This is a genomic window from Pseudomonas sp. GW460-12-10-14-TSB1 (genome assembly GCF_017349775.1).
GTDB classification, from domain to species: Bacteria; Pseudomonadota; Gammaproteobacteria; order Pseudomonadales; family Pseudomonadaceae; genus Aquipseudomonas; species Aquipseudomonas piscium.
Genome location: NZ_JACNAC010000001.1, coordinates 56,799 through 114,469, shown reverse-complemented (window position 1 = coordinate 114,469; position 57,671 = coordinate 56,799). Strand labels below are relative to the sequence as shown.

Sequence of the window (57,671 nt, the reverse complement as noted above, 5' to 3'; positions counted from 1 at the left end):
GCGATCATCTGCAGGCTGGCCATCAGGATCTGCGGGCGAAAGGAAACACCACGCGCCAGGACCAAGGGTTCGAGAAACCAGAACGCCAACATCGCCAGCAGCAATGCCGCTGCCGCGAAAATTCGACTGGCCCGGTCGCGACACCAGATCGGCATCGCCAGCACGGTCAGGAACAGGGCCAGGGCAGCACCGCGACTCTGACACAACACGACAAACCCACCGAGCACTGCCAGCGCCACCAGCCATACGGCTTGAAGGCCGCGAGTACGCGGCACCCAGTGCAGCAGCCAGATGGCGGCCAGGCCGATGACATAACCACCCAGGATCGGATGAGCCAACTCCCCCAACCCTACAAGGCGCGCCCACCAGACATTTCCGTTGATCCAGTAGAACTGGATGATGGCCATCAGTGCCGTCACCGCCAGCCCCAGCCCCCCCCACTGCATGACGCGGATCACCCTCTCAGGCCGGGCATTGGCGAAAACCGGGAAAAACAACAGGAACACTGTGATGTACAGCAAGCGCTTGGCCTCGCGCGACGGATCCGGCGCCTGGGTCCACAACAGACTGATCAGGCCCCATATCGCCAACCCCAGCAATGCCAGGCCAAGCCAGCTCTGGGCACGCCACCACTCAATCAGGCGCTCACGCGCGGACCAGGCCAGAATCATCGCCGGCAGCCACAGGAAGGCCACCAGCCCCTGTTGGTAGAGCTTGTTGGTGGGCGCTAGTGCAATGGCCAGCAAAAACCATAGCAACCCGATTGTCATCCATACTTGCGCCCAACGTGTGGCCTGCATCTATACACTCCTAAATGGTTCACCAGCCAACCCGGCATGGTTAAAACAACAACTTTTCGGCATCATTGCCCGCCACTGTGCCCGCCACTTCGACAAGGCTTCCTACGATGCAATGCTCCCGGCTTCCCCAAGCCACTTTGAATCAGATGATTGAAGGCGCCAGAATTCTGGAGGCCGACAGTTACGGCCCGAAAGTCTACCTGTTGCAGGATGGGAATATTCTGAAACTGTTCCGGCGCAAGCGTCTTTTCTCATCCGCCCTGTTTCGGCCCTATTCGAGGCGCTTCATCGACAACGCCGCACGCCTGGAACAACTCGGCGTTCCCACGCTGCAGGTTCTGGACTTCTACCGCCTGGAACAACCCGGCATGACCGCGGTGCTCTACCAACCGCTGCCAGGCGAAACCCTGCGCCAGGTCGCCAGCAAGGAAGGCTTCGACTGGCAGCAGGCCTTGCCGGCGTTGGTGGAACTGATTCGTAGCCTGCATAACTCAGGGATCTACTTTCGCTCGCTGCACCTGGGCAACATCGTCATTACCCCGGATAACCGCTTCGGCCTGATCGATGTGGCCGACATGCGTTTTTTCCGCGGGCCATTGCCGCGCCATCTGGTCAAACGCAACCTGCAACACTTCGCCCGTTATATTGCCCGGGAGAAGCTGAATGGGAGCTTTCCGATACAAGCGCTGGAGCAGGCCCTACTTTCGGCATGACAGCAAGCTGGTGGCGGCCTGGCTGAAGCGCTGCCAGGCCAGGTCGGGAGCCAGCACAGCGTACTGATCCGCCGCAATGCTCTGGGCGGGCAGGCCGAGGGCCTGAAGGATGGCCTCCTGCCAGGCGTCGATGTCATTCACCGGCGCATAACGCCCGGTTTCAGCCAATTGCTCACGGAACACGGGCAAATCGCTGGTCAGCACCGGCACACCGGACATCACTGCTTCCTGCAGGATCAGCCCCAGGCCCTCGTCCAGCGACGGGATGGCTACCCAGTCGAATGCCTTGTAAAGCATCGCCGCATGCTTCAGATGTCCAGGCAACGAAACCTTGTCCTGCAGGCCCAGCTGGTTGATGCGGGCCTCGAGCGCTGTGCGATTCGAGCCCTCGCCGATAATCACCAGACGCATCTCCGGCCGGCTCGCCAAGGCCTTGGCGAAAGCCTCCAGCAGGCAAGCAAAACCTTTATCGTCCACCAGACGCCCGACCGCGCCGAATACCGGAGCATCATCTGCAGGCAAGCCGAGGGTAGCTCGTGCCTCGGCACGCGGTAGCAGCCTTGCGTTGAACTCGTGCGGATCGAATGCGCTGCGCAAGGCCGTCACCGGCATCTGCAAATCGTATTCGAGGGATGAAGCCAGGGTCTGCGAAACGGCCGCGAGTGTCAGTTGCGAGGCGGGGAACTGCCGGAACAGCTGCTGATCCTTGCGGTGCAAGCGCGTGGAGCCATGGATCACCACCACCGCACGCATGTGCGGCAATGACTTGAGGACCGGTAGCAAGGTACGCGCTACCCCCAGGCCATCGAGCAGCAGCACCTGGGCATCAGTCTCCTGCAAAGCCTTGCGAAAGCGGGCCCGCAGCCAGGGTTTGAGCAAGCGCCAGAAATGCTTGCCCTTCAGGCGCGCCGACGACAGGTTCCACTCCCGGCACTCACCCACCTCGGCAACACATCCGGTGGACGGGCCTTGCAGCAGCCAGGTCTTGACCACAGTGCCTGGCTCGGACTGAGAGAGGATCTGCTGGTGAACCTTGTGAACGGAGGCAAACGCACTGCCGCCTGCCCACATGACGTTGAGAATGCTCATTGGGCAGATAGCCCTTTCGCGGTATTCGGGAAAGTGAAACCGGTAGAACTAATTGATAAACCAGCCAATACCGACTCCAACCAACAGGACTAAAACAAGCTTGATTTGCTCACGACGACTGCGCCGAGCCTTACGCTGCCGCTCGGCGGCAGTCTCCACATGCAGACCGAAGCCGGTATGCAACACCGCGTCACCTTCCAGGCTGACAGCTGTCAGGTTCAACTCAGCATAGCGCTTGGACAGCGCCTTCTCGCCGCCGTGCCCGGCAAAAGGCGCGCACAGTCGATATTCCGCCATCCGGCGCAGCCCCGGGTTCAGGGAAAAGCTCTGCCACTCGGGTTTGTCGGAGTTCAGCGGATAGCAAGGCACACCACCGATCAACTCGCGGGCACCCAAGTGGATGTAAGGACTATGGACTCGCAGGTCATGGGCATAACTGCGCAACCAGACCTGCAGGATGTCCGGGCGCTGCTCGAGAATCGCTTTCGAATCCTCGACAAAACCCGGGCGGTAGAACTCCCAATCGTCTTCGCAATGGAAGATATAGGGGGTCTTGACCTGCTCGTAGGCCAGGTCGATCGACGCCAACTGTCCGAGCTTCGGTCGGTTGACGAAGAAGGTACAGTGATCCTTCCAATGGGCGGGCACAGCCGTGCGCACCCGCTCGTCGCCCGCATCTTCGGTGATGAAGACTTCGCGGATCGGCGCGCTGTTGAAGCGGTCGAAACTCTCCAGCGTGAGCTTGAGCAGGTCCAGACGACCGCAACTGGTGACCACCAGCGTGATGTCACTCTCTTGACTAAACTGCACTTGATTCTCACCTACGACAAAGTGCGATCACTATTAAGGGCTCAGTGATCGCTGTCAAACACCCAGTTTCGAACGTACGCGCTCGATAAAGCTCAAGGGTGCACGAGGCCGCAATGCGGGCTGAAGTTCCTCGACGATACGCTGACCGATACGGGCGAAGCTGAATTGGGAGACCGCTAGGTCGCGCCCATTTTGCGCAATGCTCTGCGCCAGGGCCGGATCGGCGCGCAACATGGCGAGTTTTTCCTGCAATTGCGGGATGTTCTGATAAAAGACCACGTTGTGCAGGTCCTGCAAGCCCAGCGCGCGGTTTTCCACCTCGCCCTGGTCGAATGCCAGCAATACACAGCCACAGGCCATGGCCTCGAAGTTCTTGATCATGTATTCGCCCATACCGACATCGGCACTGACGAAAAAGCGGATGCGGTTGAGCGTGTCACAATACTCTTCGCCCGACTTGGTCCGCGTCACCACCAAGGGTTCGACCTGGCCGAGTTCGTCGAGCAGCGCCTTGCGCCCACTGTAGGCCACGCTGTTGGTGCTGCCGACGAATGCCAGCTCGATGTCCCGCTCGCGGCCCTGATCCTGCAGCAGGGTCTGGTCGTAGCCCTTGGGCACGAATACCGCGTCGAAACCCTCCTGACGCAAGCGCTCGCTGACCATGAACCCTGAGCTGATCACCCGCGCCCACGGCAGGCGCCGGTAATGGGCACTGAACTTGCCGGTGTACTTGCAAGGGATGTAGTTCTGGTAGGCGTCGTGCTCGAGGATCACCAGGTTGGGAATGCTGCGGATAAAGCTCGCCTGGCGGATTTCCTGCTTGAAACGCAGGAAGAACACGATGCGGTCGTAGCGCGATACATCCACCTCACGGCGGAAATAGCCACGCAGGTTGCGCTGCTCGTCGCTGCTCAACCACCGCAGGTCGCATTCGCAATGAGCGGCAACGCCTTCGTACAGGCGGTCCAGAATGGCCCGCTGTTCTTTCTGCACCAGAAATAGAACCTTCATCATCTTCCTTGCAGCCGTGAGCAACCGGACAAAAGAGCGAAACTACCCTGGCCGACAGGCAAAAGGGTGTCATGCAATATCAATTTACAAACGCCAGAACAGCTCATGCCGGCGTACCGCCTTGCGGAAAAACTCGTTCTCGCCATAAGGCGAACCGGCACGGCCGGCCAGCACACGCTGCAGGACCCGGCGCAAGCGGCGCTTGAACGGCGCTCGCGGCTGCAGGTCGTGCATCATGCCCAGGGCCATCGCCTTGTCGCGTTGCTGTTCGGTCGACAGCGGCAAGCTGCAGGGCCTGAGTACCTGGGCCGGGTCGAACACCGGCGGCAGGGCGATGCCCGTCCCCGAATCGCCCATCGGCCAGCGGTCGTTGTCATGCAAGTGGTTGGCATAACCGAGCAAGGTGGTCGGCTGCCACTCCAGCCCCTGCAACGCTTCCAATACCGCCTGCTGGGCGCAGATATGGTCCGGGTGCGGGTCGAGGGTCGGGTGCGGCAGCACTATCACCTCGGGGCGGGCCTGGAGCAACAGCGCCCGCAGGTCGGCCAAGAGGTTGTTCCAGGTCGGCGCGCCATCGGCATCCGCCGGCAGGGGGAACGGATTGAATTGGCGGAACAGGCGGATATCCGACAGCTCGGCCTCGCGGGACGCCACAGGCCGGTTCGGCGCCGCCTGCATGGCTGGCAGTTGCAGGCAGAAATACCCCAGCTGCACGCAGCGCGCCTCGGCAACCCCGGCCCAGCGCGGTACCGCGATACTGTCCCAGGCCCGCAGCCGGCCCTTGATCCGCGCCGCATCGGCGCCGTTCATACCCATCTGCCGGTAATGCTCGGCTTCGATCTCGCCAGCGGTCAGCGTGACGATCCAGGTTTCGTCGGCCTGGCTGTACAGACCGAAAGCAGCCAGTTCGGCATCGTCGGCGTGGGGGGCGATGACCATCACCCGCTGGTGGCGATAGTCCGGCTCACGGAACACCGACAACAGCGGCTCGCCCTGCACCCGGCAGAAACGCCCGCGCAGTTGCAGCTCGCCACTGGCCAGAGGTCGCGTCAGCCCGCTGAGATTGAGGTAACGCAAGCCGTTCACGCCGCGCTCGAACGTCTGCCGATCCTGCCCCGCCAAGGAGACGGAAGGGTCGAAAAAGCGCCCTAGCCAGGTGCTGCTGACCTTTATCGCGAGGATCAGGGTTTCATCCCCCGCCAGATCGATCGCCTGGTCCAGCACCAGCCGCTGCTTGTCCAGATGGACCTTGGGCTGCTCGGTGCCGAACGGAAAGCTGTACTGATAATCGTCCCGGGGCGAATAGAACAGGTGGTCGGCGAACCAGGCTTCATGGGCCACCCAGGCCAGCACCGCGAGCAGCAGCGGCAACCACCAGGCCAGCAGCACACCGACGGCCACCAACAGCAGCAGGCCGATCAACAGGCCCAGGCGCTTCTGCCGGCGATGGCGTTTGAGCAACTGTTGCTTGCGACTCGGTGGCTGATTCATACCCTGAACACCGGAACGGGGTTGCACCAGCGATCCTTGTACTCGCGATCGGCGCGACCGAAGGAGAAACGCAGCGGCTTGTCGATAGCCCGCGCCTGTTCCCAGGCACTTTGCGTATTGAGGAAACTCAACACGCTGCCGGGGCTGAACTCACGGGTTTCAGGATCGACGCCACCGTTGATGTATTCGACGCTGATCCACTCCGGCGCTTCGACCCGGTACACCAGTTGAATGGCGATCGGCGCATCGTTGAGGAAAATCACCGAACCGACCAGCAACTCGCGCAGCAACTCGATGACTTCCGCCATGCGCTCGGCACCGGTGGCCGGGAACCCCCAGCGCCGCTGGAACAGATCGCAGTAGATGGCCGCCAGCTCCTGGCTAGAGAACTCGCTGACCGGACGCACCACACCGCCCGCCTCTTCCAGCAGACGCAGTTCGCGACGCTGGTTGTAGCGAAACTTCTTCGACAGCTCTTCAGGCGTACGAGCCATGGCCAGTTGTTCGGCCTGGAGCTTGAGGGTGCTGAAACGGCCCTGGTTCAAGGCCGACAGATAACGGCCACGATGGCGTAGCGGGGCCTGGGTGTCAGGCGCGGCCGGCAGGATCAGCTCGGCGTTGCCCAGGTCGAACAGGCCTTTCTTGCCACGACGCTTGAGCACGTCCTTGGACAACGCCAGGTCGCGCCCCCAGGTCGGGATCGCCGCCTGCAGTTCGCCGGCCTGTTCCCAGGCCAGGTAGCGGACCGGAATGCCCGCCAGGTTCGCCAGGCGCTCCACCACCAGCGGATGGGTAGCAACGCTGCCGCCAAAACGCTGCCAGGCGGCGGCATAAGTCGAGGCGTCGACGACCGACCAGCCACGCTCGCGCCAGCCTTGGAATCGATTGAGCATCAGGGCCTCGCGGTCAGATCGGTAACTTGCGGCAGACGCCAGAAGGCGTCGCGTACGGCGCGGTCGGAGAACCGCTCGCGCAGGCGCTCGAACATCAGCTCGGCGCACAGCAAGCGCTGGTTCTCGTCCATCCCGGCCAGGTGTTGCAGGCCCTGGGCCATATGCTCGGCATCGCCCAACGGAAACAGGATGCCGACGCCTTCGACCACTTCCTTGGCCCCGCCACACGCCGTCGCCAGCAGCGGCACGCCAGCGGCCATGGCCTCCAGCAGCACCATGCCGAATGGCTCGTGATCGGAACTCAGGGCAAAGGCATCGAAAGCACGGAAATAACGCCGGGCTTCTGTGACTTGGCCGAGGAACAGCACGCGGTCGGCAATGCCCAGTTCGCGGGAAAGGTCCTTGAGGTTCTGCTCCAGGCGCCCGCTGCCGAGAATCGCCAGCTGGCTTTCCCGAGGTAGCCCCGGCAATGCCGCGGCAAACCCGCGCAGCAGGGTGGCCTGGTCCTTGTCCGGGTGCAGACGCCCGACATTACCGACGATCCAGGCGGAAGACGACAGCCCCAGCTCCCGGCGCGCTTCGGCCTTGGGCAGTTGGGTAGCCTGCAAGGCTTCGACGTCGATCCGGTTGTACAGCGTCTGGATCCGCGCCGCCGGCCACTGCGGCAGGCAACTACGCATGTCGTCGCGCACCGCGTCGGACACGCCGAGCAGGCTCAGGCGCTTGCGGAACAGGTTGGCAAACAGACGGCGGCTGCCGCGCTGGTAATCGCCAAACGCGTGATGCACGCCGATCACCGGCAACGAAGTGCCCAGCAATGCAATGTAAATCGGCTTGAAACGGTGGGCGATGCAGAAGCTGAAATTGCGCGACGCGGCTATCTTGCGCAAATCGCGGATCGCCCCCAGCTTCAGGCCACGGATGGCCTTGGAGCTGTATTCCATGAACAGCACTTCGTCGCTGGCACAGCCATCGGCCACCTCGGCATCGGCGACCCCGGTGAGGAACACCGTGGTCACGCGATAGCCGCTGCCCGCGAACAGGCTGGCGTATTGCCGGGCACAGTCCAGGAACGGCCCGTCATAGCCGTGGCAGAACTGCAGGACGTGGCGCTCAGCCGAGCGTGTCATAAGGGTCCACGCCGTCTTTGACTACCAGGATGTCTTCCATGATCAGGTACTGCAGATCGGAGCCGAAGAACATGTTCAGGGCGTCGGTCGGAGAGCAGATCATCGGCTCGCCACGGCGGTTGAGCGAGGTGTTCAGCGACACGCCGTTGCCGGTCAGGACTTCCAGGGCCTTCATCATGTCGTAGTAGCGCGGGTTGTATTCGCGCTTGAGCACCTGGGCCCGGGAAGTGCCGTCTTCGTGGACCACTTCCGGCACGCGGGTCTTCCACTCTTCCGCCACTTCGAAGGTGAAGGTCATGAACGGCGCCGGGTGATCGACCTTGATCATCTGCGGACCGACGGTGTCGAGCATCGACGGGCAGAAAGGCCTCCAGCGCTCGCGGAACTTGATCTGCTCGTTGATACGGTCGGCCACGCCGGTAGCGCTCGGGCAACCGATGATCGAACGGCCGCCCAGGGCACGCGGACCGAACTCCATGCGGCCCTGGAACCAGGCCACCGGGTTGCCGTCGACCATGATCTTGGCGATACGCTCGGGGGTGTTGTCGATCTGGCGCCAGGCCGGCTTGTTCGGGTGACGGGCACAGGCGGCGATCACGTCTTCGTTGCTGTAGGACGGGCCGAGATAGACGTGTTCCATCTTCTCCACCGGCACGCCGCGAGCGTGGGAAACATAGGCCGCGGCACCGACCGCGGTACCGGCGTCGCCGGACGCCGGCTGCACGAACAGCTCTTTGACTTCCGGACGGGCGATGATTTTCTGGTTGAGCTTGACGTTCAGCGCACAGCCGCCGGCGAAGGCCAGCTTGCCGGTTTCCTTGAGGATGTCGCCCAGGTAGTGGTCGATCATCTGCAGCGCCAGCTTCTCGAACAGCGCCTGCATGCTGGCCGCGTAGTGGATGTACGGTTCGTCGGCGATGTCGCCTTCGCGCTTCGGACCCAGCCACTCGATCAGCTTCGGCGAGAAGTAGAAACCCTTGCCCTTCTCTTTATAGCGGCGCAGGCCGATGACGTTGGCGTAATCGGTGTTGATCACCAGTTCGCCGTTTTCAAAGCTGGCCAGGCGGGAGAAGTCGTACTTGCTGGCATCGCCGTACGGCGCCATGCCCATGACCTTGAACTCGCCGTCGAGCATTTCGAAGCCGAGGAACTCGGTGATCGCGCCATACAGGCCGCCCAGGGAGTCCGGATCGTAGAACTCCTTGATCTTGTGGATCTTGCCGTTTTCGCCGTAGCCGAAGAAAGTCGTGGCGTACTCGCCCTTGCCGTCGATCCCGAGGATCGCGGTTTTCTCCTTGAAGCCGGAGCAGTGGTAGGCGCTGGAAGCATGGGCCAGGTGGTGCTCGACCGGCTCGATCTTGATCTTCTTCGGATCGAAGCCCAGTTGTTCGAGGCACCAGACGATCTTGTTGCGATAACGCTTGTAGCGACGGTTGCCCATCAGGATTGCGTCGAGGGCGCGGTCCGGGGCGTACCAGTAACGCTTGGCGTAGTGCCAGCGGGCCTTGCCGAACAGGCTGATCGGTGCGAACGGAATCGCTACCACATCAACGTCGGAAGGCTTGATACCGGCCTGTTCCAGACAGAACTTCGCCGATTCGTAAGGCATGCGGTTCTTTGCATGTTTATCGCGCACGAAGCGCTCTTCTTCGGCCGCCGCCACCAGCTTGCCGTCGATATACAGCGCTGCGGAAGGATCATGGCTAAGGGCGCCGGACAGGCCAAGAATCGTCAATGCCACAGGGGTCTAGCCTCTTAAGTCTGCATGCAGGCGACGTGCGCCTGGAATTAATGTGCTCCCCGCCACGGGCGAGAAACAGCTAAAGGGCGGGATTATAGCGTAAACCTGCCGCGGGATGATCCTCGGGATTCGTCGCCGATGCCGCAGGTCGCGGCAGCGGCTACAGGCCTCAGCCGACGGACGATTCGGCGTTTTTAGGCAGGCGCTGGTCGATGACCTGATACAGCGCGCTGCTTTGCGGCCAGTTACGCATGAAGCGCGCACGGTCGCGGGCGTAGGCCGGGGCGAAGCTGCCGAGGCTGTGGTGCTGGCACATGGAGTCCAGGTCGATCAGCGCCCAGCGGTCCTCTTGCCAGAACAGGTTGTGCCCCTTGAAGTCGCCATGGCTGATGCGTTCGCGGATCAACTCGGCAAACAGCCGGTCCAGCGCCTGCAACTCCGCCTCCGGAGCCGCGCCGCTGTCGATATAGGGCGCGAAGCGCTCGATGATGTCCGGCCCGGCCAGGTACTCAGTCACCAGGTAGGCCCGGCTGCGCAGCCAGAGAAAACGCTTCTCCAGCAAGGCCAGCGGCTTGGGCGTGGCAATGCCGAGGAACGCCAGGCGATTGCCCTCCTGCCACGAATGCCAGGCCCGGCTGGGGCGCCAGAAGCGCTTGAGCCAATGAGCAAAACCCTTGATGTTGTAGCGCTTGACCACCAGGGTGCGGCCTGCCACTTCGACCCGGCCGACGCTGGCGGCGCCACCGGTCTTGTACAGGTGCCCCTGATCCAGCAACGCGTCGGCCTGCTCCAGCACCGGCAGCATCGCCGCCTCTTCCTCGCGCCGAATCGCCCGTAAGGCGAAGGGGCCGCGCAGCACGCTGAACAGGCTGCACTCGCGACCGACCTTGTTGAGGAAATCCTTCAAGCGCCAGCTGCGCACCTTGTCCACCTGCTTCTGCAAGGCTTCCAGCGGCAAGGCATGCTCGGCATTGTTCAGCAGGTAATGCACCAGCAACTCTTCGGTGAAGGGCTCCAGGCTCTTGGGCAACTGGGCGAAAAACACCCCGAGGTTTTCCAGGACTTTCTGCCGGGACAGCGGTTTGCCCGCCTGCTCCACACAGATCCCGGCACCATCGATCAGGTACAGCTTGCCCTGATGACGCAGCAGGTTGTCCAGGTGCAGGTCTTCCTGCCACAGGCCCTTGCTGTGCAATTCGGCGATGGCGGCCAGGGCTTCGGCGAGTACCGCCTGCTGCTCATCGGCCAGCGCCGGCAACGATTCCACCTGTTTCCAGGCATCGCCCAGGCTCTCGGAACCTTCCAGGAACTCGAACAGCAACCAGCCACCCTCGCCTTCCTTCAGGCCGTCGGCCAGCAACAGCGGCGTGGTCATGCCCTGTTCTTCCAGCAAGCGCACGCCTTGCAGCTCACGCTGGAAATGCCGCGCCGCCTTGGCGCCTACCAGCAACTTGGCCAGCACCGGACGCCCGCGCCATACAGCGGCGCCGACATATCTCTGCCCTGGCAGCACCCGCAGCAGGCTGAGCAACTGCAACGTCGCAGGTCCAGCAGCGTCGGCCAGCTCCAGGCTCAACGGCAGGTTTGGCGCACGGCCGGCCTGCTTGAGTTCGGACAGGCGCATCAGCGAGTCTCCTTGTGGCTGCGGCGTGCACTCAGGCGGTTCAGCCAGGCATCGACCAGCGAGCTGTCCTGAGGCTGATCCAGATAGGTCGCGAGCAAGGCGCGTACATCGCTCTCACTCCAGGCCGGGGCGCGACGCAACAGCGGCTCCAGGTCCTTGACCCGGTCACGCTGGCCGAACAGCAGCGGACGGGTCTTTTCCAGGTCGATCAATTGCGCCTGGTAACCGTCGCCGGTGGCCCGCAGAAAAATATGCTTGGGATAAAAACAGCCGTGCACCTGGCGCACCGCGTGCAGCTGGCGCGCCAGCAGGCCGCAGGCCCGCAGGATCGCCGCATGCTGGTCCGGGCTGAGCTGCGCCCACTGCTGCAGCAGCGAATCCAGGTCGTTCCAGCCGTCCAGCGCCCGGGTCAGCAGGATCGCGCGGGTTTCGCCAGCCACCTTGCGTTCGCCAAAAAAGGCCGCCTGCAGCGCCGGAATGCCCAGCTGCTGATAGCGGCTGATATTGCGAAACTCGCGGGCGAAGCTCGGCTCGCCAAAAGGCCGGTGCAAGGTCCGCGTCAGGTAGTTGCTCTGGCGCTTGAGGTAGTAGCCGTGACCTTCCAGGTCGAGGCGATACACGCTGCTCCAACCCCCACCGTCGGTATTGGGCTCGTCCACCGCCTCAAGTTGCTTGGCCCACAACGCGTCGAAGCTGTCGAGGCCGTGGCGCTCCAGCAACGCACGGTCCTGAGCCGCCAGGAAATCGGTCATTCGCGTCCCTCGAAAAATCTCAGCACATGCCGGATGCGGCATTTGTCCGCGGCATTCAGCCGGGTGCGCTGGCGGTACTGCAAATAGAAGCGCAGGCGCTGGGTGGCGGACAAATGATACTTGGCCACCTTGTCCAGGCACGCCAGGTCCTTGGTGATCCGGTACTTGAGCCAGAAACCGCGCCAGAAATCGCCATTGGGGCAATCGATCAGGTACAGCCGAGCCTCATCGTCGATCAGCAGGTTGCGCCACTTCAGGTCGTTATGGGTGAAGCGGTGGTCATGCATGATCCGCGTGTAGCGTGCCAGCTGCTGGCTGACCCGGTCCACCCAGGCCCGATCGGCCAGCAGCGGATCGTTGCGCTCGGCCAGGGCCGACAGGTCTTCGGTGCGCGGCAGCTCACGGGTGATCATCGCCCCACGGTCGTAGGCCAGGCCACGGCGCTCCAGACCCCAGGCCACCACCTCCGCCGTGGGAATGCCCCACTTGGCGAAACGCTTGAGGTTCTGCCACTCGGACTTGACCCGCGGCTTGCCCAGGTAACGCCGCAGGTTCTTGCCGGCGCCGGTGTAGCGCTTGACGTAATAGTTGATGCCGTTGAGCTCGACACGGATGACCTCCGACAACGGGTCGCGGGTCAGGTGTTCGCCCTTGAGGGCAAAGACCGCATCCAGACTGCCGAAGTCCTGCGCCAGCTCCTGATATCCAGGTTCAAGGTTCCAACCCGCCATCAGAGCGCATCTCCATATCGCTGCTTGCGTGCGTACAGCTTGCTGGCCTTGCCCTCCAGCCAGGTCAGCAGCGCCGCCTCGTCGCTCAGGATCTGCCGCAACGGCTGCTGGAAGTAGCCCTTGAGAAAGCGCAGCTTGTCGCGTCGAGTCAAGCCGATGTCCAGGGCCGAGAAATACAGCGCCGCCAGGTCCTTGTCGCGCCAGCGCCGGGTGATCGCCGGGCGGGCCTGGGCGCGGTGCAGGTCGATCACCGAGAGTTTGAAGTCGTCGGGTGTCACCGGCTTGTCGGTGTGCAGCAGGAAGTGGCAGATGTAGCAGTCGCGATGGTTGACCCCGGCGCGGTGCATCATGCCGGTCATGCGCGCCACTTCGGCGATCAGCGCGCGCTTGAGCCGGGGCTGCGGCGGCTGCTTGACCCAATCGATGCTGAAGTCTTCAAGGCTGACGGTCGGCGCCAGCTCCTCGGTGACAATGAACGAATGCTGGTTGGCCGGGTTGCTGCCGCGCTCGCCATAGGCCACGGCGGTCATGGTCGGCACGCCGACTTCCTGCAGGCGCTGGATGGCCTGCCATTCCTGGCCTGCGCCGAGCACCGGCAGCTTGGCGGTGAGCAGGTTCTTGAAGATCTCGCCCCAACCGATACCGCGGTGAATCTTTACGAAGAACCCTTCGCCGGCCACCTCGGTACGCAAGGTACGGCGGGCTTCCAGTTCACGGTAGACCTGGCCGTCCAGACGCTCGACTTCGGCGAACGCATCGCGTCCGGCCCAAAGGGTCTTGAACGGTTCGGCAAGAATCAACTTCATCAGTGCTGCTCCGCCAGAATCACATCCGCAGCGTGCTGCGGCATGCTATAGAGGTCGGCCGTCTCGGCGAACGCCAGGCCGTTACGGCTCCAGGTCGCGCGTGCAGCGCCGTCGGTCAACATGGTGTTCAGGTATTGATTGAGCTGTCCCTGCTCCAATGGCTCGTCCAGCACCAGGCCGCTGTCGGCCTCGGCGATGTAATGGGCATAACCGCAGACCGCGCTGACCAGCACCGGCAAACCGGCCACCAGCGCTTCCAGCAGCACGGTGCCGGTGTTTTCGTTGTACGCCGGGTGGATCAACAGGTCGGCGCCCAACAGGAAACGCGGGATATCACTGCGCCCCTTGAGAAACTGCACATGCTCGCCAAGGCCCAACGCGGCGCTCTGCAATTGGAATACTTTGGGGTCGTCCTGGCCAATTACAAATAGCCGGGTGCGTTTCTTCAGTTCCGGCGGCAATGCGGCCACGGCCTTGAGGCTGCGATCCACGCCCTTGGTCTTGAACCCGGAGCCGATCTGCACCAGCAGCAAGTCATCGTCTTTCAGGGCGAACTCGCGACGGAATTCGGCGCGGATCTCGGCCGCGTTGGCCGGTGCGCGACGGTCCTGGGCGATGCCTGGCGGCAGTAGGTGAAAGCGCTCCACCGGGGTGTCGTAATGCTTGATGAACAGCGGCTGCTGGACCTCGGAAATCATCAGCACTTCGGTCTTCGCGTCCCGGGCGAACACCGCCCGCTCGTATTCGGCGAAGTGCCGGTAGCGGCCCCAACGGCGGTACAGCGAATGGCGCAGGTTCTGCGCCTTGTCTTCGAAACAGCCGTCGGCGGCGTAATACACATCCAGCCCGGGCATCTTGTTGAAGCCGATCAGGCGGTCCACCGGACGCTTGGCCAGGTCGGCCTCCATCCAGGCACTGAGTTTCTCGTTACGCCGATGGTTGAAGAACGCCTTGACCGGCGCCACCAGCACCTCGAAGCCCGGCGGCACATCGCCTTCCCAAATCAGCGTATAGACGCGGATCTGGTGTCCGCGTTTCTGGCACTCCAGGGCGATGCGCATGAAGTCCCGCTGCAGGCCGCCGAACGGGAAGTATTTATAAAGGACAAAAGCCAATTGCATCAGCGCAGCTCCTCAGCCAGTAACAACCTGCTCAGCCGGCTGGCGACACGCTCAGGATTCAGACGCGTGAAGCACAACGGCCACTCGCGTTTCAGGTCGAACCGCCGCTGATCTTCAGTCGTCGGTTGATAGGTGCATTTTTTCTGCAGGCACGGCGCGCAAGGGAAGTCGCTGGCCATATGGATCTGCGCCTTGCCATAGGCGCCGGTCAGGCCTGGATTGGTCGGGCCGAACAGGGAAATGGTCGGCACATCCAGCGCCGCGGCGAGATGGCCGAGCCCGGTATCCACCGCGACGCAGGCCTGGGCTTGCGCCAGCACCTTGGCGACGCCCGCCAGGTTCAGCTTCGGCAGCACCGTGGCGTTGCTCAGGCCCTTGGCAATACGCTCGGCCCGGGCCTTCTCCGCCGGGTTGCCCCAGGGCAGCTTGACCTCGACGCCCAGCTGGCCCATGCGCTCGGCCAGCTCACGCCAGTAGGCTTCCGGCCAGTGCTTGGTGTCCCAGGTGGTGCCGTGCAGGAACACCACGAACGGCTTGGGCCGCGGCAGTTCCACCAGTTTCTCGACGCTCAGGCCGTAATCGCCCAGCCCCTGGGGCAAGTCATAACCCAGGGCCACGGCGAACAGCTGGCGTACACGCTCCACGGCATGCTGGCCGCGGGCGACGGCCAGGCGCCGCGAGTAGAAATGAGCCGCCAGGGGCTCGCGCGCGGACTGTTTGTCCAGGCCGGCCACCGGAGCCTTGACGTAGCGCGTCAGCCAGGCGCTTTTCAGCAAGCCCTGGGCGTCGATCACCAGATCGTACTTAGTGGCACGCACGCTCTGCTTGAAGCGCCGCCACTCGCCACTCTTGATGGTCTGCCAGATGTTCTTGCGCCAGCGACGAATCGCCACCGGGATCACTTTATCCACAGCCGGGTGCCAGGTCGGGATTTCCGCGAAACCCTCTTCCACCACCCAGTCGAACTTGATCCCCGGAATCGCCCGCGCTGCATCGGTCAGCGCCGGCAGCGCGTGGATCACGTCACCCAGGGAGGAGGTCTTGATCAACAGTACCCGCACTTACCGAACCTCGACCGCGGTGCCTTGCAACCGCTGCAAAGCCTGGTCCACCGAGTCGGGCAGCAGCTGGCGCAGGCAGTTGTAATGGCCAAAGCGGCAGGTGCGATCGAAGCACGGGCTGCACTCGATGCCCAGGCGCACAACTTCGACCTGGTCGGCCAGCGGCGGGGTGAAACCCGGCGATGTCGAGCCGTACACCGCCACCAGCGGGCGATTCAGCGCTGCTGCCACGTGCATCAGCCCGGAGTCGTTGGACACCACGGAATCGGCGCAGGACAGCAAGTCGATGGCCTCGGCCAGGGAGGTGCCGCCGCAGAGGTTGACCGACTCTTCGCGCAGCCCCGGAATCAGCCGGGCACGAATGTCTTCGCTGACCACGTGATCGTTCTTCGAACCGAACAGCCAGACCTGCCAGCCCTCGCGGATCTTCAGCTCGGCGACCTTGGCGTAATGCTCGGACGGCCAGCGCTTGGCCTCGCCGAACTCGGCCCCCGGACACAGCGCCAGCACCGGGCGGTCCAGGGTCAGGCCGAACTTGGCCAGCGCCGCTTCGCGGCTGGCCGGGTCGATCTGCAGGTCGGGACGCGGATACGGCTTGGGCAGCTCGGTGCCTGGCTCGTAAGCCAGCGCCATGAAGCGTTCGATCATCAGCGGATAACGTTCTTTGTCCAGCGTACGCACGTCGTTGAGCAGGCCGTAGCGGAACTCGCCACGCCAACCGGTACGCTGCGGGATGCCGGCAAAGAACGGCACCAGCGCCGACTTCAACGAGTTGGGCAGCAGGATGGCCTGGTCGTACTGGCCGGCCAGGGATTTGCCGATGCGCCGGCGGGTCGCCAGCTCCAGCACGCCGTGGCCGAGCGGGAAGCTCAAGGCCTGCCGCACTTGCGGCATGCGCTCCAGGATCGGCCGGCTCCACTCGGGGGCCAGCACGTCGATCTCGCATTGAGAATGGCGCTGCTTCAGGCACTGGAAGAGTGTCTGCGCCATCACCATGTCACCGACCCAACTGGGCCCAACGATCAGAATATTCATGTGGTTTCCAAAAACGAACCGGGGAGGCTTACGCCTCCCCGCCTCGAGAATCCAGCCCTGCGGCATTCACCGCCAGCTCATTGTGGACGAGCCGCAACAGGGCTCGCCGGATACATTTGTGGCAACGCAGCGCACGCTGCCTAGCTTAGCCCCAGCTCGCGCCAAATCCGCAATACCTCCCGTCGCTCGCTGGCGAACTGGTCGCCGGCAATGACCCCGGCCTCGTTCTGCAAGGCCTGGCGGTGAGCCGCGGAGCGGTAGGCCTTGTAGACCTCGCGCAGCAGACTGGCGTCGGTCGCGGGCATCAGCCCGACTTCCTCCAGACCTTCCAGAATGCGGATATTGTCGGTGTAACGCAGCAATGACGGGTGCTCTTGCGACCACGCCAGGGCCGCGTATTGCACCATAAATTCGATGTCGACGATACCTCCGGCGTCCTGCTTGAGGTCGAACGGCGCCGTGGCCTCGAAGGCATTTGCCGCGGTTCCGGCAGCTGTCGCCTTGGTCCCCAGGTTGTCGCGCATCTTGGCCCGCATCTCGCTGACCTCCTGCTGCAACTTGGGCAGGTCACGGGCATGCCCCAGCACCGCCGCCCGCACTTTCTCGAAGGCCTGGCCGACATCCTGGCTACCCACCAGCACCCGGGCGCGCACCAGCGCCTGATGTTCCCAGGTCCAGGCTTCGTTCTCCTGATACCGGGCGAAAGCCCCCAGCGAACTCACCAGCAGGCCCGACGCCCCGGACGGCCGCAGGCGCATATCCACTTCATACAGCTGGCCGGAGTTGGTCTGGGTGGTCAGCAGGTGAATGATCCGCTGGCCCAGGCGGGTGAAGAACTGCGCGCCGTCGATCGGTTTCGGGCCATCGGTTTCCGCCTGCGGATCGCCGTCATGGATGAACACCAGGTCCAGGTCGGAACCATGCCCGAGTTCCAGGCCGCCGACTTTTCCATAACCGACAATAATGAAGCCGGGATCGCACAAGGTGCCATCGGTGCGCTGCGGAGCGCCGTATTTGGCCACGGTCTGGCGCCAGGCCAGGGCCAGCACCTGTTCGAGGATCGCCTCGGCCAGCCAGGTCAGGTAATCGCTGACCTTCATCAACGGCAGGCTGCCGGCGATTTCCGAAGCCGCAACCCGCAGGCGGTGAGCCAGCTTGAAGTGACGCAGTGCCTCCATCTGCTGCTCCAGATCGTCCTCGGGGATGCGCGTCAGACGCTCGCGCAACTCGGCGGCCAGCTCCGGCGCCAATGGTGGCTTGAACAGCCGGCCTTCGTTGAGCAGTTCATCGAGCAGCAGCGGGAAGCGGGTAATCTGCTCGGCGATCCACGGGCTGGCGGCGCACAGGGTCAACAAGCGGCGCAAGGCTCCGGGGTTTTCGGTGAGCAGCACCAGGTAGGCGGAACGCCGCGCCACCGCCTCGACCAGCGGCAACACGCGCTCCAGCACCAGATCCGGATCAGCGTGCTCCACCGCCTGGGCCAGCAGACGCGGAATAAAGGCATCGAGACGCTCGCGCCCCAAACGCTGCATGGCTCGCAATTGCGGGCTGCCACGCAGGCCGGCCAGCGCCCTGAGCGCCTTGGGCGCATCATTGAAACCGCCTTCCTGCAACTGCCGGCAGGCGGCTTCTTCGTCCTGGGCTTCTTCCCACAGCGGCAGCCATTCACCGCCGACCACCACTTCGCACTCGTTGCCTTCATCTTCATCCGGGTCGGCGATCACCTGGCGGAAATGCCATTCCACCCGCCCGCGCCAATACATCAGGCGCTCATGGAACGCCGCCCAGTCGGCAAAACCCAGCATGAAGGCAATGCGCGCCTGGTCCTGTGGATTGTCCGGCAGCATCTGCGTCTGCCGGTCGGCGATCGCCTGGATCGCATGTTCGGTGTAACGCAGGAATTCGTAACCTTCACGCAGCTCGGCGATCACCGCGGGCGGCAGATAACCCTGCCCCTCCAGGGTGGTCAGCACCTTTAATAGAGGACGCTGCTGCAGGCTCAGGTCGCGCCCGCCATGGATCAGCTGGAAAGCCTGGGCGATGAACTCGACTTCACGAATCCCGCCGGAACCCAGCTTGATGTTGTCGGCCATGCCCTTGCGCCGCACTTCCTGCTGGATCAGCTGCTTCATGGTGCGCAGCGCTTCGATCGCCGAGAAATCCAGGTAACGCCGGTAGACAAAAGGCCGCAGCATGTCGAGCAACTGCGCGCCGGCGACCTGGTCGCCCGCCACCACCCGCGCCTTGATCATCGCGTAGCGTTCCCAGTCGCGGCCCTGATCCTGGTAGTACTGCTCCAGCGCATTGAAGCTCAGCACCAGGGCGCCCGCCGAACCGTAGGGCCGCAGGCGCATGTCGACGCGGAACACGAAACCGTCGACGGTCATCGGGTCCAGCGCCTTGATCAGGCGCTGGCCCAGGCGGATGAAAAACTCCTGGTTATCCAGCGCACGCTTCACGCCTACAGTCTCCCCGCCTTCGGGGTAGGCGAAGATCAGGTCGATGTCGGACGACAGGTTCAGCTCGACGGCGCCCAGCTTGCCCATGCCGAGGATGACCATCTGCTGCGGCTCGCCGCTGCGCCGGCCGGTGGGAACACCGAACTGCTCGCAGTGGCGCTGGTACAACCATTGATAGGCCTGGTCGATGCAGGCATCGGCCATGTCCGACAGATCGCGACAGGTCTGCACCAGATCCGCCTGACGCGCCAGGTCGCGCCAGATGATCCGCACCTGATGACGATTGCGCTGACGCCGCAGCACTCGCCCCAGTTCGTCTTCGCTGGTGGCCTGCTGCACCGCCGCGGCGATCTGCGCGCACAGCTCGCCCGGGCCGAAGCCGCGGTCGAGTTCACCGCCGCGCACCAGCTCCAGCAACATCAAAGGGTCACGAAGGCTCTGTTCAATGAAAAAGTCGCTGGCGGCGCTCACCCGGGTGAACTCGGCCCAGCGCTCGGGGGTCCAGGTGGCAAGCCCGTGATCGTCGTCCAGGGTCGCCACGGCGTTACGGAACGACTGCTCCGCGCGGCTGACAAAAGGCAGGAGAATCGCTGGGAGTTCGGCAAGCGCGGGCAGGCTCATGGGCTATCCTTGATCGGCGTAGAAAGGGGCGGTCGGGGCAAATTCTGCGGGCGCGGCCCTTGAAGGACTGTCGAACAAAAGTTAGAAATAGCTGAAATTTTTATTATTTTGGCAGCCAGCATCAAATTCTTACCCATTGGTGTTGGAAATCGACCAACAGTAACGATTATTCTCACAACGCAGCAGGAGGCCACAAGCCAATCTTCTGTAGTTTTACTACTCGTCTATACATTCGAAAGGCTGAAATGGCCGACGATTTGTAGTAAAACTACACGCCGCCGTATCAACCTCCGGCAATCCAAGAATTTTATCGTCTGCCCACAAGGCCAGTCGCAAACTCAGGCAACCGATTCTGGAAGCCTTTCCGCCCTGGAGCAAGCCATGCAAGACCTCGATCCCGTCGAAACCCAGGAATGGCTGGACGCCCTGGAATCGGTTCTCGACAAAGAAGGCGAAGACCGTGCTCACTACCTGATGACCCGTATGGGCGAACTCGCGACCCGCAGCGGCTCGCAACTGCCCTACGCCATCACCACGCCGTACCGCAACACGATTCCCGTCACCCACGAAGCACGCATGCCTGGCGACCTGTTCATGGAACGCCGCATTCGCTCGCTGGTACGTTGGAACGCGTTGGCCATGGTCATGCGTACGAACCTGAAAGATTCTGACCTGGGCGGTCACATCTCCAGCTTCGCTTCCAGTGCGACTCTGTATGACATCGGCTTCAACTACTTCTTCCAGGCGCCAACCGAAGAACATGGCGGCGACCTGATCTACTTCCAGGGCCACGCCTCCCCTGGCGTCTACGCTCGCGCTTTCATGGAAGGCCGCATCAGCGAAGACCAGATGAACAACTTCCGTCAGGAAGTGGGCGGCAACGGCCTGTCCTCCTACCCGCACCCATGGCTGATGCCTGACTTCTGGCAGTTCCCGACCGTTTCCATGGGTCTGGGTCCGATCCAGGCGATCTACCAGGCGCGCTTCATGAAGTACCTGGAAGCCCGCGGCTTCATCCAGCCAGGCAAGCAGAAAGTCTGGTGCTTCATGGGCGACGGCGAGTGCGACGAGCCGGAATCCCTGGGCGCTATCTCCCTGGCCGGCCGCGAGAAGCTGGACAACCTGATCTTCGTCATCAACTGCAACCTGCAGCGCCTCGACGGCCCGGTTCGCGGCAACGGCAAGATCATCCAGGAACTCGAAGGCGTGTTCCGTGGTGCCCAGTGGAATGTGAACAAGGTCATCTGGGGCCGTTTCTGGGACCCACTGCTGGCCAAGGACACCCACGGTATCCTGCAACGCCGCATGGACGAAGTCATCGACGGCGAGTACCAGAACTACAAGGCCAAAGACGGCGCCTTCGTGCGTGAGCACTTCTTCAACACGCCAGAACTCAAGGCGATGGTCGAAGACCTGTCCGACGACGAAATCTGGAAGCTCAACCGTGGCGGCCACGACCCGTACAAGGTCTATGCGGCCTACCACGAAGCGGTCAACCACAAAGAGCAACCGACCGTCATCCTGGCCAAGACCATCAAGGGTTATGGCACCGGCGCCGGCGAAGCGAAGAACACCGCGCACAACACCAAGAAAGTCGATGTCGACAGCCTGAAGTTGTTCCGCGACCGCTTCGACATTCCGGTCAAGGACGAAGAGATCGAAAACCTGCCGTTCTTCCGACCGGAAGAAGGCAGCGCCGAAGCCCGCTACCTGAGCGAGCGCCGCGCCGCACTGGGCGGTTTCGTGCCTCAGCGTCGCGCCAAGAGCTTCAACATTCCGACCCCGCCGCTGGAAACCCTCAAGGCTATCCTCGACGGTTCGGGCGACCGCGAAATCTCCACCACCATGGCCTTCGTGCGGATCCTCGCGCAGCTGGTCAAGGACAAGGAAATCGGCCAGCGCATCGTGCCGATCATCCCGGACGAAGCCCGTACCTTCGGTATGGAAGGCATGTTCCGTCAGTTGGGCATCTACTCGTCCGTCGGCCAGCTCTACGAGCCAGTCGATAAAGACCAGGTGATGTTCTACCGCGAAGACAAGAAGGGCCAGATCCTCGAGGAAGGCATCAACGAAGCGGGCGCCATGAGCTCCTTCATTGCAGCCGGTACTTCGTACTCCAGCCACAACCAGCCGATGCTGCCGTTCTACATCTTCTATTCGATGTTCGGCTTCCAGCGTATCGGCGACCTGGCCTGGGCCGCTGGCGACAGCCGTACCCGTGGCTTCCTGATCGGCGGTACCGCCGGCCGTACCACCCTCAACGGTGAAGGCTTGCAGCACGAAGACGGTCACAGCCACATGCTGGCGGGCACCATCCCGAACTGCCGTACCTTCGATCCGACCTATGGCTACGAGCTGGCGGTGATCATCCAGGACGGCATGAAGAAGATGACCGAAGAGCAACAGGACGTCTTCTACTACATCACCGTGATGAACGAGTCCTACCAGCAGCCAGCCATGCCGGCCGGTGTCGAGGAAGGCATCATCAAGGGCATGTACCTGCTCGAGGAAGACACCCGCGAAGCGGCGCACCATGTACAGCTGATGGGCTCCGGCACCATCCTGCGCGAAGTCCGTGAAGCGGCGAAGATCCTGCGTGAAGAATTCAACGTGGGCGCGGACGTCTGGAGCGTTACCAGCTTCAACGAACTGCGTCGCGATGGCCTGGCAGTCGAGCGCAGCAACCGCCTGCACCCGGGCCAGAAGCCTAAGCTGAGCTATGTCGAAGAATGCCTGAGCGGCCGTAAGGGTCCGGTCATCGCTTCTACCGACTACATGAAGCTGTTCGCCGAACAGATTCGTCAGTGGGTCCCGTCCAAGGAATTCAAAGTCCTGGGCACCGACGGTTTCGGCCGCAGTGACAGCCGCAAGAAGCTGCGTCACTTCTTCGAAGTCGACCGTCATTTCGTGGTGTTGGCAGCCCTGGAAGCCTTGGCTGACCGTGGTGACATCGAACCTAAGGTCGTGGCCGAGGCCATCACCAAGTTCGGCATCAACCCGGAAAAACGCAACCCACTGGACTGCTGAGGAGATTTTTTGTGAGCGAACTCATTCGCGTACCTGACATCGGCAGCGGTGAAGGTGAAGTAATCGAACTGTTTGTGAAGGTCGGCGACCGTATCGAAGCCGACCAGAGCATCCTGACGCTGGAATCGGACAAGGCGAGCATGGAAGTTCCGGCGCCTAAAGCCGGCATCATCAAGAGCCTGAAAGTGAAGCTGGGCGATCGCCTGAAAGAAGGTGACGAGCTGCTGGAACTGGAAGTCGAGGGTGCCGCTGCCGCGGCGCCAGCGGCCGCCGCTCCGGCTGCCAAGGCCGAGGAAAAACCAGCTGCAGCGCCGGCTCCTGCCGCCCCTGCCGCTGCGCCTGCCGCCGCTTCGACCCAGCAGGTCCACGTGCCGGATATCGGTTCGTCGGGCAAGGCCCAGATCATCGAGATCCAGGTCAAGGTCGGCGACACCGTCGAGGCCGACCAGTCGCTGATCACCCTCGAATCCGACAAGGCCAGCATGGAAATCCCATCGCCAGCCGCTGGCGTGGTCGAGAGCATCAGCGTCAAGCTCAACGATGAAGTTGGCACCGGCGACCTGATCCTGGCCCTGAAAGTGGCGGGCGCTGCACCTGCTGCCGCTGCGCCTGCCCAGGCCGCTGCTCCGGCCGCTGCTGCTCCGGCACCGGCTGTCGCCCCAGTGGCCGACAGTGTTCAAGACATCCATGTCCCGGACATCGGTTCGGCCGGCAAGGCCAAGATCATCGAAGTCCTGGTCAAGGCTGGCGACAGCGTTGAAGCCGACCAGTCGCTGATCACCCTCGAGTCCGACAAGGCCAGCATGGAAATCCCATCGCCAGCCGCCGGCATCGTGGAAAGCGTTGCGATCAAGCTGGACGACGAAGTCGGTACCGGCGACCTGATCCTCAAGCTGAAGGTCAAAGGCGCAGCCCCGGCTGCCGCCAAGCCTGAAGCCGCTCCTGCGGCCGCAGCAGCGGCACCTGCTGCTCCAACTGCCGCCCCGGCCCAGCCGGGCGCGAAAGTTCACGCCGGCCCTGCCGTGCGTCAACTGGCGCGCGAGTTCGGCGTCGAGCTGAACGCGGTGAGCCCGAGCGGCCCGCACGGTCGCATCCTCAAGGAAGACGTGCAGGTTTACGTCAAGGCCATGATGCAGAAGGCCAAGGAAGCTCCGGCAGCTGCCGGCGCAACCGGTGGCGCGGGCATCCCGCCGATTCCGGTGGTGGACTTCAGCCGCTTCGGCGAGATCGAAGAAGTGCCGATGACCCGCCTGATGCAGGCTGGCGCGTCGAACCTGCATCGCAGCTGGTTGAACGTGCCTCACGTCACCCAGTTCGACTCGGCCGACATCACCGAGCTGGAAGCCTTCCGGATCGCCCAGAAAGCCGTCGCAGAGAAGGCTGGCGTCAAGCTGACCATCCTGCCGCTGCTGCTGAAATCCTGCGCGCACCTGCTCAAGGAACTGCCGGACTTCAACAGTTCGCTGGCGCCTAGCGGCAAAGCGATCATCCGCAAGAAGTACGTGAACATCGGCTTCGCGGTCGACACCCCGGACGGCCTGCTGGTACCGGTGATCAAGAACGTCGATCAGAAGAGCCTGCTGCAACTGGCTGCCGAAGCCGCTTCCCTGGCTGAAAAAGCCCGGACCAAGAAGCTCTCGGCGGACGACATGCAGGGCGCCTGCTTCACCATCTCCAGCCTCGGCCACATTGGCGGCACCGGCTTCACGCCGATCGTCAACGCACCGGAAGTGGCGATCCTCGGCGTTTCCAAGGCAACCATCCAGCCAGTCTGGGACGGCAAAGCCTTCCAGCCGAAGCTGATGCTGCCGCTGTCGCTGTCCTACGATCACCGTGTGATCAACGGCGCCGCCGCTGCACGCTTCACCAAGCGTCTGAGCGATCTGCTGGCGGATATCCGCACCATCCTGCTGTAAGACTCGGCCGGCTTCCCTGTCATGGGGAAGCCGGCCGCTGCACCCTTTTCGAGCGCCACGCTCGTACCTCAACCCCGTCGATTTGGCGGGGCTTTTTTTTGCCGAAAAATCGCTGTAACCAGCAGCCAAAGCCCGGTAAAACACCAGGAAATATTAGTTTTCAGAAATCTCTCGTTCTGCCGATAGATTCTTATAGCACTTAGCCTTCATCTCACTTGTCAGTCAGTGCCGCATGATGCAACCTTGCCGCAGGCAACAGTAAAGAGGGCGCGAGCCCGGCGCGATCAGCATTTACCAAGCGAGTTTCCCCATGAAAAGCCAACCCGATGCCGCCAGCCGTATGGTGGCCGAGGTAGTGACGCAGTTGCCCGTGCCCTCGCGGCTCGGCATGCTGCGTTTCGAACGGCTGAATGAAGCGAGCTGGGCCCTGCTGTTTCTCGACCCGAACTGTGAACGCCAATTCGGCCTGCCCGCCGTCGAGCTCTGTGCCCTGGTCGGCTCGCCCTATGCCAGCCTGATGGAACCGGAAGCCCGCTATCAGTTGCACGATGCGATCCAGCAGCAACTGACCCACAGCCCGCATTACCTGATTCGCTACACCCTGCACACCGCCAAGGGCTCACTCAGTCTGCTGGAGCTCGGCGAAGCCTACAAACAGCACAATCGACACCTGTTGCGTGGCTATTTCCTGGTGGTCGACGGTCTGCTCAGCGACGATCAACCGCTCTCCGCGCCCGACCTGGAAACCCAGAACAGCCGCCTGCAAATCGCCCTGGAACTCAACCAGCGTGCCCAGCAGGAACAACTCCAGCACCTCGAACGGGTGCGCGCCCAGCAAGACCTGATCCTGCTCCTGGCCCGCCAGCGCTACAGCACCAACAACCCCCTGCTGGAAGCCGCGGAGCTGATTACCCGCAGCGCCTGCGACATCTACGAAATCGACTGTGCCAGCATCTGGAACTTGGAAGACCAGTTGCTGGTGCCGATCTGCGCCTATCACCGCGACCTGCAGGAATACATCCTGCCGGAGGCGATCGACGCCAGCGATTTCCCCGACTACCTCGAAGCCCTGCACACCAGCCGGGCCATCGATGCGCACAACGCCATGCGCGACCCGCGCACCCGGGAAATGGCCGAAAGCCTGCGCCCGCGCAATATCAACGCCATGCTCGACGCCAGCATTCGCATCGACGGCCAGGTGGTCGGCGTGCTGTGCCTGGAGCAAGTGGGCAATACCCGCGCCTGGCAATCCGATGAAATCGCCTTTGCCGGCGAGTTGGCGGACCAGTTTGCCCAGGTCATCAACAACCACAACCGCCGTACCGCCACCAGCGCCCTGCACCTGTTCCAGCGGGCGGTCGAGCAAAGCGCCAACGCCTTTCTGCTGGTCAACTGCGACGGCGTGGTGGAATACGTCAACCCGAGTTTCACCGCGATCACCCAGTACAGCACCGAGGAAGTCCACGGCCATCGGCTGGCGGAACTGCCGGCGCTGGAGAACCTCAGCGAACTGCTGTTCGACGCGCCCTCCAGCCTGGCCAAGAGCAACAGCTGGCAAGGCGAGTTCAAGAGCCGGCGCAAGAACCTGGAGCCGTACTGGGGCCAGCTGTCGATCTCCAAGGTCTATGGCGACAACCGCGAACTGACCCACTACATCGGCATCTACGAAGACATCACCCAGACCAAGCTCGCCCAGCAGCGCATCGAGCGCCTGGCCTACACCGACAACCTGACCAACCTGGGCAACCGTCCGGCCTTCATCCGCAACCTCGACGAACGCTTCGCTCGCGACAGCGACAGCCCCATCAGCCTGCTGCTGGTGGACATCGACAACTTCAAGCGGATCAACGACAGCCTCGGCCACCAGACCGGCGACAAACTGCTGATCAGCCTGGCCCGGCGCCTGCGCAACAGCCTGAGCCCGAGCGGCAGCCTGGCGCGCTTCGCCAGTAACGAGTTCGCCGTGCTGCTGGACGACACCGACCTGGAAGCCGGCCAACAGATCGCCAGCCAACTGCTGATGACCCTCGACAAGCCGATGTTCGTCGATAACCAGCTCATCAGCGTCACCGGCTCCGTGGGCCTGGCCTGTGCGCCGCTGCACGGCCGCGACCCGCAGACCCTGATGCGCAACGCCGGCCTGGCGCTGCACAAGGCCAAGGCCAACGGCAAGCATCAGGTGCAGGTGTTTACCGAAGCCTTGAACGCCGAAGCCAGCTACAAGCTGTTCGTAGAAAACAACCTGCGTCGCGCCCTGACCCAGAACGAGCTGGACGTGTTCTACCAGCCCAAGCTGTGCCTGCGCAGCGGACGCCTGCTGGGCATGGAGGCGCTGCTGCGCTGGAACCATCCGGAAAAGGGCATGATCCGCCCGGACCAGTTCATCAGCGTCGCCGAAGAGACGGGCCTGATCATCCCGATCGGCAAATGGATCGCACGCCAGGCCTGTCGCATGAGCAAGCGGCTGACCGCCGCCGGCCTGGGCAACTTGCAGGTGGCGATCAACCTGTCGCCCAAGCAGTTCTCCGACCCGGACCTGGTGGCCTCCATCGCCAACATCCTCAAGGAAGAACAGCTGCCCGCTTCGCTGCTGGAGCTTGAGCTGACGGAGGGCCTGCTGCTGGAGGCCACCGAAGACACCCACCAGCAACTCGACCAGCTGAAAAAGCTTGGTCTGACCCTGGCCATGGACGACTTCGGCACCGGCTATTCGTCGCTGAGCTACCTGAAAAAATTCCCGATCGACATCATCAAGATCGATCGCAGCTTCATCCATGAAATCCCCGCCAACCAGGACGACATGGAAATCACTTCAGCGGTGATCGCCATGGCCCACAACCTGAAAATCCAGGTGGTGGCCGAGGGCATCGAAACTGCGGAGCAGTTGTCCTTCCTGCGCCGCCACCGCTGCGATGTCGGCCAGGGCTACCTGTTCGACCGGCCGATCCCCGGCTCGGAGCTGATCGACAAGCTCAAACGCTATCCGCGTGGCCCAATCGCCTGACAGCGCTGTAACACTCGGGCAAACTGCAAGTCTGGTTAATTACTCAATCCCACCCTGACTGAGAGGACTGATCATGGTTCTGCGCTCGGAAATTCTGGTGAACAAAAACGTGCTACCTACCAAAGAACAAGCTCTGCCTGGCCGCGAAACCCCGATGACCGTGCCAGCCGAACACTTCGTCAACGGCAACCCGCTGCTGGGCCCATTCCCGGGCAACGTGGAATTCGCCATCTTCGGCCTGGGTTGTTTCTGGGGTGCGGAACGCAAGTTCTGGCAGCGCGAGGGCGTGTTCAGCACGTCGGTGGGCTACGCCGGCGGCTTTACCCCGAACCCGACCTACGAAGAAGTCTGCTCGGGCCTGACCGGCCATAGCGAAGTGGTGCTGGTGGTCTACGAGCCGGAGAAAGTCAGCTACCAGGAACTGCTGGCGATGTTCTGGGAACTGCATAACCCGACCCAGGGCATGCGCCAGGGCAACGACATCGGCACCCAGTACCGCTCGGTGATCTATGCCACCAACCCGACCCAACTGGAGCAGGCCAAGGCCAGCGAAAAAGTGTTCCAGGCCGAGCTGACCAAGGCCGGGCTGGGCGCCATCACCACGGAAATCGAAGAAGCCCCGACCTTCTACTATGCCGAGGCCTACCACCAGCAGTACCTGGCGAAGAACCCGGAAGGCTACTGCGGGATCGGCGGCACCGGCGTGACCTGCCCGATCTGAAAACAGCTGTAAGCCTCTAGCGGCAAGCTGCAAGCGGTCCCGCTTCAGCTTGCGGCTTGCCGCTTGTAGCTAGCCCCTGCTACTCAGCGATCAGCCAATCCATCTGCCAGCCGCCCTGGGTCTGGCCCAGTTTCTGCGCCAGCCACGGCAGCAGCTCGCGCAACTCCTCTTCCAGCCCCCACGGCGGGTTGGCAATCGCCAGGCCCGAGCCGTTCAGGCTGTTGGGAGTGTCCAGCGGATGCACCAGCAACTCCACACGCAAAAGCTTCGGCGCGCCGGTACCGGCCAGGTCCTGGTAGAAGCGGCGTAGCGCCCGCTGATCCTTGACCGGGTACCAGATGGCCGCCACGGTCTGGCGCATCCGGCCGATGGCTTCTTTCAGCGACGCGGCGCAACGCTGCATCTCGTCGAGCTGTTCGAACGGAGGGTCGATCAGCATCACCGCGCGCTTCTCGGCCACCGGCAACAGCGCCCGCGCCACATGCCAGCCCTCGCCCAGGTGGACCGCCACCCGGCGATCGCCCTTCATGTTGTCCTTGAGCAGCAACCCGTCTTCCGGGTGCTTTTCGTTGAGCAGCACCCGGTCCTGGGGGCGGGTCAGGCGCCGCGCCAGCTCGGGCGAACCCGGGTAATAACGCAGCTCGCCATCGGGGTTCATCTTGTGCAGCACCGCCATGTAGTCGGCGGTCAGCGCTGGCAGGTCCTGCTCGCCCCACAGGCGCGCGATGCCTTCCAGGTACTCGCCGGTACGGTTGGCCTGATCGCCCTGGAGGTCGTACAGGCCGATGCCGGCATGGCTGTCGAGGTAGGCGAACGGCTGCTCCTTGCGCGACATCAGGGCGATGAGGCGGGTCAGGGTCAGGTGTTTGAAGACGTCGGCGTGGTTGCCGGCGTGGAAGGCGTGACGATAGTTCATGGTTGCTCCTGCGCAGGGGGCGAAGTTTACCCTGTGCCACGGCCGGCGTCAGGTCGCGTCAGGAACGTCCATGGCGCAAACGCGCCCACAAAAAAAGCCCGCATCCCAGGGAATGCGGGCTTTTCGAGTCACTGCAAGGGCGCCGCCTCAGCGGCTCCCGATCAGTGGTTGAGCTTGAAGTCTTTCTCGGCCGCTTCGAAACGCTGGACCATGCCAGCGCTCGGTGCGCTCATCTTGCTCACCAGCAGGATGGCCACGCTGGCGAAGATGAAGCCCGGGATGATTTCGTACAGGCCCAGCAGGTTGAAGTGCTTCCACAGGATCACGGTCACGGCACCGACGATGATGCCGGCCAGCGCGCCGTCGCGGGTCATGCCTTTCCACAGTACCGAGATCAGCACCACAGGGCCGAAGGCCGCACCGAAACCGGCCCAGGCGTAGCTGACCAGGCCCAGTACGCGGTTTTCCGGGTTGGCGGCCATGGCGATAGCGACCAGGGCGACCACCAGAACCATGGCACGACCGACCCACACCAGTTCCAACTGGGAAGCATGTTTACGCAGGAAGGCCTTGTAGAAGTCCTCGGTCAGGGCACTGGAGCACACCAGCAGTTGGCAGCTCAAAGTACTCATCACTGCCGCCAGGATGGCCGACAGCAGCACACCGGCCAGCCAAGGGTTGAAGAGGATCTTCGCCAGTTCGATGAACACCCGCTCGTGGTTCTCGGTCACGGGACCGGCCACTTCCGGGTGCGCCGAGAAGTAGGCGATACCGAAGAAGCCCACGGCCACGGTGCCGCCCAGGCACAGGATCATCCAGGTCATGGAGATGCGGCGGGCGTTGGCGATCGACTTGACCGAGTCCGCGGCCATGAAGCGCGCCAGGATGTGCGGTTGGCCGAAGTAGCCCAGGCCCCAGCCCATCAGCGAGATGATGCCGATGAAGGTGGTGTTTTTCAGCATGTCGAAGTTGCTTGGGTCCTGGGCTTCGATCGCCAGGAAGGTGGTGTCGACGCCACCGGTGGCCAGCAGCACGATGATCGGTGTCAGCAGCAGGGCGAAGATCATCAGGGTGGCTTGCACGGTGTCGGTCCAGCTCACTGCCAGGAAACCACCGACGAAGGTGTAGGCGATGGTCGCCGCGGCACCGGCCCACAGCGCGGTCTCGTAGGGCATGCCGAAGGTGCTTTCGAACAGACGGGCACCGGCGACGATGCCGGAAGCGCAGTAAATGGTGAAGAACACCAGGATCACGATCGCGGAGATGATCCGCAGCAGCCCGCTCTTGTCCTCGAAGCGGCTGGAGAAGTAGTCCGGCAGCGTCAATGCATCGCCGTTGTGTTCGGTTTGTACTCGCAGACGACCGGCGACGAACAGCCAGTTCAGGTAGGCACCGACGATCAGGCCGATGGCGATCCAGCTCTCGGACAGGCCGGACATGTAGATGGCGCCCGGCAGGCCCATCAACAACCAGCCACTCATGTCGGAAGCACCGGCGGAAAGCGCGGTCACCACGCTACCCAGGCTGCGGCCACCGAGGATGTAGTCAGAGAGGTTGTTGGTCGAGCGATAGGCCATGAAGCCGATCAGCACCATAGCTGCGATGTAGATCACGAACGTGATCAAGGTTGGATTGCTTGCACTCATTGAGTTACGCCCTGGCTTTGTTTTTATGTAGCGGCGGTCAGCACCACCGCTATCAAACGGCTACGTTTGAGAGACGACTTGGTACTCCGCGCATTTATGACTGATGTTTCCCCAGGAAAGCCATCAGCCGATGAACCGGTCGCGAGGACCGGTTGCACCTTGGGCGCGAATGCTATTCAACAACTCAAAGAAGGTGCAACCTGTTTCGTGAGAATAAGTTGCACCTAAGCGATTTTTCCGGCGAACGCCCTGTTTTTGCTCCTTTTTGGAGCAAAAACCCATCGCAACCGAATTAAAAGCACCAAGCAGAAGCGCCGCCCCGGGACCGGAAATTAATTCCTGATGAACTGCCAATTATTCCGATAAAAAACAGGTTGCACCCGGTTGCACCTCTTTCGGCGCGCGGCTAATCTTGCCGCCAGCTGATGCCACGCAACCGTGGTAAACATGAGGATAAAAATATGGCTACCACCACCCTTGGGGTCAAACTCGACGACCCGACCCGCGAACGCCTGAAGGCCGCCGCGACCTCGATCGATCGCACGCCGCACTGGCTGATCAAGCAGGCAATTTTCAATTACCTGGAAAAACTCGAGGGTGGTGCAACCCTGACCGAGCTGAGCGGTTCGACCCGCACCGACGGCGATGACGCCGGCGAAGTGCAAAGCGACCACGCCCACCAGTGCTTCCTCGAATTCGCCGAAAGCATCCTGCCGCAATCGGTGCTGCGCGCTTCGATCACTGCCGCTTACCGTCGTCCGGAACCGGAAGTGGTACCAATGCTGCTGGAGCAGGCGCGCCTGCCGGCCACCATGGCCGAAGCCACCAACAAGCTGGCCGCGACCATCGCCGAAAAACTGCGCAACCAGAAGAGCGCCGGCGGCCGTGCCGGTATCGTCCAGGGCCTGCTGCAGGAGTTCTCCCTGTCGTCCCAGGAAGGCGTGGCCCTGATGTGCCTGGCCGAAGCCCTGCTGCGGATTCCGGACAAAGGCACCCGTGACGCGCTGATCCGCGACAAGATCAGCACCGGCAACTGGCAGCCGCACCTGGGCAACAGCCCGTCGCTGTTCGTCAACGCCGCCACGTGGGGTCTGCTGCTTACCGGCAAGCTTGTGTCTACGCACAATGAGGCCGGCCTGACCTCGTCCCTGAGCCGCATCATCGGCAAGAGCGGCGAGCCGATGATCCGCAAGGGCGTCGACATGGCCATGCGCCTGATGGGCGAGCAGTTCGTCACCGGCGAAACCATCGCCGAAGCCCTGGCCAACGCCAGCAAGTTCGAAGCCAAGGGCTTCCGTTACTCCTACGACATGCTCGGCGAAGCGGCACTGACCGAGCACGACGCGCAGAAATACCTGGCGTCCTACGAGCAGGCCATCCACTCGATCGGCAAGGCTTCCCACGGTCGCGGCATCTATGAAGGCCCGGGCATCTCGATCAAGCTCTCGGCCCTGCACCCGCGCTACAGCCGCGCCCAGTACGAGCGCGTGATGGACGAGCTGTACCCGCGCCTGCTGTCGCTGACCCTGCTGGCCAAGCAATACGACATCGGCCTGAACATCGACGCCGAAGAAGCCGACCGCCTGGAGCTGTCGCTGGATCTGCTCGAGCGCCTGTGCTTCGAGCCGCAACTGACCGGCTGGAACGGTATTGGCTTTGTGATCCAGGCCTACCAGAAGCGCTGCCCGTACGTGATCGACTACGTGATCGACCTGGCGCGCCGCAGCCGTCACCGCCTGATGATCCGCCTGGTGAAAGGCGCCTACTGGGACAGCGAGATCAAGCGCGCCCAGGTCGAAGGCCTGGAAGGCTATCCGGTCTATACCCGCAAGGTGTACACCGACGTTTCCTATATCGCCTGCGCCCGCAAGCTGCTGTCGGTACCGGAAGTCATCTACCCGCAGTTCGCCACCCACAACGCCCACACCCTGTCGGCCATCTACCACATCGCCGGTCAGAACTATTACCCGGGCCAGTACGAGTTCCAGTGCCTGCACGGCATGGGCGAACCGCTGTACGAACAGGTTGTCGGCAAGGTCGCCGACGGCAAGCTGAACCGTCCGTGCCGCGTGTACGCACCGGTCGGCACCCACGAAACCCTGCTGGCCTACCTGGTACGCCGCCTGCTGGAAAACGGCGCCAACACCTCGTTCGTCAACCGCATCGCCGACCAGTCGATCTCCATCCAGGAACTGGTGGCCGACCCGGTCAGCCAGATCGAGCAGATGGCGACCCTGGAAGGTGGCTTCGGCCTGCCGCACCCGCGCATTCCATTGCCGCGCGACCTGTACGGCAGCGAGCGCGCCAACTCCGCCGGCATCGACATGGCCAACGAACACCGCCTGGCGTCGCTGTCCTGTGCCCTGCTGGCCACCGCCCACAACCACTGGAAAGCCGCGCCGATGCTCGGTTGCGCTTCCAGCAGCGAAACCCCGGCGCAGGTCTTGAACCCATCCGATCACCGCGACGTGGTCGGCCATGTCCAGGAAGCCACGGTCGAAGACGTCGACAACGCCATCCAGTGCGCGCTGAACGCCGCGCCGATCTGGCAGGCCACGCCGCCGGCCGAGCGCGCCGCGATCCTCGAACGCGCCGCCGACCTGATGGAAGGCGAGATCCAGCCGCTGATGGGCCTGCTGGCCCGCGAAGCCGGCAAGACCTTCGCCAACGCCATCGCCGAAGTGCGTGAAGCCGTGGATTTCCTGCGCTACTACGCGGTGCAGGCACGCAACGATTTCAGCAACGACGCTCACCGCCCGCTGGGCCCGGTGGTCTGCATCAGCCCGTGGAACTTCCCGCTGGCCATCTTCAGTGGCCAGGTGGCCGCCGCCTTGGCCGCCGGTAACCCGGTACTGGCCAAGCCGGCCGAACAGACGCCGCTGGTCGCCGCGCAAGCCGTGCGCCTGATGCTCGAAGCCGGCATTCCGGAAGGCGTACTGCAACTGCTGCCGGGCCGTGGCGAAACCGTCGGTGCCCGCCTGGTGGGCGACGATCGGGTCAAAGGCGTGATGTTCACCGGCTCCACCGAGGTCGCGCGCCTGCTGCAACGCAACATCGCCGGCCGCCTGGACGCCCAGGGCCGACCAATCCCGCTGATCGCCGAAACCGGTGGCCAGAACGCGATGATCGTCGACTCCTCGGCCCTGACCGAACAAGTGGTGATCGACGTCGTTTCCTCGGCCTTCGACAGTGCCGGCCAGCGTTGCTCGGCCCTGCGCGTACTGTGCCTGCAGGAAGACTCCGCCGACCGCGTGATCGAAATGCTCAAGGGCGCCATGGCAGAAAGCCGCCTGGGCAACCCCGAGCGCCTGTCCGTGGACATCGGCCCGGTGATCGACGCCGAAGCCAAGGCCGGCATCGAGAAACACATCCAGACAATGCGCGACAAAGGCCGCAGCGTGTATCAGGTGGCGATCGCCGAGGGCGAAGAAATCAAGCGCGGCACCTTCGTGATGCCGACCCTGATCGAGCTGGAAAGCTTCGACGAGCTGCAACGGGAAATCTTCGGTCCAGTGCTGCACGTGGTGCGCTACAAGCGCAAGGACATCGACCAGTTGATCGCGCAGATCAACGCTTCCGGCTACGGCCTGACCCTGGGCGTGCACACCCGCATCGACGAGACCATCGCCAAGGTGATCGACAACGTCAACGCCGGTAACGTCTACGTCAACCGCAACATCGTCGGTGCCGTGGTCGGCGTGCAGCCGTTCGGCGGCGAAGGCCTGTCGGGTACCGGTCCGAAAGCCGGTGGCCCGCTGTACCTGTACCGCCTGCTGTCGACCCGTCCGACCGACGCCATCGAGCAGTCGTTCGCCCGTGGCGACGCCCTGAACGCACCGGACGTGCGCCTGCGCGATGCCATGAGCAAGCCGCTGAGCGCCCTGCAAGCCTGGGCCGACAGCAACAAGCTGGCGGACCTCGGCGCCCTGTGCGCGCAGTTCGCGGCGCAGTCGCAGAGCGGTGTCACCCGCGTCCTGGCCGGCCCGACCGGCGAACGCAACAGCTACGCCATCCTGCCGCGCGAGCACGTGCTGTGCCTGGCGGAAGTCGAAGGCGACCTGCTGAGCCAACTGGCTGCCGTCCTGGCCGTGGGTGGTTCGGCGGTATGGCCGGAAGGCGAGCCGGGCAAGGCGCTCTACGCCCGGCTGCCGAAGGAAGTGCAAGCGCGCATCCAGCGCGTGGCTGACTGGACCAAGGACGAAGTGGTATTCGATGCGGTCCTGCATCACGGCCACTCCGACCAGCTGCGCGCGGTCTGCCAGCAAGTGGCCAAGCGTGCCGGCGCCATCGTCGGGGTTCATGGCCTGTCGCAAGGCGAAACCGCGATTGCCCTGGAACGCCTGGTGATCGAACGCGCCTTGAGCGTCAACACCGCGGCGGCCGGTGGTAACGCCAGTCTGATGACCATCGGCTGAGGCCGCTAGTCAGCTGCATAAAAGGGCGCCTTTACCGGCGCCCTTTTTTTGTCCGGAGTTTTTCTGCGCCTGACAGATCGCTATCGCGGGCAAGCCTCGCTCCTACAGAACAACACAGCTTCTGTAGGAGCGAGCGGGCGGGCGGCGATCCGACTTGCCCGCGATGGCGTTGTAACGGACACAGCCTGGCCTCCCATTTGGCACCTTTATCACCCTCATCAATCTTGCTATCCAGGGTTTATTCACCCGCCTAGACTCGATTCATTCCCTATAAAACAGGTAGGCCGCCATGTCCGAGACGTTGCTCAGTTCCCGCAATCTGGCTTTCGAGCTGTATGAAGTCCTCGATGCCGAGGGCCTGACCCAGCGTGAGCGGTTCGCCGAGCACAACCGGGAAACCTTCGACGCCGCCCTTGGCACCGCGCGCAGCATTGCGGAGAAGTTCTTCGCCCCGCACAACCGCAAGGGCGATGAAAACGAGCCACGTTATGAAGACGGCAAGGCGGTCCTGATTCCGGAAGTGAAACCCGCGGTCGACGCCTTTCTCGAAGCCGGTTTCCTCAACGCCGCGCGCAGCTTCGAGGCGGGCGGCATGCAGTTGCCGACGCTGTTGTCCCAGGCCTGCTTCGCTCACTTCCAGGCGGCCAACGCGGCCTCCACTTCCTACCCCTTCCTGACCATGGGCGCGGCCAACCTGATCGAAAGCTTCGGCACCGCCGAGCAGAAGCAGCGCTTCCTGCAACCGATGATCGACGGGCGCTTCTTCGGCACCATGGCCCTGACCGAGCCCCATGCCGGCTCGTCGCTGTCGGATATCCGCACCCGCGCCGAACCGGCGGCGGACGGCACCTATCGGCTCAAGGGCAACAAGATCTTCATCTCCGGCGGCGATCACCCGCTGTCGGAGAACATCGTGCACATGGTGCTGGCCAAGCTGCCGGACGCGCCGGCCGGGGTGAAGGGCATTTCACTGTTTATCGTGCCCAAGTTCCTGGTCAACGACGACGGCAGCCTGGGCCCGCGCAACGACGTGCTGCTGGCCGGGCTGTTCCACAAGATGGGCTGGCGCGGCACCACCTCCACGGCGCTGAACTTCGGCGATAACGGGGAGTGTGTCGGCTATCTGGTGGGCAAGCCGCACCACGGCCTGAGCTACATGTTCCAGATGATGAACGAGGCGCGGATCGGCGTCGGCATGGGCGCGGTGATGCTCGGTTACGCCGGCTACCTGTACTCCCTGGAATACGCCCGCGAACGCCCGCAAGGCCGCCTGCCGGACAGCAAGGACCCGACTACCGCGCCGGTGTCGATCGTCCAGCACGCCGACGTCAAGCGCATGCTGCTGACCCAGAAGGCCTATGTCGAAGGCGCCTTCGACCTGGGCCTGTACGCTGCGCGTCTGTTCGACGACACCACCACCCTGGCCACCGAGGATGAGCGCAAACAGGCCCACGAACTGCTGGACCTGCTGACGCCCATCGTCAAATCCTGGCCCTCGGAGTTCTGCCTGAAGGCCAACGAACTGGCGATCCAGATCCTCGGCGGCCACGGCTACACCCGTGAATACCCGGTGGAACAGTATTACCGCGACAATCGCCTGAACCCGATCCATGAAGGCACCCACGGAATCCAGTCCCTGGACCTGCTGGGGCGCAAGCTGGCGCAGAACGGCGGTGCCGGCCTCAAGCAACTGATTCGCCTGATCGCCGACACCAGCGAGCGGGCCCAGGCCCACGATGCCCTGACAGCACTGCGCCAACCGCTGGAAAAACTGGTGGCGCGCCTGCAAGGCGTGACCATCGGCCTGCTCACCGACCTGGCCCAGGGCAAGGTCAACAGCAGCCTGGCCAACTCGGCGCTGTACCTGAAAGCCTTCGGTCATACGGTGATCGGTTGGCGCTGGCTGGAACAGGCGATTCGCGCACAGGAGGGCCTGGCCAGGGGCAACGCGGCGGATGTGGGTTTCTACAAGGGCAAGCTGCAGGCGGCGCGTTACTTCCTGACCTGGGAAGTGCCGGCCTGTCATCACGAACTGGACTTGCTGGAAGCGCGGGACGATACCTGCCTGAGCATGCAGGACGAGTGGTTCTGAAGCGCTAAAAGCATCGCGAGCAATCGAGCGCCGCTCGGCTGCTCGCGAAAACAATCAGTCCGACACAACCGCAACGGCGTTGCAGGTTGTGGGTAAATCCATCAGTTCTGGCTGATGGTCTTGGAGATCACTTCGACCGTGGCGCTGACTTGCTCTTGGTAACGGTCGAGCTCCTGCTGATGACGCTTTTGCATTTCCAGCTGCTGGGAGCACAGGTTCATCGCCGCCAGCACCAGCAAGCGGTCACCGATCAGCGTCGGGTATTTCTTCTTGGTCTCGGCCAGGGTGGCCTTCAGCATCAACGCGGCATCCAGCAGGGTCTGCTCTTCCCCGGCCGGCGCCTTGATCGAATAGTCCTCACCGAGAATCGAGACGACTTTTACCCCGTCGGCACCCTGCCTCATGCGCTGACAGGACCGGCGCTGACGCGCTCGACCAGGGCCTGGATACGGGCCGCGGTAGCGCCTTGCTTCTCTTCCTGTTCCATCAGGCTCAGTTGCAGACTTTCGTTCTCATCCTTGGCCTGGGCCAGTTCTGCCTTGAGGGTTTCGTTCGTGCCCGACAGCTCCTGGTTCTGTTGCACCAGGTCACTGACAAGCTGTTCCAATTGGCTTAGGGATGCTTCCAACATTTTGATGTTCCGAGCTTTTTTCAAAGGGCGCGTACGATAAAGAAAAGTCACCCTGGATGCCAGGGTTATCCCGGCGCAACGCCTTGATTTGCCTGGCGGGTGACCTTGCCTGCGAACTTTAAAGACTGTCATTCCCCCATCTGGTTCCTGACACTTCGTCGCTCATCAGATCTTTCTGAAACTCTCGCCCCCGCTTCAAGAATCCATTTTTCCGCGCGATAGGTCAGGTGAGCCCTATCAACCACCGCGGCATGGATTGCGCATTCTCGAGGTAGATCCCCATGTCTCTTCGCAACATGAACATCGCACCGAGGGCATTTCTCGGCTTTGCATTCATCGGCTGCCTGATGCTGTTCCTGGGCATTTTCGCCCTGAACCAGATGAGCAAGATTCGCGCGGCGACCGTCACCATTTCCACCGACAACATGCCCAGCATCCAGAGCATCGACGAGTTCACCCAGCAGATGCTGCGGCTGCAGGTACTGTCCTATCGCCTGGTGATCAACCGCGGTCCCGAGGTGCAGGCCAAGACCCGCGAGTCGCTGGAGCTGGGCAACCAGCAGATCGAAAAGATCCGCACCACCTATGAAAAGCTGGTCAGCAGCCCGGAGGAGAGCGAGGCCTACGACCACTACCTCAAGCTGCTGGCCGAATACCGCAAGCTCGAGGAGCGCATCAAAGAGCTGTCGCGCAACAATCAGCTGGGTGAACTGCAAGAGATGCTGAACAACGAGCTGATGAAGAACTCGCAGCAGATCAACAAGGTTCTGAACCAGCTGGTGCAGATCAACAGCCAGCGCTCCCATGACGCCAACGAACAAGCCGCCGAGGAATACGCTTCGGCGTTCAACCTGGTGGTCGCCCTGCTGGTCCTGTCCACCACTCTGACAGTGGTGTTTGCCTGGTTGCTGACCCGCAGCATTACCCAGCCCATCGCCAACGCCTTGCATGCCGCGGAACACATCGCCGAAGGCGACCTCACCCAAAGCATCCAGGTCAACGGGCGCGACGAACCCGGGCGCCTGTTGCAGGCCATGGCGACCATGCAGGAAAAACTGCGCCAGACCCTGCTGCATATTTCCGGCTCCGCCAGCCAGCTGGCCTCGGCCGCGGAAGAGCTGAACAGCGTCACCGACGAAAGCGCCCGCGGCCTGACCCAGCAGAACAACGAAATCGAACAGGCGGCCACCGCCGTGAACGAAATGACCTGCGCCGTCGAGGAAGTCGCGCGCAACGCCGTGAGTACCGCCGAGGCCTCGAACGACGCCACCCAATCGGCCAGCGAAGGCCGCAACCTGGTGCAGGAAACCGTCAGCGCCATAGAGCTCATGAGCAGCGAAGTGCAGAGCTCGGCCAACAGGATCAGCGAGCTGGCCGAGGAGTCGCGGGACATCGGCAAGGTGCTGGACGTGATCCGCGGCCTGGCCGACCAGACCAACCTGCTGGCCTTGAACGCCGCGATAGAAGCCGCCCGGGCCGGCGATGCAGGGCGCGGTTTCGCCGTGGTCGCCGACGAAGTGCGCGCCCTGGCCTACCGCACCCAACAGTCCACCAGCGAAATCGAACGCATGATCGGCAGCATCCAGAGCGGCACCGAACACGCCGTCGAGTCGATGCGCACCAGCACCGAGCGCGCCGACTCGACCCTGAGCATCGCCCGTGGTGCCGGTGGTGCCCTGGACACCATCAACACCGCGGTCAACGAGATCAACGAGCGCAACCTGGTCATCGCCAGCGCCGCCGAGGAACAGGCCCTGGTAGCCCGTGAAGTGGATCGCAACCTGGTGAACATCCGCGACCTGTCGGTGCAATCGGCCACCGGCGCCAACCAGACCAGCGACGCCAGCCACGAGCTGTCACGCCTGGCCGTGGACCTGAACAGCATGGTGGCGCGGTTCACGCTGTAGTCCGCCAACAGCTCCGATCGCCGCCGACGCCAGCCGCTACGGATCGCCATGAAGTCCGTCAGCGGTCGGCGCCAGGCGACGTTTTTTCGCCGCCTGTAAACAGGCGCAAAAGCTTTTTGACAGCATCGTATTTCAACAGGTTAGAATCGCTGGCACGCAGACTGCATGGTCAGTTTGTGCCCGCCTTTCCGTTTCTGGAGTACAGCCTTTGAATGCAACGACCATCAACAGCCTGTTCTTGATCGGCGCGTTGCTGGTAGGTGCGAGCATTCTTGTAAGTTCCCTTTCGTCCCGCCTCGGTATCCCGATTCTGGTGATCATCCTGGCCGTGGGCATGGCCGCTGGCGTCGACGGCGGCGGCATCATTTTCAACAACTACCCGACCGCCTACCTGGTGGGCAACCTCGCGCTCGCGGTGATCCTTCTCGACGGCGGCCTGCGCACCCGGGTCTCGAGCTTCCGCGTGGCTTTGTGGCCCGCCTTGTCGCTGGCCACCGTCGGCGTGATGATCACCACCGGCCTGACCGGCATGGCGGCCGCCTGGCTGTTCGACCTGAACCTGATCCAGGGCCTGCTGATCGGCGCCATCGTCGGCTCCACCGACGCCGCGGCGGTGTTCTCGCTGCTGGGCGGCAAGGGCCTGAACGAACGGGTCACCGCCAGCCTGGAGATCGAGTCGGGCAGTAACGACCCGATGGCGGTGTTCCTCACCGTGACCCTGATCGACATGCTCGCCAGCGGCCAGACCGGCCTGCACTGGAGCCTGCTGGGGCATCTGCTGCGCGAGTTCGGCATCGGCGGCCTGGTCGGCCTGGGCGGCGGCTGGCTGATGCTGCAACTGGTGAACCGCATCAACCTGGCCACCGGCCTGTACCCGATCCTGGTGATCGCCGGCGGCCTGGTGGTCTTCGCCCTGACCAACGCCCTGCATGGCAGCGGCTTCCTCGCGGTGTACCTGTGCGGCCTGGTGATCGGCAACCGCCCGGTGCGCAGCCGGCACGGCATCCTGCACATGCTCGACGGCATGGCCTGGCTGTCGCAGATCGGCATGTTCCTGGTACTCGGCCTGCTGGTCACGCCCCACGACCTGCTGCCCATCGCCCTGCCGGCGCTGGGCCTGGCGCTGTGGATGATCCTGTTCGCCCGTCCGCTGTCGGTAATGGTCGGCCTGTTGCCGTTCAAGGCCTTCCACGGGCGCGAGAAAGCCTTTATTTCCTGGGTCGGCCTGCGCGGTGCGGTCCCGATCATTCTCGCGGTGTTCCCGCTGATGGCCGGGCTGCCCGAGGCCCAGCTGTACTTCAACCTGGCCTTCTTTATCGTGCTGGTGTCCCTGCTGGTGCAAGGCACCAGCCTGCCGTGGGTCGCCAAGCTGCTGAAAGTCACGGTGCCACCGGAGCCGGCGCCAATCTCCCGCGCCGCCCTGGAAGTGCATGTCACCAGCGAATGGGAGCTGTTCGTCTACCGCCTCGGCGCGGAAAAATGGTGCATCGGCGCAGCGTTGCGCGAGCTGAAAATGCCCGAAGGCACTCGTATCGCCGCCCTGTTTCGTCACCATCAACTGCTCCATCCGTCGGGTAGTACGGTGCTGGAAGCCGATGATTTGCTCTGCGTCATCGGCCATGAACACAACCTGCCGGCCCTCGGAAAACTCTTCAGCCAGGCACCGCAACGGGGCCTCGATCTGCGCTTCTTCGGCGACTTCGTTCTCGAAGGCGACGCCCAGCTGGGCGCGGTTTCGGCGCTGTACGGGCTGAAGCTCGAAGGGCTCGATCCGGACATGCCGCTGAGCCGCTTCATCACCCAGAAAGTGGGGGGCGCTCCGGTGGTCGGCGACCAGGTGGAATGGAACAACACCATCTGGACCGTTGCCGTGATGGAGGGGAACAAGATCAGCAAAGTGGGCGTCAGATTCCCCGAAGGAAGTCGCCCGGGCCCCGGGCTCTTCCTCTAAACTGCCTAACTTCTCATCCAGCTTGACCGGTCTCTATGCCAACCCTGCGTACCTTTTTCGCCATTGCCCTGCTGGGCCTGAGCCTTTCTGTCGGCCCACTGCAAGCGGCCGAGCCGCCCAGTGCCGAGTCCGTCCAGCAGAGCCTGGATAAAATCGCCGAGCGCAAATTGCCGGAGGCCGATCAAAAGGCCCTGCAAGCGGTGCTGCAACAGACCCTGACCCAGCTGTCGAACAAGCAGGATTACGAGCAGCGCCTGAACGATCTCAAGCAGCAGCTGAGCAATGCACCGCGCCAGACCAGCGAGAACCAGCGCGAGCTGACCCGCCTGAAGGCGACCAAGGTGGTGCCGGTGGCCCAGCGCTACGCCAACCTGCCGGTGTCGCAGCTCGAACAACTGCTGACCGAGCGCACCACCCAGCAGGGTGACATGCAGAAAGCCCTGGCCGAGGCCAATAGCCTGGCGATTACCGCGCAGACCCGCCCCGAGCGCGCCCAGGCCGAGATCAGCAGCAGCCAGACCCGCACCCAGCAGATCAACACGATCCTCAAGAACGGCAAGGACGCCGGCAAACCGATCAACGCCGACCAGCGCAATCAGCTCAACGCCGAACTGGCGGCGATCAACGCGCTGATCCCGCTGCGCCGCCAGGAACTGGCCGGCAACAGCCAGCTGCAGGACCTGGGCAACAGCCAGCACGACCTGCTGATGGAAAAGACCGCGCGCCTGGAGCAGGAAATCCAGGACCTGCAGACCCTGATCAACCAGAAGCGCCTGGCCCAGTCCCAGGAAACCGTCACCCAGCAATCGATCGAAGCGCAAAAGGCTGGCAGCAGCAGCCTCCTGGCCACCGAAAGCGCGGCCAACCTGAAGCTCTCCGACTACCTGCTCAAAAGCACCGACCGCCTCAACGAGCTGACCCAGCAGAACCTGCAGACCAAGCAGCAACTCGACAGCGTGACCCAGAGCGATGCCGCGCTGGACGAGCAGATCGGCGTGCTCAAGGGCAGCCTGCTGCTGTCGAAGATTCTCTATAAACAGAAGCAGGCGCTGCCGCACTTGCGGCTCGATCGCGACCTGGCCGACCAGATCGCCGACATCCGCCTGTACCAGTTCGAGATCAACCAGCAGCGCGAGCTGATCAGCAGCCCCAGCAGTTACGTCGACAACCTGCTGGCCACCCAGCCGTCCGAGCAAGTCACCCCGCAACTGCGCAAGACCCTGCTGGACCTGGCCATCACCCGCGCCGACCTGCTGGAACGCCTGAGCCGCGAGCTGAGCGCGCTGCTCAACGAGTCCATCACCCTGCAGCTCAATCAGAAGCAACTGCTGAGCACCTCGCAAAGCCTGCGCGCGACCCTTGATGAGCAGATGTTCTGGATTCCCAGCAACAAGCCGCTGGACGGCGAATGGCTGCAAGCGGTGCCGCTGCGCCTGGCCAAACAGGTCACCACCCTGCCCTGGTCGTCCAGCCTGAGCGAGCTGGCCGACGGCCTGGCGCAACGGCCGCTGCTGTTCCTGCCCTTGCTGTTGCTGATCGCGGCCCTGCTGTGGCGGCGCAAGAACCTGTACCTGCGCCTGAACAAGGTGCACAAGGACATCGGTCACTTCAAGCGCGACAGCCAATGGCACACGCCGCAGGCGATCCTGGTCAACATCCTGCTGGCGATGCCGGTCTCCCTTGGCCTGGCGCTGTGCGGCCTGGCCTTGCAGATCGACGCCCGCGGGCAGAACGCCAACCTCGGCGCGGCACTGTTGCAGATGGCCCAGGCCTGGCTGGTGTTCTATACCGCCTACCGGATCCTCGCCCCCGGCGGCGTGGCGGAACTGCATTTCCGCTGGGAAAAGCCCCAGGTCGAATTCCTACAGGGCTGGGTCCGTCGCCTAGGGCTGGTGGTCATGGCCCTGGTGGCCGTGGTCGCCGTGGCCGAACACCAACCGGCGGCGCTGGCCGATGACGTACTCGGTATCGTCGTGGTCCTGGCCTGCTACGCCCTGATGGCCTGGTTGCTCAGCCGCCTGCTGAGCAGCCCGACGCACCAGAACGCCTCACTGTTCCGCAAGGCGGTGGCGGTGCTGTTCACTGCGCTGCCGATCGCCTTGTTCATCGCCGTGTGCTTCGGCTACTACTACACCGCGCTGAAGCTCAGCGACCGCCTGATCAATACCCTGTACCTGCTGATGTTCTGGCTGGTGATCGAAGCCACTTTCGTCCGCGGACTGGGCGTCGCCGCCCGGCGCCTGGCCTACCAGCGAGCCCTGGCCAAACGCCAGGCCGCCAAGGAAAGCGGCGACGGCGAAGTGGTGGTCGAAGAGCCGACCCTGGACATCGAGAAGGTCAACGAACAGTCCCTGCGCCTGATCCGCCTGGCCCTGCTCGGTGGTTTCATGGCCGGGCTGTACTGGGTCTGGTCGGACCTGATCAGCGTGTTCTCCTACCTGGACAACATCACCCTCTACGAATACACCAGCGGTGCCGGCGCCAACATGAGCATGGTGCCCATCAGCATCGGCGACATGCTCGGCGCACTGATCATCGTCGGCATCACCTTCGCCCTGGCGCGCAACCTGCCGGGGCTGCTGGAGGTGCTGGTACTGTCCAGGCTAAACCTGGCCCAGGGCAGCGCCTACGCGACCACCACGCTGCTGTCCTATGTGATTGCCGGCGTCGGTTTCGTCTCGACCCTGTCGACCCTCGGCGTCAGCTGGGACAAGTTGCAGTGGCTGGTGGCTGCGCTGTCGGTAGGCCTGGGCTTCGGCATGCAGGCGATCTTCGCCAACTTCATCTCCGGCATCATCATCCTATTCGAGCGGCCGGTGCGCATCGGCGACACCATCACCATCGGCAACCTGTCGGGCACTGTGAGCAAGATCCGCATCCGCGCCACCACCATCACCGACTTCGATCGCAAGGACATCATCGTCCCGAACCAGACCTTCATCACCGGGCAACTGATCAACTGGTCGCTGACCGATACCGTCACCCGGGTGACCCTCAAGCTCGGCGTCGACTACGGCTCGGACCTGGACCTGGTCAAGGAGCTGCTGCTCAAGGCCGCCCGCGATAACCCGCGGGTACTGAAAGAACCCGAGCCCCACGTGTACTTCCTCAACTTCGGCGAAAGCACTCTGGACCACGAACTGCGCATGCACGTGCGCGAACTGGGGGACCGCAACCCGGTGCTCGACGAGGTCAACCGCTTCATCAACCGCGAGTTCAAGAAGCAGCACATCAACATCTCGTTCCGCCAGATGGAGGTCTACCTGAAGAACCTCCATGGCCAGGAATACAAGATGGTGCCCATCGAGCCGGAGGCCAAGACCATAGTCCCGCTGCCCGACGGCAAACCTCTGCAGGAACCGCCCTCCAGCAAGCTCGACTAAGGGCGCTATCCCTAGCAGAATGCTCGGACATTCTGCTGGAGATGGCCGTTGAAAGCCCTCGACGAACTGACCTTCGACAATCGCTTCGCCCGCCTGGGCGATGCGTTCTCAACCCATGTACTGCCCGAGCCGATCGACCATCCACGCCTGGTGGTGGTCAGCCCGGCGGCCATGGCGCTGCTGGACCTGGCCCCCGAGGCCGCCGAAAGCCCCGTGTTCGCCGAGCTGTTCGGCGGGCACAAGCTGTGGGCCGAAGCCGAGCCCCGAGCGATGGTTTATTCCGGGCATCAGTTCGGCTCCTACAACCCCCAGTTGGGCGATGGCCGCGGCTTGCTGCTGGGCGAGGTGTACAACGCCGCCGGCGAACATTGGGACCTGCACCTCAAGGGTGCCGGCCAGACCCCCTACTCGCGCATGGGCGATGGTCGCGCCGTACTGCGCTCGTCGATCCGCGAATTCCTCGCCTCCGAGGCGCTGCACGCCCTGGGTATTCCGACCACCCGGGCGCTGTGCGTGATCGGCTCCGACACCCCGGTCTGGCGTGAGAAACAGGAGCGCGCGGCGATGCTGCTGCGCATGTCGCCCAGCCATATCCGCTTCGGCCACTTCGAATACTTCTATTACACCAAACGCCCTGAGCAGCAGAAACAGCTGGGCGAACACGTGCTGGCCATGCACTTTCCCGAGTGCCTGGAGCAGCCGGAACCCTACCTGGCGATGTTCCGCGAAGTGGTCGAGCGCAATGCCGAACTGATCGCCAAATGGCAGGCCTACGGTTTCTGCCACGGGGTGATGAACACCGACAACATGTCGATCCTCGGCGTGACCTTCGACTTCGGGCCGTTCGCCTTCCTCGACGACTTCGATGCGCATTTCATCTGCAACCATTCCGACGACCAGGGGCGCTACTCGTTCAGCAACCAGGTGCCGATCGGCCAGTGGAATCTCAGCGCCCTGGCCCAGGCGCTGACGCCGTTCATCAGTGTCGAGGCCCTGCGGGAAACCCTCGGTCTGTTCCTGCCGCTGTTCCAGGCCCATTACCTGGACCTGATGCGCCGCCGCCTCGGCCTGACCAGCGCCGAAGACGAGGATCAGAAGCTGGTGGAGCGCCTGCTGCAATTGATGCAAGGCAGCGGCGTGGACTACAGCCTGTTCTTCCGCCGCCTGGGGGATGAGCCGGCGGAACTGGCCGTGGCCCGGCTGCGCGACGACTTCGTCGACCGCCAGGGCTTCGATGCCTGGGCCGATCTGTACAAGGCCCGGGTCGCCCGTGAGCAGGACGACACTCAAGAACAGCGCCGCGCGCGTATGCACGCAGTCAATCCGCTGTACATCCTGCGCAATTACCTGGCGCAGAAGGCTATCGATGCCGCCGAACAAGGGGATTACTCCGAGGTGCGCCGCCTGCACGCGGTGCTGAGCAAGCCGTTCGAACAACAGACCGGCATGGACAGCTACGCCGAACGACCGCCCGAATGGGGCAAGCACCTGGAAATCAGTTGTTCGTCCTGAGGGGTCAGGTAAAGGTTTCCATCGATACCTTGAAACGTGCGGCCAGCCAGCGGATCTGCCGCAGGTTGAGCTGACGCTTGCCGCTCAGGATCTCCGAGACCACCGACTGCGCACCGACACCGGGCAAATCGCTCTGGGTCAGGCCGTGTTCGCGCATCATGTAGCGCAACACATCTACTCCGCTGGCGACAGGCATCGGGCGATGCTCAAGATCGTAGGCTTCGATCCAGTCCCCGATGATGTCCACCAGGCTGTTGAGAGGATGAGCCTCGTCTTCCCCTGTCAGGTCCAGCAACTCGTCAAGGGCCTGAACCAACCTGTCGTAGTCCGCCTCGGTTTTCGGCTTGCGCAGCAACGGCGCAACGAACTGCCAGTGTTCGGCCACTTGTTCGATCAACACACTCATCCTCGATCCTCCTTCCACTTACCCCGGTCATATTCACGGTGGTCCAACACATGTCGGATATAGAGCTTTTGCGTCGTGTAACGGACCAATGCAATCAGCCGTATCTTGTTGCCACCGATATCGAACACATGCAGCGGTCCGACCTTGTCCACCGCCGGAAACATCGCCTTCATCGCGGCAAAGTCCGCAAGCCGATTGCGCTTAAGCGCGCGATACCAGTCATCCAGCGCCTTGGCCGAGTGCGGCCATTTTTCCTTGGCATCCCAAATTCGTTTAGCCGTGATTACACGCATGCAAAGTCCTTATCGCATACTGCTATGGCAGCCTAGAGGGTGAAGCAACTTATCGCAAGTTGCTATAAATGTTCTCGGACCAATGGCACGGAGCATCGCCTCTCTCCAGCCTAGAACCGAGCAGAGGGTTGCCGCGCAAAGATGTATGAGCACATGCAACAGCTTGATAAACCAGCCCACAGACTCCAGATCGAGGCTATTGACCACTTATCCCGGAGCCCCTCATGTCCGATCCACTGCTGATCCCCTGCCCCCATTGCAACGGTTTGAACCGCATCCCCGCCGAGCGCCTGGGCGACCAGCCCAAATGCGGGCGCTGCAAAGGCCAGGTGTTGCTGAACCAGCCTTTCGAACTGAAACAAGGCGACTACGCCAGCCAGATCAAGGGCGACCTGCCGTTGCTGGTGGATGTCTGGGCGGATTGGTGCGGGCCGTGCAAATCCTTCGCGCCGGTGTTCGAGCAGGCGGCCGCGCAATTGGCGGGCAAGTGCCGGCTGGCCAAGCTCGACAGCGAGGCCAATCAGCAATTGTCGGCGCAGTTGGGAATTCGCTCGATTCCGAGCCTGATTCTGTTCAAGAACGGACGGGAAGTGGCACGCCAGAGTGGCGCCTTCCCGTTACCGCAGTTGATGAGCTGGTTGCGCAGCCAGGGCATCTGACCGCCATTTCGAAATCGCCTTGAACCGTGGGAGCGAGGCTTGCCCGCGATAAGGGTCTGACAATCGACGACAATGTTGAATGTCAGGTACTCATCGCGGGCAAGCCTCGCTCCTACAGAAGAGGGTCAGGCGCTTTCCAGCAGGTTATGCAGGTCGACGAACTGCTGGGTCAGCTTGTGCCGGGGGTCGAGGTGGATCAGTGGCAGGCTGGCCTGGTGGGATTCACGCATGCGCACCGAACTGGCCAGGTACACCGGCAATACCGGCAGGCCTTCGGCGATCAGCTCATCGAGCATTTGCTGGGGCAGGCTGGCGCGGGCCTGGAACTGGTTGACCACGATACCCTCGACCTGCAAATCCTCGTTGTGGTCGTCCTTGAGCTCTTCGATTTCAGCCAGCAGACCGTACAGCGCCTGGCGGGAAAAGCTGTCGCAGTCGAAGGGAATCAATACCCGATCAGCGGCAATCAGCGCCGAAACCGCATAAAAGTTCAAGGCCGGCGGGGTGTCCAGGTAGATCCGGTCGTAGTCCTCGGCCAACTCGTCCAGCAGTTTGCGCAGCTTGTTGATCTTGTGCTTCGCCTCAAGCTTGGGCTGCAGATCCGCCAGCTCAGCGGTGGCCGTCACCACGTGCAGGTTGTCGAACGGCGTTTCGTAGATATCGACCTGGTTCTTTTTCGAGAACGGTCCGGAAGACAGGGTCTGCTTGAAGAAGTCGGCGATCCCCATGGGGATGTCGTCGCCGGTCAGGCCGGTGAGGTATTGAGTGGAGTTGGCCTGGGCATCCAGGTCCACCAGCAGCGTACGATACCCCTCGCTGGCGCTCACGGCCGCCAGATTGCAGGCAATGCTCGACTTGCCGACTCCCCCTTTCTGATTGAACACCACGCGCCGCATGTCAGAACCTCCCTGCATCAAAGATCACCGAGTGTAGTAGCCAGCAGCGCTGCTTCGCTACCTCGCCGACGGCAAACTGCCAAGTCAGGCCCCCTGGCCGAGAACGGCCTAAACTTTCTGAAAATTTCCGCGCCTTTGACCTGCTCCACCCAATAATGGCCAAAGGACATCTTTTTCCTGTCGAACTCATCATTTTCACTGAGCAAAACGTAACCAATATTTGCTACAAGCCAGTCACACCGGGATAATGCGCGCCACTCGGCTGTAGCTCCGTGCACGGTGAGTCATAGGTCGGAACGACTGACACGCCAAAAAAGCCCGCAGGGGCGGGATGAGTCTTCAAGTGATCAACTTCAACATCGCCCAATGGCGCGCGTGGGCCCCTGGGCTCGAAAGCGTGGACGATTGGCAGGCCTGGAGCCGACAGCCGGTCGTGCTCGAGAGCAGTGATGCTGCCCCGGACGTGTCCTTTCTACCTGCCATGCAGCGCCGGCGCCTCAGCCGTCTGGCCCGCATGGCCTTCAGCGTAGGCTGGCCCCTGGCCGAAGGCCTGGAACAGCTACCGTTGGTCTTTATTTCCCGGCATGGCGAAACGCCACGGACCTTCGACATCCTCAGCGACCTGGCGGCCGACCAGCCGTTGTCCCCGACCCAGTTCAGCCTCTCGGTGCACAACGCGGTGATCGGCCTGTGGTCGATCATGCGTGGCGAAACCAGTGAAATGACCGCCATCGCCGCCGCCGGCGATGGCCTCGAACACGGTATGCTAGAGGCCGCGGCGCTGCTTGAGGAGGGCGCCCCGGCGGTGCTGCTGGTGGTCACCGAAGAGCAGCCGCCCGAAGCCTACGCCACCTGGATCGACGACGTGCCTTTCCCCTATGCGGTAGGCCTGCTGCTGACCCCCGGCAAAGAGTGGCAACTGGCACTCGGCACCGCCACCGAGGAAGCACCGCGCGCCAAGTGGCCCCATGCCCTGAATCTCTTGCGTACCCTGCTCGGCGAGCAGACCTCCTGCCAACATGCCTGGAAGAACCGTGTATGGAACTGGCAACGCAACCTGTAAACACAAAACCCCGCGACGCCTACTACTGGCGCCTGGTCGCCACGGCAGCGAGCTTCGCCTTGTTCGGCCTGGTCGGCCTGGGCCTGCGCCTGGTGATTTTCCCGCTGCTCGCCTGCCTGCCCGGCAATGCCGAAGCGCATCGCCAGCGCGCGCGGCGCACCATCGGCCGGCTGTTCTGGCTGTTCATCCGGTTCATGGCCCGCAGCGGCGTGCTGACCTATGAAGTCGAAGGCGCGGAAAAGCTCGGCCGCCCCGGACAAATGATCATCGCCAACCACCCGTCGCTGATCGACGTGGTGTTCCTCATCGGCCTGGTGCGCAACGCCAACTGCGTGGTCAAGCAGAGCCTGTGGCAGAACCCCTTTACCCGCGGCCCGATACGCGAAGCCGAATACATCAGCAACGACGGCAGCATGGACATGCTCGACGCCGCCGGCGAAGCCCTGCGCAACGGCCAGACCCTGGTGATCTTCCCCGAGGGCACCCGCACCCAGCCGGGCAAGGCCCCGGCCTTTCATCGGGGGGGCGCGGCAATCGCCTTGCGGGGTGCGAGAATCATCACCCCGGTGGTCATCAAGGTCAGCCCGACCACCCTGACCAAGGCCGAACCCTGGTATCGCATCCCGATGCGCCGCGTGCACTTCAGTTTTCGCGTCGGAGCCGATATAGACCCGTATGTCTTTGCCGCCCAAGGCCCCGCACCGCAGGCCTCGCGCAAGTTCAACGATTATTTGCATCACTACTTCATTAAGGAGCTCGCCGAAGATGAGCGATCTGCACCTAGAAATTAAAATGTTGATCATCGATGCCCTGGGCCTCGAAGACATCAGCGTGCAAGACATCGGCAACGAGCAGACGCTCTTCGGTGAAGGCCTGGGGCTGGACTCGGTCGACGCCCTGGAACTGGGCCTGGCGATCCAGAAACGCTACGGCATCAAGATCGACGCCGATGCCAAGGACACCCGCAACCACTTCACCAACGTGGCGAGCCTTGCGGCGTTCGTCACTGCAAAACAGGCAGCTTGAGACCGGACCATGCAAACTCGCGACGACATCTTCAACACCTTGCGTGATGCCCTGGTGGAACTCTTCGAACTGGAACCGGAACGCGTAAGCCTGGAATCCAACCTGTATCAAGACCTGGAAATCGACAGCATCGACGCCGTCGACCTGATCGATCACATCAAGCGCAAGACCGGCAAGAAAATCGCCGCCGAGGAATTCAAGTCGGTGCGTACCGTCAATGACGTGGTCGAGGCGGTGTACCGTCTGGTCCAGCCGGCCGCATGAGCCGGCTGATCGGCCTTGGCCTGCTGCTGGCGGGCCTGTTGTATCCCTTTGCGGTGTATTTCGGCATGGAGCATTTCGCGCCATGGCAGTTCGGCCTGCTGCTCGGCAGCCTGTGGCTGGCCCGGGTCCTGACCGGCGAACGGCGCCCCGGCAGCCTGTTGATGGCGGGCGCCGCCCTGGTCTTCTGCCTGCTGCTGGCGCTGTTCGACAGCCCATCGTTATTGCGCTGGTACCCGGTACTGGTCAGCGGCTTCATGCTCACGCTGTTCGGCCTGAGCCTGAAATTCGGTCCGCCGGTGGCCGAGCGCCTGGCCCGCCTCAGCGAGCCGGAACTGCCGGAAAAGGCGATTCGCTATACCCGCCAGGTAACTGTCGCCTGGAGTGTATTTTTCCTCTGTAACGGATTGCTCGCCGCCGCCCTGACCCTGTGGGCGCCGCTGAGCTGGTGGACGTTGTACAACGGCCTGATCGCCTACGGGTTGATGGGTTTGCTGTTTGCCATTGAATGGCTGTTACGACAACGCGTACGAGGCCGCGCATGAATTGGATAAAACTTGAGCATCTGCTGCTCAAGTCGCTGCCGGAACGGGCCGTCACACTCGAACCGGCACTCGATCACAGCAAGCTGCAGCACCAGGCCCTGAGCCTGGCCGCAGGCTTGCAGGCCAGGGGCGTACAGCGCCTGGCCCTGCACCTGGAAGATGCCGCCGAACTGGCCATCGCCCTGCTCGGCGCCTGGCGCGCCGGGGTCAGCGTGCTGCTGCCCGCCGACCTGCAACCCCAGCCCCGGCAACGCTGGTCGACGCAGGTCGATCTGTGGCTGACCGACCAGCCCGGCGATGCCCACTTGGCCGACTTCGACCAGCCGCCATTGCCGGCCGCCGAACTCGATCTCGACACCTGTCGCTTGAGCCTGTGCACCTCCGGCTCCAGCGGCGAACCCAAGCGCATCGACAAATCCCTGCGCCAGCTGGCCAACGAAGTCGAGGCCCTGGAGCAACTGTGGGGCGAAGGATTGGGCCAGGCCTGCATCATCGGCAGCGTCGCCACCCAACATATCTACGGCCTGCTGTTCCGTGTGCTCTGGCCGCTCTGCGCCGGGCGCACCTTCGTCCGTCGGCAACTACCGTTCCCAGAAGACCTGCAGCGCGCCAGCCGCGAACACCCGGCCTTCGCCTGGGTCGCCAGCCCGGCGCTGCTCAAGCGCATGGGCGACAACCTCGACTGGCCGGCCCTGAGCCCGGTGCGCCGGGTGTTTTCCTCCGGCGGCGCGCTGCCCGCCGACGCCGCGCAAGGCCTGCACCAGCGCCTGCAACAATGGCCAACGGAAATCCTCGGCAGCTCGGAAACCGGTGGCATTGCCTGGCGCCAGGGCGACAGCCTGTGGCAAGCCTTCGCCGGGGTCGAACTGAGCCAGGACCGCGACGGCGCCCTGCTGATCGCCTCGCCCTACCTGCCGGCCGGACATGTCGAACACACCGCCGATGCCGCGCGCATCGCCGCCGATGGGCGTTTCGAGCTGCTCGGGCGCCTGGACCGGATCGTCAAGCTGGAAGAAAAACGCATTTCCCTGCCGATGCTGGAACAGGCCCTGGCCGGGCATGCCTGGGTCGCCGAAGCGCGCCTTGGGGTGGTCCGGGAAAACCGCGCCTCCCTCGGCGCGCTGCTGGTCCTCAGCGAACAAGGCCTGCACGCCTTGCGCAACCAGGGGCGTCGGGCCCTCACCCAAGCGCTGCGCCAGCACCTGAGCCAGCATTGCGAGGCCCTGGCGCTGCCACGCCGCTGGCGCCTGCTGCGCCAGTTGCCCCTGAACAGCCAGGGCAAGCTGCCCCAGGCCGATGTCGAAGCCCTGCTGCTGGCCCCGCGTCCACGGGCGCCGGAAGTGCTGGAACAATTCGAGGCCGACGGAGAATGGAGCCTGCAACTGGCGATCCCGCCGGACCTGGCCTACTTCAGCGGCCACTTCCCCCAGACCCCGGTGCTGCCGGGCGTGGTGCAGGTGGACTGGGCATTGGCCCTGGGCCAGCAGTTCCTCGGTCTGCCGGGCCGCTTTGCCGGCATGGAAGTGCTGAAGTTCCAGCAACTGGTGCGCCCCGGAGACCAGGTGCAACTGCACCTGCGCTTCGATCATGAGCGCGGCAAACTCTATTTTGCCTATCGCAATGACACCGCCGCCTGCTCCAGCGGCCGCATCCTGCTGGAGAACGCCTGTGGATAAGTTATTGGCTCGCCACCAGGTCAGCCCCCATGCATAACCCCTGCGCGGTGATCCCGGTCTACAACCATGAAGCTGCCGTGCCGGCGGTGGTCGACGCCCTGCTCGCCAGCGGCCTGCCCTGTGTGCTGGTGGACGACGCCAGCAGCCCGGCCTGCGCCGCCGTGCTGGAGCAACTGGCCGAACGCGAACAGGTGTTCCTGGTCAAGCTCGCGGTCAACCAGGGCAAGGGCGGCGCGGTCATGGCCGGGCTGCGCGAAGCCTCGCGCCAAGGCTTCAGCCACGCCCTGCAAGTGGACGCCGACGGCCAGCACGACCTGCGCGATGTGGATAACTTTATCGCCACCTCCCGCACCCACCCCGAAGCGCTGGTCTGCGGTTATCCACAGTACGACGCCAGCGTGCCCAAGGGCCGTTTTTACGCTCGCTACCTGACCCACGTCTGGGTCTGGATCAATACCCTGTCGTTGCAGATTCCCGACTCCATGTGCGGCTTCCGGGTCTACCCCCTGCCGCCAGTCCTGGCGCTGATCGACTCGGTGAAGATCGGCCAGCGCATGGACTTCGACACCGATATTCTGGTGCGCCTGTCCTGGCGCAACCAGCCGATGCGCTGGTTGCCGACCAAGGTCCGTTACCCGGTGGATGGCCTGTCGCACTTTCGCCTGTTCCACGACAACCTGCTGATTTCCAGTATGCACGCCCGACTGTTCTTCGGCATGTTGCTGCGCGCGCCGCTGATCCTCTGGCGACGGTGGCAAGCATGACGGCGCTACCAGACAAGCAGGACAAGCAACATTGGGCCGAGCACAAAGAGCGCGGCAGCTTCTGGCTGATGAAGCTCACCGCCTTCGGCGTGCGTGTGCTCGGGCGCCGGGTGTTGAGCCCGGTGCTGTATATCATCGTTTTCTACTTTTTCCTGTTCGGCCGCGGTGCCCGCCGCAGTGCCTGGCTGTACCAGCAGCGCCTGGCCGATTGGAGCGGCAAGGCCGAGCTGCGTCCCAGCCACTGGCGGGTCTTCGGCCAGTTCATGGCGTTCGCCGACTCCCTGCTGGACAAGCTCGACGTGTGGAACGGCAAGCTGCGCCTGGAACAGATCGAGATCGTCGACCCGGCCCGGCTGCGCGACCAGTTGCGTGGCGCCCGCGGACAGATGCTGGTGGGCGCTCACCTGGGCAACCTCGAAGTCTGCCGCGCCCTGGCCGAACTGGGCGAGAAGGTCACCATGAACGTGCTGGTGCACACCAAGCACGCCGAACGTTTCAATCGCCTGCTGGGCGAGGCCGGGGCCACCAACCTGCGGCTGATCCAGGTCAGCGAGCTGGATCCGGCGGTCATGCTGCAGCTGAGCCAGCGCCTGGATCGCGGCGAGTGGCTGGCGATTGCCGGCGACCGTGTACCACTGCATGGCGGGCGCAACGTGCGGGTGGATTTCCTTGGCCATCCGGCGCCCTTTCCCCAGGGGCCATGGCTGTTGGCGGGCCTGCTGAAATGCCCGGTCAACCTGCTGCTGTGCCTGAAAAACAATGGCCGCTATCGAGTGTTCCTCGAACCCTTCACCGAGACCGTGGCGTGGAAGCGCAGCGATCGCGAACAGGTTATCGCCCAGTGGACTGCCCGCTACGCCGAGCGCCTGGGCCAGTACTGCCTCGAAGCGCCCCAACAATGGTTCAACTTTTACCCTTTCTGGAAGACCGATGACGACGCATCCGCTTGAGCCGGTAACCTTCGGCGAACTCCCTTTGCGCATCGAAGACGTGCTGGCCCTGGCCAACCGTCAGGCGCCGACCCGACTGCAGGACGACAGCGCATTCCGTCAGCGCATCGCCAAGGGCGCGCAATTCCTCGATTCGCTGCTGGACAAGGAAGGCGTGATCTACGGCGTGACCACCGGCTACGGCGACTCCTGCGTGGTCGCGGTGCCGCTGCAACACGTCGAGGCGCTGCCCCGTCATCTGTACACCTTCCACGGCTGCGGCCTGGGCAAGCTACTGGACGCGCAAGCCACCCGCGCGGTGCTGGCGGCGCGCTTGCAGTCGCTGTGCCATGGCGTGTCCGGGGTGCGCGTGGAGTTGCTGGAGCGCCTGCAGGCATTCCTCGAACACGACATCCTGCCGCTGATTCCCGAAGAAGGTTCGGTGGGCGCCAGTGGCGACCTGACGCCGCTGTCCTACGTGGCCGCGACCCTGTCCGGCGAGCGTGAAGTGATGTTCCGCGGCGAGCGCCGGACCTCGGCCGAGGTGCACCGCGAGCTGGGCTGGGAACCGCTGGTACTGCGGCCGAAAGAAGCCCTGGCGCTGATGAACGGCACCGCGGTGATGACCGGCCTGGCCTGCCTGGCCTTCGCCCGCGCCGACTACCTGCTGCAACTGGCCACGCGCATCACCGCGCTGAACGTGGTCGCCTTGCAGGGTAACCCGGAGCACTTCGACGAGCGCCTGTTCGCCGCCAAGCCGCACCCGGGGCAGATGCGGGTCGCCGCCTGGCTGCGCCAGGACCTGGCCATCGACGCGCCGACCGCGCCGCTGCATCGCCTGCAAGACCGCTACTCGCTGCGTTGCGCGCCCCATGTGCTGGGCGTGCTGGCCGACAGCCTGGGCTGGCTGCGCGGCTTCATCGAAACCGAGCTGAACAGCGCCAACGACAACCCGATCATCGACGCCGAAGCCGAACGCGTGCTGCACGGCGGGCATTTCTACGGCGGGCACATCGCCTTCGCCATGGACAGCCTGAAGAACCTGGTGGCCAACGTCGCCGACCTGCTGGACCGCCAACTCGCGCTGCTGGTGGACGAGCGCTACAACCACGGCCTGCCGAGCAACCTGTCCGGCGCCCCGGCGGACCGCGCCATGATCAACCACGGCTTCAAGGCGGTGCAGATCGGCACCAGCGCCTGGACCGCCGAAGCCCTGAAAAACACCATGCCGGCCAGCGTGTTCTCGCGCTCCACCGAATGCCACAACCAGGACAAGGTGAGCATGGGCACCATCGCCGCCCGCGATGCGATCCGCGTGCTGGAGCTGACCGAACAGGTTGCCGCCGCCACCCTGCTGGCCGCCAACCAAGGCGTCTGGCTGCGTGGCCAGGCCGAGGATGCACGGCCATTGCCGCCGGCCCTGGCGACCATGCACCAAGAGCTGGCCAAGGACTTCCCGCCGGTGATCGAGGACCGCGCCCTGGAAGGCGAACTGCGCCTGTGCCTGCAACGTATCGCCGAGCAACACTGGAGGCTGCATGCGTAGTAAGGGTGTGCTGCACGCGGACACCGAGATCCAGGTGCCGTTTTTCGACGTCGACACCATGCACGTGGTCTGGCACGGGCATTACGTGAAGTACCTGGAAGTGGCCCGCTGCGCCCTGCTCGACAAGCTCGGCCACAACTACAACCAGATGCTCGAATCCGGCTACGCCTGGCCGGTGATCGACCTGCAGCTGCGCTACGTGCGCGGCGCGGTATTCGGGCAGAAGCTCAATGTCCGCGCCAGCCTGGTGGAATGGGAAAACCGCCTGAAGATCAACTACCTGATCAGCGACCTGGAAACCGGCGAACGCCTGACCCGCGCCAGCTCGGTGCAGGTGGCGGTGGAGATCGCCAGCCGCGAGATGCAGCTGGCCTCGCCCAAGGTGTTCACCGATGCCGTGGAAAGGATGCTGCCATGAGAGCCCTTTGTAGCCGCTGGCGCAGCCTGCGATCGGCTGTGCAGTACCCGCAAACCCTGAGTGCCGAAACGCCACGCCCGCAACGCGCTCGATCGCAGCCTGGCGGCAGCGGCTACAGGCTGTTGGGACTGCTGTTGGCGCTCGGCTTCAGCTCGTTGGCCAATGCCTTCGACCTGCAAC

The 57,671-nt window shown here is 63.3% G+C and carries 46 protein-coding genes and 1 pseudogene (2 of these 47 cut by a window edge); 24 read left to right on the top strand and 23 right to left on the bottom strand.

Translation table 11 applies throughout. From position 1 onward, the window contains the following. Positions 1-800, bottom strand: the 5' portion of a protein-coding gene (locus tag J4D52_RS00490) for an O-antigen ligase (RefSeq protein ID WP_102675935.1). 379 nt of this gene lie to the left of the window's left edge; only the first 800 of its 1,179 coding nucleotides appear in the window; the start codon lies at positions 798-800; its stop codon lies off the left edge, out of view. A 107-nt stretch (positions 801-907) separates the two neighbouring features. Here J4D52_RS00490 and J4D52_RS00485 point away from each other — a divergent pair, with 107 nt between their 5' ends. Then, positions 908-1,513, top strand: a complete 606-nt coding sequence (locus tag J4D52_RS00485) for a toluene tolerance protein (RefSeq protein ID WP_102675934.1) — start codon at positions 908-910, stop codon at positions 1,511-1,513. Here J4D52_RS00485 and J4D52_RS00480 read toward each other — a convergent pair. The 15 genes from J4D52_RS00480 to glnE all read right to left on the bottom strand — a co-directional run bounded on the left by J4D52_RS00480 (position 1,499) and on the right by glnE (position 19,888). Beyond that, positions 1,499-2,602, bottom strand: a complete 1,104-nt coding sequence (locus J4D52_RS00480) for a glycosyltransferase (RefSeq protein WP_102675933.1) — start codon at positions 2,600-2,602, stop codon at positions 1,499-1,501. The genes J4D52_RS00485 and J4D52_RS00480 overlap by 15 nt on opposite strands. A 48-nt stretch (positions 2,603-2,650) precedes the next feature. Next, positions 2,651-3,412, bottom strand: coding sequence for a hypothetical protein (locus J4D52_RS00475; RefSeq protein WP_063427972.1), 762 nt, complete (start codon positions 3,410-3,412; stop codon positions 2,651-2,653). A 54-nt stretch (positions 3,413-3,466) separates the two neighbouring features. Further along, entirely contained in the window at positions 3,467-4,423 is a 957-nt protein-coding gene (locus J4D52_RS00470; protein WP_063427969.1) for a glycosyltransferase, read from the bottom strand. 84 nt (positions 4,424-4,507) lie between these two features. Then, positions 4,508-5,914 carry a PIG-L deacetylase family protein gene (locus J4D52_RS00465; RefSeq protein WP_025808119.1) on the bottom strand — a complete coding sequence of 469 codons (1,407 nt, stop codon included), beginning with the start codon at positions 5,912-5,914 and terminating at the stop codon, positions 4,508-4,510. Then, positions 5,911-6,807, bottom strand: a complete 897-nt coding sequence (locus J4D52_RS00460) for an antimicrobial resistance protein Mig-14 (RefSeq protein WP_063427967.1) — start codon at positions 6,805-6,807, stop codon at positions 5,911-5,913. The genes J4D52_RS00465 and J4D52_RS00460 overlap by 4 nt, the downstream gene beginning before the upstream one ends. Next, on the bottom strand, positions 6,807-7,937 hold the full coding sequence (locus tag J4D52_RS00455; RefSeq protein ID WP_063427965.1) for a glycosyltransferase: 1,131 nt from the start codon (positions 7,935-7,937) through the stop codon (positions 6,807-6,809). Before J4D52_RS00455 ends, J4D52_RS00460 begins: the two co-directional genes overlap by 1 nt. Continuing rightward, positions 7,921-9,678 (bottom strand): carbamoyltransferase, encoded by a 1,758-nt coding sequence (locus J4D52_RS00450; protein ID WP_009041869.1) that lies wholly within the window; start codon positions 9,676-9,678, stop codon positions 7,921-7,923. The genes J4D52_RS00455 and J4D52_RS00450 overlap by 17 nt, the downstream gene beginning before the upstream one ends. A gap of 169 nt (positions 9,679-9,847) precedes the next feature. Continuing rightward, positions 9,848-11,302, bottom strand: a complete 1,455-nt coding sequence (locus tag J4D52_RS00445; RefSeq protein WP_063427963.1) for a lipopolysaccharide kinase InaA family protein — start codon at positions 11,300-11,302, stop codon at positions 9,848-9,850. Continuing rightward, complete coding sequence (locus tag J4D52_RS00440; protein ID WP_063427961.1) at positions 11,302-12,054, bottom strand: lipopolysaccharide kinase InaA family protein; 753 nt, start codon at positions 12,052-12,054, stop codon at positions 11,302-11,304. Before J4D52_RS00440 ends, J4D52_RS00445 begins: the two co-directional genes overlap by 1 nt. Beyond that, positions 12,051-12,785, bottom strand: coding sequence for a lipopolysaccharide kinase InaA family protein (locus tag J4D52_RS00435; RefSeq protein ID WP_063427959.1), 735 nt, complete (start codon positions 12,783-12,785; stop codon positions 12,051-12,053). Before J4D52_RS00435 ends, J4D52_RS00440 begins: the two co-directional genes overlap by 4 nt. After that, positions 12,785-13,591, bottom strand: a complete 807-nt coding sequence (gene rfaP, locus J4D52_RS00430; RefSeq protein WP_102675932.1) for a lipopolysaccharide core heptose(I) kinase RfaP — start codon at positions 13,589-13,591, stop codon at positions 12,785-12,787. The genes J4D52_RS00435 and rfaP overlap by 1 nt, the downstream gene beginning before the upstream one ends. Continuing rightward, positions 13,591-14,712, bottom strand: coding sequence for a glycosyltransferase family 4 protein (locus tag J4D52_RS00425; protein WP_063427957.1), 1,122 nt, complete (start codon positions 14,710-14,712; stop codon positions 13,591-13,593). The genes rfaP and J4D52_RS00425 overlap by 1 nt, the downstream gene beginning before the upstream one ends. Next, a complete protein-coding gene (gene waaC, locus J4D52_RS00420) occupies positions 14,712-15,773 on the bottom strand; it encodes a lipopolysaccharide heptosyltransferase I (RefSeq protein ID WP_063427956.1) in 1,062 nt (353 codons plus the stop codon). Before waaC ends, J4D52_RS00425 begins: the two co-directional genes overlap by 1 nt. Further along, the gene (gene waaF, locus J4D52_RS00415) at positions 15,774-16,808 is read right to left on the bottom strand and encodes a lipopolysaccharide heptosyltransferase II (RefSeq protein ID WP_102675931.1); all 1,035 of its coding nucleotides are present in this window, start codon (positions 16,806-16,808) and stop codon (positions 15,774-15,776) included. It abuts the gene before it with no gap. 140 nt (positions 16,809-16,948) lie between these two features. After that, complete coding sequence (glnE, locus tag J4D52_RS00410) at positions 16,949-19,888, bottom strand: bifunctional [glutamate--ammonia ligase]-adenylyl-L-tyrosine phosphorylase/[glutamate--ammonia-ligase] adenylyltransferase (protein WP_063427953.1); 2,940 nt, start codon at positions 19,886-19,888, stop codon at positions 16,949-16,951. Between the two features lie 381 nt (positions 19,889-20,269). On the opposite strand from glnE, the gene aceE reads away from it, so the two are divergent. The 4 genes from aceE (at position 20,270) to msrA (ending at position 28,556) form a co-directional block, all read left to right on the top strand. After that, positions 20,270-22,915: a pyruvate dehydrogenase (acetyl-transferring), homodimeric type gene (gene aceE / locus J4D52_RS00405; RefSeq protein WP_102675930.1), complete on the top strand. Its 2,646-nt coding sequence runs from the start codon at positions 20,270-20,272 to the stop codon at positions 22,913-22,915. 11 nt (positions 22,916-22,926) lie between these two features. Then, positions 22,927-24,831 (top strand): dihydrolipoyllysine-residue acetyltransferase, encoded by a 1,905-nt coding sequence (gene aceF, locus J4D52_RS00400; RefSeq protein WP_063427951.1) that lies wholly within the window; start codon positions 22,927-22,929, stop codon positions 24,829-24,831. A gap of 310 nt (positions 24,832-25,141) precedes the next feature. Next, positions 25,142-27,835 (top strand): bifunctional diguanylate cyclase/phosphodiesterase, encoded by a 2,694-nt coding sequence (locus J4D52_RS00395; protein WP_025808134.1) that lies wholly within the window; start codon positions 25,142-25,144, stop codon positions 27,833-27,835. A 73-nt stretch (positions 27,836-27,908) separates the two neighbouring features. Continuing rightward, a complete protein-coding gene (msrA, locus tag J4D52_RS00390) occupies positions 27,909-28,556 on the top strand; it encodes a peptide-methionine (S)-S-oxide reductase MsrA (protein ID WP_007926804.1) in 648 nt (215 codons plus the stop codon). Positions 28,557-28,635: 79 nt separating this feature from the next. On the opposite strand, the gene J4D52_RS00385 is transcribed toward msrA, so the two are convergent. Further along, entirely contained in the window at positions 28,636-29,472 is an 837-nt protein-coding gene (locus J4D52_RS00385; protein WP_053268078.1) for a 23S rRNA (adenine(2030)-N(6))-methyltransferase RlmJ, read from the bottom strand. A 161-nt stretch (positions 29,473-29,633) separates the two neighbouring features. Beyond that, a complete protein-coding gene (gene putP / locus J4D52_RS00380) occupies positions 29,634-31,118 on the bottom strand; it encodes a sodium/proline symporter PutP (RefSeq protein WP_025808137.1) in 1,485 nt (494 codons plus the stop codon). Between the two features lie 461 nt (positions 31,119-31,579). Between putP and putA the strand changes: the two genes are divergently transcribed. Next, a complete protein-coding gene (gene putA / locus J4D52_RS00375) occupies positions 31,580-35,533 on the top strand; it encodes a trifunctional transcriptional regulator/proline dehydrogenase/L-glutamate gamma-semialdehyde dehydrogenase (RefSeq protein ID WP_102675929.1) in 3,954 nt (1,317 codons plus the stop codon). 289 nt (positions 35,534-35,822) lie between these two features. Further along, on the top strand, positions 35,823-37,625 hold the full coding sequence (locus J4D52_RS00370) for an acyl-CoA dehydrogenase (RefSeq protein ID WP_102675928.1): 1,803 nt from the start codon (positions 35,823-35,825) through the stop codon (positions 37,623-37,625). A gap of 101 nt (positions 37,626-37,726) precedes the next feature. Here J4D52_RS00370 and J4D52_RS00365 read toward each other — a convergent pair whose 3' ends face one another. After that, entirely contained in the window at positions 37,727-38,029 is a 303-nt protein-coding gene (locus J4D52_RS00365; protein WP_009041856.1) for a cell division protein ZapA, read from the bottom strand. Further along, positions 38,026-38,256, bottom strand: coding sequence for a hypothetical protein (locus J4D52_RS00360; protein ID WP_007926810.1), 231 nt, complete (start codon positions 38,254-38,256; stop codon positions 38,026-38,028). Before J4D52_RS00360 ends, J4D52_RS00365 begins: the two co-directional genes overlap by 4 nt. Before the next feature lie 281 nt (positions 38,257-38,537). Here J4D52_RS00360 and J4D52_RS30675 point away from each other — a divergent pair. The 5 genes and pseudogenes from J4D52_RS30675 to selO form a co-directional block, all read left to right on the top strand. Beyond that, positions 38,538-39,308: pseudogene (locus J4D52_RS30675) on the top strand (MCP four helix bundle domain-containing protein); the annotation flags it as partial. After that, positions 39,291-40,163 (top strand): methyl-accepting chemotaxis protein, encoded by an 873-nt coding sequence (locus tag J4D52_RS30670; RefSeq protein WP_371860262.1) that lies wholly within the window; start codon positions 39,291-39,293, stop codon positions 40,161-40,163. The pseudogene J4D52_RS30675 and the gene J4D52_RS30670, both read left to right, overlap by 18 nt. Positions 40,164-40,371: 208 nt before the next feature. After that, positions 40,372-42,114, top strand: coding sequence for a potassium/proton antiporter (locus J4D52_RS00350; RefSeq protein WP_025808144.1), 1,743 nt, complete (start codon positions 40,372-40,374; stop codon positions 42,112-42,114). Positions 42,115-42,149: 35 nt separating this feature from the next. Continuing rightward, on the top strand, positions 42,150-45,497 hold the full coding sequence (gene mscK / locus J4D52_RS00345; RefSeq protein ID WP_102675926.1) for a mechanosensitive channel MscK: 3,348 nt from the start codon (positions 42,150-42,152) through the stop codon (positions 45,495-45,497). 48 nt (positions 45,498-45,545) lie between these two features. Continuing rightward, positions 45,546-47,009 carry a protein adenylyltransferase SelO gene (selO, locus tag J4D52_RS00340; RefSeq protein WP_102675925.1) on the top strand — a complete coding sequence of 488 codons (1,464 nt, stop codon included), beginning with the start codon at positions 45,546-45,548 and terminating at the stop codon, positions 47,007-47,009. A 4-nt stretch (positions 47,010-47,013) separates the two neighbouring features. Here selO and J4D52_RS00335 read toward each other — a convergent pair whose 3' ends face one another. Together J4D52_RS00335 and J4D52_RS00330 are read right to left on the bottom strand one after the other, a co-directional pair. Then, positions 47,014-47,415 carry a type II toxin-antitoxin system HigA family antitoxin gene (locus tag J4D52_RS00335; RefSeq protein WP_063427932.1) on the bottom strand — a complete coding sequence of 134 codons (402 nt, stop codon included), beginning with the start codon at positions 47,413-47,415 and terminating at the stop codon, positions 47,014-47,016. Next, complete coding sequence (locus J4D52_RS00330; RefSeq protein WP_023970158.1) at positions 47,412-47,708, bottom strand: type II toxin-antitoxin system HigB family toxin; 297 nt, start codon at positions 47,706-47,708, stop codon at positions 47,412-47,414. The genes J4D52_RS00335 and J4D52_RS00330 overlap by 4 nt, the downstream gene beginning before the upstream one ends. Before the next feature lie 224 nt (positions 47,709-47,932). Here J4D52_RS00330 and trxC point away from each other — a divergent pair, with 224 nt between their 5' ends. Beyond that, positions 47,933-48,367 carry a thioredoxin TrxC gene (gene trxC, locus J4D52_RS00325; protein WP_007926827.1) on the top strand — a complete coding sequence of 145 codons (435 nt, stop codon included), beginning with the start codon at positions 47,933-47,935 and terminating at the stop codon, positions 48,365-48,367. Between the two features lie 125 nt (positions 48,368-48,492). Here the strand turns inward: trxC and J4D52_RS00320 are convergent, their stop codons facing one another. Further along, the gene (locus J4D52_RS00320) at positions 48,493-49,263 is read right to left on the bottom strand and encodes a ParA family protein (RefSeq protein WP_007926828.1); all 771 of its coding nucleotides are present in this window, start codon (positions 49,261-49,263) and stop codon (positions 48,493-48,495) included. A gap of 331 nt (positions 49,264-49,594) precedes the next feature. On the opposite strand from J4D52_RS00320, the gene J4D52_RS00315 reads away from it, so the two are divergent. The 11 genes in view from J4D52_RS00315 to J4D52_RS00265 are tightly spaced (at most 29 nt apart) and all read left to right on the top strand, a layout consistent with a single transcriptional unit that may run on beyond the window. Further along, on the top strand, positions 49,595-50,326 hold the full coding sequence (locus tag J4D52_RS00315) for a beta-ketoacyl synthase chain length factor (RefSeq protein ID WP_102675924.1): 732 nt from the start codon (positions 49,595-49,597) through the stop codon (positions 50,324-50,326). After that, the gene (locus J4D52_RS00310; protein ID WP_102675923.1) at positions 50,302-51,117 is read left to right on the top strand and encodes a 1-acyl-sn-glycerol-3-phosphate acyltransferase; all 816 of its coding nucleotides are present in this window, start codon (positions 50,302-50,304) and stop codon (positions 51,115-51,117) included. The genes J4D52_RS00315 and J4D52_RS00310 overlap by 25 nt, the downstream gene beginning before the upstream one ends. Further along, on the top strand, positions 51,092-51,352 hold the full coding sequence (locus J4D52_RS00305; protein ID WP_025808152.1) for a phosphopantetheine-binding protein: 261 nt from the start codon (positions 51,092-51,094) through the stop codon (positions 51,350-51,352). The genes J4D52_RS00310 and J4D52_RS00305 overlap by 26 nt, the downstream gene beginning before the upstream one ends. Positions 51,353-51,361: 9 nt before the next feature. Continuing rightward, positions 51,362-51,616 carry an acyl carrier protein gene (locus J4D52_RS00300; protein WP_007926835.1) on the top strand — a complete coding sequence of 85 codons (255 nt, stop codon included), beginning with the start codon at positions 51,362-51,364 and terminating at the stop codon, positions 51,614-51,616. Next, positions 51,613-52,158, top strand: a complete 546-nt coding sequence (locus tag J4D52_RS00295; RefSeq protein WP_025808153.1) for a membrane protein — start codon at positions 51,613-51,615, stop codon at positions 52,156-52,158. The genes J4D52_RS00300 and J4D52_RS00295 overlap by 4 nt, the downstream gene beginning before the upstream one ends. Beyond that, positions 52,155-53,834, top strand: a complete 1,680-nt coding sequence (locus tag J4D52_RS00290; RefSeq protein ID WP_102675922.1) for an acyl-CoA synthetase family protein — start codon at positions 52,155-52,157, stop codon at positions 53,832-53,834. Before J4D52_RS00295 ends, J4D52_RS00290 begins: the two co-directional genes overlap by 4 nt. 29 nt (positions 53,835-53,863) lie before the next feature. Then, positions 53,864-54,598 carry a glycosyltransferase family 2 protein gene (locus J4D52_RS00285; RefSeq protein WP_025808155.1) on the top strand — a complete coding sequence of 245 codons (735 nt, stop codon included), beginning with the start codon at positions 53,864-53,866 and terminating at the stop codon, positions 54,596-54,598. Continuing rightward, the gene (locus J4D52_RS00280; protein WP_053277137.1) at positions 54,595-55,548 is read left to right on the top strand and encodes a glycosyl transferase; all 954 of its coding nucleotides are present in this window, start codon (positions 54,595-54,597) and stop codon (positions 55,546-55,548) included. Before J4D52_RS00285 ends, J4D52_RS00280 begins: the two co-directional genes overlap by 4 nt. Then, positions 55,529-57,073: a histidine ammonia-lyase gene (gene hutH, locus J4D52_RS00275; protein WP_025808157.1), complete on the top strand. Its 1,545-nt coding sequence runs from the start codon at positions 55,529-55,531 to the stop codon at positions 57,071-57,073. Before J4D52_RS00280 ends, hutH begins: the two co-directional genes overlap by 20 nt. Continuing rightward, positions 57,066-57,491 carry a thioesterase family protein gene (locus J4D52_RS00270; RefSeq protein WP_025808158.1) on the top strand — a complete coding sequence of 142 codons (426 nt, stop codon included), beginning with the start codon at positions 57,066-57,068 and terminating at the stop codon, positions 57,489-57,491. Before hutH ends, J4D52_RS00270 begins: the two co-directional genes overlap by 8 nt. Beyond that, a protein-coding gene (locus J4D52_RS00265; protein WP_025808159.1) for an outer membrane lipoprotein carrier protein LolA crosses the window boundary here: on the top strand, positions 57,488-57,671 show its beginning. The gene runs 524 nt beyond the window's last position; 184 of the gene's 708 nt are visible here — the first part of the coding sequence; it begins with the start codon at positions 57,488-57,490; its stop codon lies off the right edge, out of view. The genes J4D52_RS00270 and J4D52_RS00265 overlap by 4 nt, the downstream gene beginning before the upstream one ends.

Coding starts and splice junctions, on each gene's coding strand:
- J4D52_RS00485 (WP_102675934.1), top strand. CDS start 908: ATGCAATGCTCCCGGCTTCCCCAAGCCACTTTGAATCAGATGATTGAA.
- J4D52_RS00480 (WP_102675933.1), bottom strand. CDS start 2,602: ATGAGCATTCTCAACGTCATGTGGGCAGGCGGCAGTGCGTTTGCCTCC.
- J4D52_RS00470 (WP_063427969.1), bottom strand. CDS start 4,423: ATGAAGGTTCTATTTCTGGTGCAGAAAGAACAGCGGGCCATTCTGGAC.
- J4D52_RS00465 (WP_025808119.1), bottom strand. CDS start 5,914: ATGAATCAGCCACCGAGTCGCAAGCAACAGTTGCTCAAACGCCATCGC.
- J4D52_RS00460 (WP_063427967.1), bottom strand. CDS start 6,807: ATGCTCAATCGATTCCAAGGCTGGCGCGAGCGTGGCTGGTCGGTCGTC.
- J4D52_RS00455 (WP_063427965.1), bottom strand. CDS start 7,937: ATGACACGCTCGGCTGAGCGCCACGTCCTGCAGTTCTGCCACGGCTAT.
- J4D52_RS00445 (WP_063427963.1), bottom strand. CDS start 11,302: ATGCGCCTGTCCGAACTCAAGCAGGCCGGCCGTGCGCCAAACCTGCCG.
- J4D52_RS00440 (WP_063427961.1), bottom strand. CDS start 12,054: ATGACCGATTTCCTGGCGGCTCAGGACCGTGCGTTGCTGGAGCGCCAC.
- J4D52_RS00435 (WP_063427959.1), bottom strand. CDS start 12,785: ATGGCGGGTTGGAACCTTGAACCTGGATATCAGGAGCTGGCGCAGGAC.
- rfaP (WP_102675932.1), bottom strand. CDS start 13,591: ATGAAGTTGATTCTTGCCGAACCGTTCAAGACCCTTTGGGCCGGACGC.
- J4D52_RS00425 (WP_063427957.1), bottom strand. CDS start 14,712: ATGCAATTGGCTTTTGTCCTTTATAAATACTTCCCGTTCGGCGGCCTG.
- waaF (WP_102675931.1), bottom strand. CDS start 16,808: ATGAATATTCTGATCGTTGGGCCCAGTTGGGTCGGTGACATGGTGATG.
- glnE (WP_063427953.1), bottom strand. CDS start 19,888: ATGAGCCTGCCCGCGCTTGCCGAACTCCCAGCGATTCTCCTGCCTTTT.
- aceE (WP_102675930.1), top strand. CDS start 20,270: ATGCAAGACCTCGATCCCGTCGAAACCCAGGAATGGCTGGACGCCCTG.
- J4D52_RS00395 (WP_025808134.1), top strand. CDS start 25,142: ATGAAAAGCCAACCCGATGCCGCCAGCCGTATGGTGGCCGAGGTAGTG.
- msrA (WP_007926804.1), top strand. CDS start 27,909: ATGGTTCTGCGCTCGGAAATTCTGGTGAACAAAAACGTGCTACCTACC.
- J4D52_RS00385 (WP_053268078.1), bottom strand. CDS start 29,472: ATGAACTATCGTCACGCCTTCCACGCCGGCAACCACGCCGACGTCTTC.
- putP (WP_025808137.1), bottom strand. CDS start 31,118: ATGAGTGCAAGCAATCCAACCTTGATCACGTTCGTGATCTACATCGCA.
- putA (WP_102675929.1), top strand. CDS start 31,580: ATGGCTACCACCACCCTTGGGGTCAAACTCGACGACCCGACCCGCGAA.
- J4D52_RS00370 (WP_102675928.1), top strand. CDS start 35,823: ATGTCCGAGACGTTGCTCAGTTCCCGCAATCTGGCTTTCGAGCTGTAT.
- J4D52_RS00365 (WP_009041856.1), bottom strand. CDS start 38,029: ATGAGGCAGGGTGCCGACGGGGTAAAAGTCGTCTCGATTCTCGGTGAG.
- J4D52_RS00360 (WP_007926810.1), bottom strand. CDS start 38,256: ATGTTGGAAGCATCCCTAAGCCAATTGGAACAGCTTGTCAGTGACCTG.
- J4D52_RS30670 (WP_371860262.1), top strand. CDS start 39,291: ATGGCGACCATGCAGGAAAAACTGCGCCAGACCCTGCTGCATATTTCC.
- mscK (WP_102675926.1), top strand. CDS start 42,150: ATGCCAACCCTGCGTACCTTTTTCGCCATTGCCCTGCTGGGCCTGAGC.
- J4D52_RS00335 (WP_063427932.1), bottom strand. CDS start 47,415: ATGAGTGTGTTGATCGAACAAGTGGCCGAACACTGGCAGTTCGTTGCG.
- J4D52_RS00330 (WP_023970158.1), bottom strand. CDS start 47,708: ATGCGTGTAATCACGGCTAAACGAATTTGGGATGCCAAGGAAAAATGG.
- trxC (WP_007926827.1), top strand. CDS start 47,933: ATGTCCGATCCACTGCTGATCCCCTGCCCCCATTGCAACGGTTTGAAC.
- J4D52_RS00320 (WP_007926828.1), bottom strand. CDS start 49,263: ATGCGGCGCGTGGTGTTCAATCAGAAAGGGGGAGTCGGCAAGTCGAGC.
- J4D52_RS00315 (WP_102675924.1), top strand. CDS start 49,595: ATGAGTCTTCAAGTGATCAACTTCAACATCGCCCAATGGCGCGCGTGG.
- J4D52_RS00310 (WP_102675923.1), top strand. CDS start 50,302: ATGGAACTGGCAACGCAACCTGTAAACACAAAACCCCGCGACGCCTAC.
- J4D52_RS00305 (WP_025808152.1), top strand. CDS start 51,092: ATGAGCGATCTGCACCTAGAAATTAAAATGTTGATCATCGATGCCCTG.
- J4D52_RS00300 (WP_007926835.1), top strand. CDS start 51,362: ATGCAAACTCGCGACGACATCTTCAACACCTTGCGTGATGCCCTGGTG.
- J4D52_RS00295 (WP_025808153.1), top strand. CDS start 51,613: ATGAGCCGGCTGATCGGCCTTGGCCTGCTGCTGGCGGGCCTGTTGTAT.
- J4D52_RS00290 (WP_102675922.1), top strand. CDS start 52,155: ATGAATTGGATAAAACTTGAGCATCTGCTGCTCAAGTCGCTGCCGGAA.
- J4D52_RS00285 (WP_025808155.1), top strand. CDS start 53,864: ATGCATAACCCCTGCGCGGTGATCCCGGTCTACAACCATGAAGCTGCC.
- J4D52_RS00280 (WP_053277137.1), top strand. CDS start 54,595: ATGACGGCGCTACCAGACAAGCAGGACAAGCAACATTGGGCCGAGCAC.
- hutH (WP_025808157.1), top strand. CDS start 55,529: ATGACGACGCATCCGCTTGAGCCGGTAACCTTCGGCGAACTCCCTTTG.
- J4D52_RS00270 (WP_025808158.1), top strand. CDS start 57,066: ATGCGTAGTAAGGGTGTGCTGCACGCGGACACCGAGATCCAGGTGCCG.